54 protein-coding genes and 1 tRNA gene (2 of these 55 only partly in view) are annotated in these 55,852 nt (G+C 59.4%); 22 read left to right on the forward strand and 33 right to left on the reverse strand.

Translation table 11 applies throughout. The annotated features are described in order from the left end of the window. Window positions 1–2,811: the 3' portion of a DUF8818 domain-containing protein gene (locus ASU33_RS19835; protein ID WP_059072528.1), read on the forward strand. The gene continues 789 nt to the left of window position 1, outside the view; 2,811 of the gene's 3,600 nt are visible here — the last part of the coding sequence; its start codon lies beyond the left edge, outside the window; the stop codon is at window positions 2,809–2,811. A gap of 20 nt (window positions 2,812–2,831) precedes the next feature. On the opposite strand, the gene ASU33_RS19840 is transcribed toward ASU33_RS19835, so the two are convergent. The 11 genes from ASU33_RS19840 to ASU33_RS19890 all read right to left on the reverse strand — a co-directional run bounded on the left by ASU33_RS19840 (window position 2,832) and on the right by ASU33_RS19890 (window position 15,848). Continuing rightward, window positions 2,832–3,392: a hypothetical protein gene (locus ASU33_RS19840; protein ID WP_149867321.1), complete on the reverse strand. Its 561-nt coding sequence runs from the start codon at window positions 3,390–3,392 to the stop codon at window positions 2,832–2,834. Between the two features lie 226 nt (window positions 3,393–3,618). Then, entirely contained in the window at window positions 3,619–4,245 is a 627-nt protein-coding gene (locus ASU33_RS19845) for a 3'-5' exonuclease (protein ID WP_059072530.1), read from the reverse strand. 90 nt (window positions 4,246–4,335) lie between these two features. Continuing rightward, complete coding sequence (locus ASU33_RS19850; RefSeq protein WP_149867322.1) at window positions 4,336–5,250, reverse strand: hypothetical protein; 915 nt, start codon at window positions 5,248–5,250, stop codon at window positions 4,336–4,338. A gap of 95 nt (window positions 5,251–5,345) precedes the next feature. After that, a complete protein-coding gene (locus ASU33_RS19855) occupies window positions 5,346–7,382 on the reverse strand; it encodes a beta-N-acetylhexosaminidase (RefSeq protein WP_059072532.1) in 2,037 nt (678 codons plus the stop codon). A gap of 66 nt (window positions 7,383–7,448) precedes the next feature. Beyond that, window positions 7,449–8,828, reverse strand: coding sequence for a DUF58 domain-containing protein (locus tag ASU33_RS19860; RefSeq protein ID WP_059072533.1), 1,380 nt, complete (start codon window positions 8,826–8,828; stop codon window positions 7,449–7,451). Between the two features lie 163 nt (window positions 8,829–8,991). Continuing rightward, complete coding sequence (locus ASU33_RS19865; protein WP_434060539.1) at window positions 8,992–10,011, reverse strand: AAA family ATPase; 1,020 nt, start codon at window positions 10,009–10,011, stop codon at window positions 8,992–8,994. Between the two features lie 71 nt (window positions 10,012–10,082). Then, window positions 10,083–11,327: a DUF4350 domain-containing protein gene (locus ASU33_RS19870; RefSeq protein ID WP_059072534.1), complete on the reverse strand. Its 1,245-nt coding sequence runs from the start codon at window positions 11,325–11,327 to the stop codon at window positions 10,083–10,085. Further along, window positions 11,327–12,109, reverse strand: a complete 783-nt coding sequence (locus tag ASU33_RS19875) for a DUF4129 domain-containing protein (RefSeq protein ID WP_160328245.1) — start codon at window positions 12,107–12,109, stop codon at window positions 11,327–11,329. Before ASU33_RS19875 ends, ASU33_RS19870 begins: the two co-directional genes overlap by 1 nt. Next, entirely contained in the window at window positions 12,109–13,059 is a 951-nt protein-coding gene (locus ASU33_RS19880; protein ID WP_059072536.1) for a hypothetical protein, read from the reverse strand. Before ASU33_RS19880 ends, ASU33_RS19875 begins: the two co-directional genes overlap by 1 nt. A gap of 46 nt (window positions 13,060–13,105) precedes the next feature. Continuing rightward, on the reverse strand, window positions 13,106–13,999 hold the full coding sequence (locus ASU33_RS19885; RefSeq protein WP_059072537.1) for a hypothetical protein: 894 nt from the start codon (window positions 13,997–13,999) through the stop codon (window positions 13,106–13,108). An 859-nt stretch (window positions 14,000–14,858) separates the two neighbouring features. After that, entirely contained in the window at window positions 14,859–15,848 is a 990-nt protein-coding gene (locus ASU33_RS19890) for a stage II sporulation protein M (protein ID WP_059072538.1), read from the reverse strand. Window positions 15,849–15,937: 89 nt separating this feature from the next. Between ASU33_RS19890 and ASU33_RS19895 the strand changes: the two genes are divergently transcribed. After that, window positions 15,938–16,687, forward strand: coding sequence for an RDD family protein (locus ASU33_RS19895; protein ID WP_059072539.1), 750 nt, complete (start codon window positions 15,938–15,940; stop codon window positions 16,685–16,687). Window positions 16,688–16,789: 102 nt separating this feature from the next. Next, window positions 16,790–17,185, forward strand: coding sequence for a hypothetical protein (locus ASU33_RS19900; RefSeq protein ID WP_059072540.1), 396 nt, complete (start codon window positions 16,790–16,792; stop codon window positions 17,183–17,185). Between the two features lie 79 nt (window positions 17,186–17,264). On the opposite strand, the gene ASU33_RS19905 is transcribed toward ASU33_RS19900, so the two are convergent. Continuing rightward, window positions 17,265–18,992, reverse strand: a complete 1,728-nt coding sequence (locus tag ASU33_RS19905) for a bifunctional GNAT family N-acetyltransferase/carbon-nitrogen hydrolase family protein (RefSeq protein ID WP_059072541.1) — start codon at window positions 18,990–18,992, stop codon at window positions 17,265–17,267. Window positions 18,993–19,144: 152 nt separating this feature from the next. Here ASU33_RS19905 and ASU33_RS19910 point away from each other — a divergent pair, with 152 nt between their 5' ends. Then, window positions 19,145–19,597 (forward strand): GNAT family N-acetyltransferase, encoded by a 453-nt coding sequence (locus tag ASU33_RS19910; protein WP_059072542.1) that lies wholly within the window; start codon window positions 19,145–19,147, stop codon window positions 19,595–19,597. 104 nt (window positions 19,598–19,701) lie between these two features. On the opposite strand, the gene ASU33_RS19915 is transcribed toward ASU33_RS19910, so the two are convergent. From ASU33_RS19915 to ASU33_RS19950, 8 genes are all read right to left on the reverse strand, one after another. Next, window positions 19,702–20,361: a CoA transferase subunit B gene (locus ASU33_RS19915; RefSeq protein ID WP_059072543.1), complete on the reverse strand. Its 660-nt coding sequence runs from the start codon at window positions 20,359–20,361 to the stop codon at window positions 19,702–19,704. A gap of 146 nt (window positions 20,362–20,507) precedes the next feature. After that, window positions 20,508–21,206, reverse strand: a complete 699-nt coding sequence (locus ASU33_RS19920; protein WP_059072544.1) for a CoA transferase subunit A — start codon at window positions 21,204–21,206, stop codon at window positions 20,508–20,510. A 149-nt stretch (window positions 21,207–21,355) separates the two neighbouring features. After that, entirely contained in the window at window positions 21,356–22,309 is a 954-nt protein-coding gene (locus tag ASU33_RS19925) for a bifunctional riboflavin kinase/FAD synthetase (RefSeq protein WP_059072545.1), read from the reverse strand. 122 nt (window positions 22,310–22,431) lie between these two features. Continuing rightward, window positions 22,432–23,271: a tRNA pseudouridine(55) synthase TruB gene (gene truB, locus ASU33_RS19930; RefSeq protein ID WP_078063278.1), complete on the reverse strand. Its 840-nt coding sequence runs from the start codon at window positions 23,269–23,271 to the stop codon at window positions 22,432–22,434. After that, window positions 23,268–24,056, reverse strand: a complete 789-nt coding sequence (locus tag ASU33_RS19935) for an undecaprenyl-diphosphate phosphatase (protein WP_059072547.1) — start codon at window positions 24,054–24,056, stop codon at window positions 23,268–23,270. The genes truB and ASU33_RS19935 overlap by 4 nt, the downstream gene beginning before the upstream one ends. A 6-nt stretch (window positions 24,057–24,062) precedes the next feature. Then, window positions 24,063–24,377: a DUF3098 domain-containing protein gene (locus ASU33_RS21090; protein WP_078063279.1), complete on the reverse strand. Its 315-nt coding sequence runs from the start codon at window positions 24,375–24,377 to the stop codon at window positions 24,063–24,065. 62 nt (window positions 24,378–24,439) lie between these two features. Then, window positions 24,440–25,333 (reverse strand): cell division protein FtsX, encoded by an 894-nt coding sequence (locus tag ASU33_RS19945; protein WP_059072548.1) that lies wholly within the window; start codon window positions 25,331–25,333, stop codon window positions 24,440–24,442. Between the two features lie 92 nt (window positions 25,334–25,425). Then, window positions 25,426–29,988: a translocation/assembly module TamB domain-containing protein gene (locus ASU33_RS19950; RefSeq protein ID WP_149867323.1), complete on the reverse strand. Its 4,563-nt coding sequence runs from the start codon at window positions 29,986–29,988 to the stop codon at window positions 25,426–25,428. A gap of 153 nt (window positions 29,989–30,141) precedes the next feature. Here ASU33_RS19950 and tsaD point away from each other — a divergent pair, with 153 nt between their 5' ends. The 6 genes from tsaD to ASU33_RS19985 all read left to right on the forward strand — a co-directional run bounded on the left by tsaD (window position 30,142) and on the right by ASU33_RS19985 (window position 34,370). Further along, window positions 30,142–31,152, forward strand: a complete 1,011-nt coding sequence (tsaD, locus tag ASU33_RS19955; protein WP_059072550.1) for a tRNA (adenosine(37)-N6)-threonylcarbamoyltransferase complex transferase subunit TsaD — start codon at window positions 30,142–30,144, stop codon at window positions 31,150–31,152. 13 nt (window positions 31,153–31,165) lie between these two features. Continuing rightward, window positions 31,166–31,636 (forward strand): hypothetical protein, encoded by a 471-nt coding sequence (locus ASU33_RS19960; RefSeq protein WP_059072551.1) that lies wholly within the window; start codon window positions 31,166–31,168, stop codon window positions 31,634–31,636. A gap of 211 nt (window positions 31,637–31,847) precedes the next feature. Beyond that, window positions 31,848–32,255, forward strand: coding sequence for a thioesterase family protein (locus ASU33_RS19970; RefSeq protein WP_059072553.1), 408 nt, complete (start codon window positions 31,848–31,850; stop codon window positions 32,253–32,255). Window positions 32,256–32,328: 73 nt separating this feature from the next. Continuing rightward, the gene (gene smpB / locus ASU33_RS19975; RefSeq protein ID WP_059072554.1) at window positions 32,329–32,799 is read left to right on the forward strand and encodes an SsrA-binding protein SmpB; all 471 of its coding nucleotides are present in this window, start codon (window positions 32,329–32,331) and stop codon (window positions 32,797–32,799) included. Window positions 32,800–32,936: 137 nt separating this feature from the next. Next, window positions 32,937–33,740, forward strand: a complete 804-nt coding sequence (locus tag ASU33_RS19980) for a C40 family peptidase (protein WP_286130692.1) — start codon at window positions 32,937–32,939, stop codon at window positions 33,738–33,740. 135 nt (window positions 33,741–33,875) lie between these two features. Beyond that, the gene (locus ASU33_RS19985; RefSeq protein WP_059072555.1) at window positions 33,876–34,370 is read left to right on the forward strand and encodes an HNH endonuclease; all 495 of its coding nucleotides are present in this window, start codon (window positions 33,876–33,878) and stop codon (window positions 34,368–34,370) included. Between the two features lie 125 nt (window positions 34,371–34,495). On the opposite strand, the gene ASU33_RS19990 is transcribed toward ASU33_RS19985, so the two are convergent. Next, complete coding sequence (locus ASU33_RS19990; RefSeq protein ID WP_059072556.1) at window positions 34,496–35,401, reverse strand: alpha/beta fold hydrolase; 906 nt, start codon at window positions 35,399–35,401, stop codon at window positions 34,496–34,498. A 274-nt stretch (window positions 35,402–35,675) separates the two neighbouring features. Between ASU33_RS19990 and ASU33_RS19995 the strand changes: the two genes are divergently transcribed. The 11 genes from ASU33_RS19995 (at window position 35,676) to ASU33_RS20040 (ending at window position 44,846) form a co-directional block, all read left to right on the forward strand. After that, complete coding sequence (locus ASU33_RS19995) at window positions 35,676–36,902, forward strand: DUF3298 and DUF4163 domain-containing protein (protein WP_059072557.1); 1,227 nt, start codon at window positions 35,676–35,678, stop codon at window positions 36,900–36,902. Window positions 36,903–37,128: 226 nt separating this feature from the next. Further along, complete coding sequence (locus tag ASU33_RS20000; protein ID WP_059072558.1) at window positions 37,129–38,202, forward strand: fatty acid desaturase family protein; 1,074 nt, start codon at window positions 37,129–37,131, stop codon at window positions 38,200–38,202. Between the two features lie 84 nt (window positions 38,203–38,286). Beyond that, a complete protein-coding gene (locus ASU33_RS20005) occupies window positions 38,287–38,787 on the forward strand; it encodes a hypothetical protein (protein WP_059072559.1) in 501 nt (166 codons plus the stop codon). Between the two features lie 119 nt (window positions 38,788–38,906). After that, window positions 38,907–39,509, forward strand: coding sequence for a hypothetical protein (locus ASU33_RS20010; RefSeq protein ID WP_149867324.1), 603 nt, complete (start codon window positions 38,907–38,909; stop codon window positions 39,507–39,509). A 142-nt stretch (window positions 39,510–39,651) separates the two neighbouring features. After that, the gene (rpsA, locus tag ASU33_RS20015) at window positions 39,652–41,481 is read left to right on the forward strand and encodes a 30S ribosomal protein S1 (protein ID WP_059072561.1); all 1,830 of its coding nucleotides are present in this window, start codon (window positions 39,652–39,654) and stop codon (window positions 41,479–41,481) included. 178 nt (window positions 41,482–41,659) lie between these two features. Further along, window positions 41,660–41,730, forward strand: a tRNA-Cys gene (locus ASU33_RS20020). 144 nt (window positions 41,731–41,874) lie between these two features. After that, window positions 41,875–42,204, forward strand: coding sequence for a helix-turn-helix domain-containing protein (locus ASU33_RS21095; RefSeq protein ID WP_149867325.1), 330 nt, complete (start codon window positions 41,875–41,877; stop codon window positions 42,202–42,204). A 6-nt stretch (window positions 42,205–42,210) separates the two neighbouring features. Beyond that, on the forward strand, window positions 42,211–42,483 hold the full coding sequence (locus tag ASU33_RS20025) for a hypothetical protein (protein ID WP_149867326.1): 273 nt from the start codon (window positions 42,211–42,213) through the stop codon (window positions 42,481–42,483). A gap of 138 nt (window positions 42,484–42,621) precedes the next feature. After that, entirely contained in the window at window positions 42,622–42,813 is a 192-nt protein-coding gene (locus tag ASU33_RS20030) for a hypothetical protein (RefSeq protein ID WP_059072563.1), read from the forward strand. A gap of 222 nt (window positions 42,814–43,035) precedes the next feature. Beyond that, window positions 43,036–43,329 (forward strand): hypothetical protein, encoded by a 294-nt coding sequence (locus ASU33_RS20035; protein ID WP_059072564.1) that lies wholly within the window; start codon window positions 43,036–43,038, stop codon window positions 43,327–43,329. Between the two features lie 830 nt (window positions 43,330–44,159). Then, window positions 44,160–44,846 carry a hypothetical protein gene (locus ASU33_RS20040; protein ID WP_059072565.1) on the forward strand — a complete coding sequence of 229 codons (687 nt, stop codon included), beginning with the start codon at window positions 44,160–44,162 and terminating at the stop codon, window positions 44,844–44,846. Between the two features lie 77 nt (window positions 44,847–44,923). On the opposite strand, the gene ASU33_RS20045 is transcribed toward ASU33_RS20040, so the two are convergent. The 5 genes from ASU33_RS20045 to ASU33_RS20065 all read right to left on the reverse strand — a co-directional run bounded on the left by ASU33_RS20045 (window position 44,924) and on the right by ASU33_RS20065 (window position 47,805). Next, window positions 44,924–45,454: a TIGR02594 family protein gene (locus ASU33_RS20045; RefSeq protein ID WP_059072566.1), complete on the reverse strand. Its 531-nt coding sequence runs from the start codon at window positions 45,452–45,454 to the stop codon at window positions 44,924–44,926. A 5-nt stretch (window positions 45,455–45,459) separates the two neighbouring features. Then, on the reverse strand, window positions 45,460–45,804 hold the full coding sequence (locus tag ASU33_RS20050) for a hypothetical protein (RefSeq protein WP_059072567.1): 345 nt from the start codon (window positions 45,802–45,804) through the stop codon (window positions 45,460–45,462). After that, window positions 45,761–46,267: a hypothetical protein gene (locus tag ASU33_RS20055; protein WP_059072568.1), complete on the reverse strand. Its 507-nt coding sequence runs from the start codon at window positions 46,265–46,267 to the stop codon at window positions 45,761–45,763. The genes ASU33_RS20050 and ASU33_RS20055 overlap by 44 nt, the downstream gene beginning before the upstream one ends. A 4-nt stretch (window positions 46,268–46,271) precedes the next feature. After that, a complete protein-coding gene (locus ASU33_RS20060; RefSeq protein ID WP_059072569.1) occupies window positions 46,272–46,631 on the reverse strand; it encodes a hypothetical protein in 360 nt (119 codons plus the stop codon). A gap of 157 nt (window positions 46,632–46,788) precedes the next feature. Beyond that, window positions 46,789–47,805 (reverse strand): acyltransferase, encoded by a 1,017-nt coding sequence (locus tag ASU33_RS20065; protein ID WP_059072570.1) that lies wholly within the window; start codon window positions 47,803–47,805, stop codon window positions 46,789–46,791. A gap of 72 nt (window positions 47,806–47,877) precedes the next feature. Between ASU33_RS20065 and ASU33_RS21535 the strand changes: the two genes are divergently transcribed. Then, window positions 47,878–48,015 carry a hypothetical protein gene (locus ASU33_RS21535; RefSeq protein WP_160328246.1) on the forward strand — a complete coding sequence of 46 codons (138 nt, stop codon included), beginning with the start codon at window positions 47,878–47,880 and terminating at the stop codon, window positions 48,013–48,015. A gap of 31 nt (window positions 48,016–48,046) precedes the next feature. Here ASU33_RS21535 and ASU33_RS20070 read toward each other — a convergent pair whose 3' ends face one another. From ASU33_RS20070 to ASU33_RS20100, 7 genes are all read right to left on the reverse strand, one after another. After that, on the reverse strand, window positions 48,047–50,530 hold the full coding sequence (locus ASU33_RS20070; RefSeq protein WP_059072571.1) for an Ig-like domain-containing protein: 2,484 nt from the start codon (window positions 50,528–50,530) through the stop codon (window positions 48,047–48,049). A 4-nt stretch (window positions 50,531–50,534) separates the two neighbouring features. Further along, window positions 50,535–51,089 carry a DUF6712 family protein gene (locus ASU33_RS20075; protein WP_059072572.1) on the reverse strand — a complete coding sequence of 185 codons (555 nt, stop codon included), beginning with the start codon at window positions 51,087–51,089 and terminating at the stop codon, window positions 50,535–50,537. Beyond that, window positions 51,086–52,495 carry a hypothetical protein gene (locus ASU33_RS20080; protein WP_059072573.1) on the reverse strand — a complete coding sequence of 470 codons (1,410 nt, stop codon included), beginning with the start codon at window positions 52,493–52,495 and terminating at the stop codon, window positions 51,086–51,088. The genes ASU33_RS20075 and ASU33_RS20080 overlap by 4 nt, the downstream gene beginning before the upstream one ends. Window positions 52,496–52,581: 86 nt before the next feature. Further along, window positions 52,582–53,169: a hypothetical protein gene (locus ASU33_RS20085; protein WP_059072574.1), complete on the reverse strand. Its 588-nt coding sequence runs from the start codon at window positions 53,167–53,169 to the stop codon at window positions 52,582–52,584. Continuing rightward, complete coding sequence (locus tag ASU33_RS20090; RefSeq protein ID WP_059072575.1) at window positions 53,169–53,747, reverse strand: hypothetical protein; 579 nt, start codon at window positions 53,745–53,747, stop codon at window positions 53,169–53,171. Before ASU33_RS20090 ends, ASU33_RS20085 begins: the two co-directional genes overlap by 1 nt. Before the next feature lie 77 nt (window positions 53,748–53,824). After that, window positions 53,825–54,904 carry a hypothetical protein gene (locus ASU33_RS20095; protein WP_149867327.1) on the reverse strand — a complete coding sequence of 360 codons (1,080 nt, stop codon included), beginning with the start codon at window positions 54,902–54,904 and terminating at the stop codon, window positions 53,825–53,827. A 16-nt stretch (window positions 54,905–54,920) separates the two neighbouring features. Beyond that, window positions 54,921–55,852 carry the 3' portion of a Clp protease ClpP gene (locus ASU33_RS20100; protein ID WP_059072577.1) on the reverse strand. Its footprint extends 385 nt past the window's final position, so 932 of the gene's 1,317 nt are visible here — the last part of the coding sequence; its start codon lies beyond the right edge, outside the window; it ends in the stop codon at window positions 54,921–54,923.

The raw sequence follows: 55,852 nt of genomic DNA on the forward strand, positions 1-55,852 counted from the left end.
GCCGAGGCGCAGTTTCGGCAGCGGCCCGGTTGGCGTAGCTCCACCAACGTGGCGGCGGGCGTGGCCAAGGGTAAATTTGCCAGCACTACCGTCGACCCCATCGAGAACGTGCAGGGTCCGTACCGCTTGCGTGGGCCCAACGGCGAGCAGTTCATCATCATTCTGGCCAACTCCGAGCGCGTGTACCTCGACGGCCGCCTGCTGGTGCGCGGCTTCGATAACGACTATGTTATTGACTACAACACGGCCGAACTCACGTTTTCGCCGCGGCACCTCATCACGCGCAACTCGCGCATTCGTGTCGATTACGAGTACTCCGATTTCAACTACGCCCGCTCGCTCTACCACCTCAGCCACTACCAAGAGGCTGGGCGCCTGCAGCTGCACGCCAACTACTACCGCGAGGCCGACAACCCCGACAACTCGCCCAACCTCACGCTCGACGACGACGACCGCGACTTTTTGCGCCGCTTGCCCGAAAACGTGAGCATTGCCGCCACACCGGGCGCCGACTCCGTGAGCTACGACCGCCGCCAAGTGCAGTACAACCGCGTGCGCTACCGCGACCCGGCCACCGGCGAGCAGCGCTGGGTGTTTGAGCTACTAACCGACTCGACGCGCAGCGTGTACAACGTGCGCTTTACTGATGTAGGTGAGGGCAACGCCGATTACGTGCTGAGCACCGACCCCGGAAAAACCAACGCCAACGGCCGCGTGTACGAGTATGTGCCGCCCATCGGCGGGGTATCGCGGGGGCGCTACCGGCCCGAGCGCCTGCTGCCGACGCCGCTCGAAAAGCAGCTGATTTCGGCCGGCGCCAACTTCCGGGTTGACTCCACCACTTCGGTGTTCGTGGATGTGGCCTCGTCGGACCTGGACCTGAACCGCTTTTCGCCGCAATCCGACAAAGGCCACTCCATGCGCGTGGGGTATGCGGTGCAGGATAAACCCTTGGCCGTGCCGGGGCTGCGCAACTACCGGCTGCGCTCCTCCATGGATTACGAGTACACCAGCCGGCGCTTTTCGCCCATCGACCGGTATCGCGACATTGAGTTCGACCGCAACTGGAGCACCGGCGCTACGCAGCAGAGCAACGCCATTGGCGGGCGCCTCTCACGCGAAGACAACATCTTCAACTTCTCGGTAGGCGCCGCCAAGGACCTCAACAACCACTTTGGCTACCGCGTGAGCCGGCGCTACCGCGCCGGCGAGGTAAGCGGCGTGCAGCACTGGTTGGATGGCGCCCAGCGCGTGGGCGACGTGGAGCTGCGCGGCTCGTTGTTTCTCCTAGGTGCCGAATCGGGGCGGCGGCGCTCTACCTGGACGCGCGGCGAAGGGGCCGTGCGCTACACCCGCGGCCCGGTGGTTCCCGGCTACGCCTACCGCTTCGATAAAAACCGCGTGGCGCTGCCCTCGGGCGATTCGCTATCGTCGGCCAACTACTTCGACGAGCACGCCGTGTTTGTGCAAAGCCAGGACAGCGCCCGCACCAAATACCGCCTCGATTACACCTACCGCCGCGACCGGGCGCCCAACGCCGAGCAAACCGCCCTGCAACTGCGAGGCACCGCCCAAACCTGGCAGGGCCAGCTTACCACGCGCATCGGCCGCAACCAAGATTTAAGCCTGCTGGCCACGTACCGCGACTTGCTGGCCCGCGACAGTGCCCGCCAACGTACGGCCCTAGGTCAGCTGGCCTGGAACGCGTCGTTGCTGCAGGGGCAGGTGCGCTCCGAGCTGACGTACAACGTAGCCACGGGCCGCGAGCCGAAGCGCGACTACGTGTTCATTCCCGTACCGAGCGGGCAGCAGGGGCTGGGCACGCACTACTACGCCGGCGACCTGAACAACAACGGCCGCCAGGACAAGGAAGAATTTCTGGAGGCCGCCACGCCCGATGCCGTGTTCCGCACGCACATCAAGGTGTTTTTGTTTACCGATACCTATGTTACGGCCTTCACCAACCGCTTCGGTTATCGCCTGCTGCTGGGCGCACCTAGGGAGTGGCGCGAGGGCAGCGGCTGGCGGGCCATGGTGGCGCGGTTCAGCAACGTTAGCAGCGTCAACCTCGATCGGCGCACCACCGATAAGTCTTTGTCGGCGCGCCTGAACCCGTTTGCCTATCAAACCAACGACGAGCAACTGTTGTCGCTCAACAAGGTCTTGCGCAACACATTGTACTTCAATCGCTCCAATCCGGTGTTCGGCGCCGAGCTAACCGTGCTGCAGAATCAGCAGAAAACACTGCTCACTACCGGCACCGATACGCGCAACTTGGCCAGCCAAAGCATGCTGCTGCGCCGCACCTTGGCGCAGTCGTTTACCTCGCGCCTTACGGCTACGCGCAGCATCCGCGAAAACAGCAGCACCTACCTGCTCACGCGCAACTTCCGCATCCGGCAGTACGAGGTGGCGCCTGAGCTGAGCTACCAACCCTCGGGCACGTGGCGCTTTACGGGCACCTACCAGCACACCACCAAGGAAAACGTGTTTGGCCCCGAAACCGGCGCCCGCGGTGCTTTCGATGAGTTGGGGGTTGAAACGCGCATCAGCCAGGTGAACAAGCGTACCGTTACGGCTGCCAGCCGCTACGTACGCGTGGCCTACAGCGGCGACCAAGCTTCCGAAGCCTCTGTGGTGGGCCTCGAAATACTGCAGGCCCTGCGCCCCGGCAACAACGTAACCTGGACGATAAACCTGGAGCAGCGCCTCAGCAACGGCCTCAACATCACCATCAGCTACGATGGCCGCAAACCCGACGGCTTGCGCAGCATTCACACCGGGCGTATGCAGGCCTCGGTGCTGTTTTAAGTCGGCGGCTGAAAATTTACCTAGTAGCGTATCTGCACGCGGGCCGTGTCCATGCCGGCCACGGTGTAGCGGATGCGGTGTTCCTCGGCGGGGGTGGTGCGGCCGCCGTTGAGCTGCCACCCCACGACATTGTCGCCCGGCGGTACAAAGCGGAAGATGACCGTGTCCTTTGGAGGGCGGATGATAAACGATTGCTGAAAGCCCCCGACTACAATATTCACCGCGTCGGTGCGGGGCGGTTCGTCGCGCAGGTGGATGCGCACCCAAGCGGGCGCGTCCACGGGCACGCGCAAGCCTTTGTTCTTGCGCCCGCCCTTGAGCTGCGGCGGGGTGAGGTAGTTGCTCTCCCCGCGCGGGGAAGTGGCCCGCACGACGTACTCGTACTCCGACTTCGCCTCGAACGAAAAGGCAAAGCGCCCGTGCGCGTCCGTGTCGCGCCAGCGGTCTGCGGCCGTGAGCACGGCGGAGGTGCCGCGTTTGGCGCGCGTGTAGAGGCGCACCTGCGCCGGGCCTACAGCCTGGCCGGTAACCGAATCGACAACCACGCCCTCCGCGCTTGTCTGCCCCTCTTGAAGAATCATACCGCAGCCGCTTATGCCACTTATAGCCAAGACGCCGAGCAGGCCCGTGGCATACCAATATTTCATAACAATAACCCTAAGTATACTGCCGCTGCAGCTATGCGGATAAACCAACACGAATGCAAGTGCCGGAAATATAGCGGCTTTGGACAGCAAGCAAGTAATAGCCTGTAGTTACTTTGCCCTATACCTTCCCGCTGCTTCCTAGGTCGGCACGTTGCAGGGGCTAATGCCAGCCATAGGACCTAGGGCGCCAAGCTCGAGCGGTGGGCTGCTTACCTACTTTCTTGGTGATGTCGCGCTGCTTAAAGCAGAAATCGAACGGGTGACCGGTGCGTAAAGCGCGCAACGTCAGCTCGGCGCAGGCCAGGGCGTCGGAGAGGCTGTCGTGGTGGTTTAGCTCGATGCCAAAATGGGCTGATAGCTCGCTTAGTTTGCTGCGCCCGATGTGCGGAAAAGCATCCTTGCACAGCTTAATCGAGCACATGCTAAAAAACTCGGGCATGGGCAGCTGGTGCGTAGCCAGGCTGTGCTGCAGCACGCTTACGTCGAAAGAGGCATTGTGCGCTACCACCAATTGGCCCTGCACATAATGCTCGATGGCGGGCCACAGCTGCAGCAACGTAGCGGCCGGGCGCAGCTGCTCCGCCGAAATGCGGTGAATGCTGTAGTTAATGCCCGATACGCGCAGCTCGGGCGGCCGGATAAGGTGTTGCTCGCGCGCTACGATGTTGCCGCCGCGCACCTGCACGATGCCAATGGAGCAAGCGCTGTCGCGCTTCTCGTACGCCGTCTCAAAGTCGATGGCGGTGAAGTTGAGCTCCTGGAGGTCCTGGAGAATGCGTTGCTGCATGGCCGCGCGGTAAACTAGGTGGTAAGTGATGCCTCGGGGGCTAAGCCCGAAAAATGGCATGCAATTACGCACTCTGCGGCGGCAACAGCCCTAGGGCAGCGGCGCTTTTTGGCCGGCAGCTACCGTGGGACGCGGCCGAACCAGCGTGTAGAGCAAGCGGCCGCGCTGCAACTCTGGCCCTTGCAAGCGCAGGGCGTACAGCCGTACCGTGTCGGGTGTGCTGGTGTAGGCCAAGCGGCGACGGCGCGGCGTGCTGCCATCGAGCAGCACGTAATCAAGGTTGTTGGCGTAGGTTTCGGCAAAATCGGTAGCGGCCTGGTAGCTGCGGTAGCGCCCTAGGCCACGTACGCTGCCATCGGCACCTAGTCGCACTTGGCTACGGCGCCCCGCCGAGTCGGTAGCCGCGTAGGCGCCGGCTAGTAGCTGCTTGTGCACGAAGCGTTGCACCGCGCTTGCCTCGGTGCCAGCGGCAGTGGCGTTGCGCTGCAGCCTGATGTAACGCTCCGACGCTAATTGCCGGCCGCTTTTGCTGTAGCGGTTTAGCAACAGGGTAGTGTCGGCTAAGCGCTTTTCGTAGGCCAGCTCGAAGGCATCGTCGGGTTTCTCGGCGTCGCGGTGGTTGGTGAGCAGGCCAATAGCGTTAGCCGTTGGCCGGAAATATAGCGTAAGGTTGCCAGCTTCGTGGTTGTTGAGGTTGAGCGCGACGCGAAGGCTGTCGCCCGTGCGCGCTGCCGGGTCGATGCGCAGGGCTGCTATGCCCCGTAATGCCGCAGCCGCTTGCAACGGCGAGCGGGTACGAGCTATTTCGGCCATGTAGGTTTCCTTTACCCACACGCCGCGTAGCATAGGGCCGAACTCGCGGGCCAAGGCCTCCACAGCAGCCGGCGTTACCGACTCAGCGGTTGAAGTGGGGTTGCGTTCGGCTTCCTGCTGACCTCGTTGGCAGGCAAGCAAACCGCAGCACGCAATCAGTGCAAAAAGAATATGACGAGGGGAGCAGGGCATGAAGAGAGGGAAGGAACTACTGGCCTTTACCGCAACTCGCCGTTTTGCGTTGCCCTGGGTAGTATGCTGTAGCGCGCTATTGTTGTTCAGGCAGCTTAGCGCGTAATAGCCTTGCGAACCACCTCAGCCAAGGGCAGCTCCGTTTGGCCGGCTGGCTTTTTGGCTTGCTCCAGCTGCTTCTGAGCAGCGGCCAGCCACTCAGCCGACGCCGGCTTGCCTTTCTCGAGCTGCTCGAGGCGCTGCAGCATAAGGGTAGACACTACCGTAAGCTGCGTTGAAAGCGGTGCGTACTCGCGCAGGCTGGCATTGGTTTGCAACAGCGGCTGCACCTTGGCGTCGTTTTGCTGCCACTGCTTTAGCTGCGTGCGCAGCCGAGCCAGCTGCCGGCGCGTTTCGGGGGTGTGCGGCAACTGCGTGATAAGGGCGCGCGGGTAGGCGAGTAGGCTATCGAGCGTAGCCCCAAACTGCCGCACCGCTTCCGATTCGGCCGGCGCGGCATCAACCAAGCGGTTGAGCGGCGTTTGGGTGGTGTATTTGAAGCCTTGAAAGTGGCGTTTGTACTCCTTGACGGGCTCTAGTGCATTCGCTAGGGTGCGCAGCGGCGCCACATCGTAGCCAGCGGCCATCATGGCCAGTAGCTGCTCGGGCGCGCGGCGGTGCTGCAGGCCCAGGCCTTCGAGCTGCACCGAAACGGCACCTAGGCGGCGGTACATATCGGGCACGTTGGTAACCGTTGCCGGCGACCACAACCGTTCGGCCACCGCCGCCGTGCGCGGCCACACCCGCGAATCGTAGATAACCGAATCGGCAAACTCCGACCACATGGTAGCCTCGCCACCCAGGATGCGCTTTTTCTCTTCGTCGGTCAGCGGCGCATCAGCAGGTATGGGGTCGGGGGCGTAGTGCGAGGCCGCCGTGAGGTACAGATCGATGTAGTAGCCGTTCGAGAGAATAGCCTGGTGGCCGGCCTTAGCGGCTTCGTACAGGCCTTTTTTGCCGCGCCAGCTCTGGATTACCGCGTCGGCCGGCAGCCCGGGCCCTAGGATTTCATCCCAACCCACCATCCGCTTCTCGTATTTCGTCAGCATCGTCAGCACGCGGCGGTTGAAGGCGGTTTGGAGGGCGTGCTTGTCCACAGCGCCGTCGCGCTTCACCATGCCTCGCTCGCGCATATACTGCGCAATGCGTGGGTTGCGGCGCCACTGCCGGCCGTCGTTTTCGTCGCCGCCGATGTGGAAGTACGGATCGGGGAACAAGGCCGTCATCTCGGCAAACAGCTTATCGAGCAGCTCGTAGGTCGATTCCTTCGTGGGGTCCATGGCGATGTTGAGCACGCCCCAGCGCGGCGATACGCCGTAGGTCGAGTCGTTGGAGGCCAGCTCGGGGTAAGCGGCCAGCCAGGCTGTGGCGTGGCCCGGCACATCGAACTCCGGAATTACCCGAATGCCTCTGGCTTGCGCGTACTGGAGCACCTCGCGCACCTGCTCTTGGGTGTAGTAGCCGTTGGCGCCGCCTACTTGGTGCAGCTTCGGCAGCACTTTGCTTTCTACCCGAAAGCCTTGGTCGTCGCTGAGGTGCCAGTGTAGCACGTTCAGCTTCACGGCGGCCATGGCATCGAGGTTGCGCTTGATAACCGACACGGGCATGAAGTGCCGTGCCGGGTCAATCAGCAGTCCGCGCCACGGAAAGCGCGGTTGATCTTGTATCTCCACCTCGGGCAGGTAGCTGCGCTTGGCGTCGCCTTGCGGCAGTTGCTCCAAGGTGGCCAGGGCCCGCAGCACACCTAGGGAGGTGGGTGCATCAATGGTAACGCCGTTGGGTGTTACGCGCAGGCTGTAGCGCTCCTCATCGAACAGCTCCATGCGCCCAAGCTTGCCGTACCGGATTTGCAGGGGCAGGGCATTGGCTGCGGCCGTGCCGTTGCGGTGCAGGCGGTCGAGCGTACGGCCAACCGCGGCACGCAACTGAGCGTCTTCCGGTCCGTCGAGCTGCGGCTTTAGCAGCGCCCTAGGTGCCAACGAGGCCTTGCCCCAGCTAACCTGGGCAGGCACGGGCAGGAGTTGGCGGGTATCGGCGGGCTGAGCAAAAGCGGCAAGCGGTAGGAGGAGCAGAAGCAGAAGCGAACGAAGCATAGGGCGAGTTTACGGCGAAGCGCCCAAGCAGGCGCAATTTCTTTGCCGTTTAGCTTTGGCCGCTGCTTATATCATGCCCCTCGACTTAAACTCGAGGTACCGGTTGATGGTGTTGGCCGTGAGGTTTTGCGGTGCCGTGAGCAAAGCCTGAATGCCGTAGCGCTGCAGCTCCAGCACCATGCGGCGCTTGTCCTGCACAAATTTTTCGGCCACGGTTTGGTTGTACAGCTCCTCGGTGCTGGTAGCCGGTGTTTCGAGCACGCCGCGCAGCTCGGTGTTTTCGAAGAACACTACTAGCAGCAGGTGCTGGCTAGCCAGGCGGCGCAGGTAAGGCAATTGGCGCTGCAGGCCGTGCAGGCTCTCGAAGTTGGTAAACAGCACCAGCAGGCTACGTTGCTTTACCTGCCGCTGCACCAAGGCGGCCAGCCGCTCGAAGTCGGATTCCAGAAAACGCGTTTGTTGCCGATACAGCACCTCCAGCAGGCGCGGCAGCTGGCCGCGGCGGCGGTCGGCGGGTACTACGTCGCCGGGCTCGTGGGCGAAGGTGATGAGGCCGGCGCGGTCGTGCTTAATGAGGGCAATGTTGCTGAGCACCAAGGAGGCGTTGATGGCGTAGTCGAGCAAGGCCAGCTGCTCGAAGGGCATGCGCATCACGCGGCCTTTGTCGATAACGCAGTACACCTGTTGGGCGCGCTCGTCTTCGTGGTGGTTTACGAGTAGTTGGTCGCCGGCCTGGCTGGGGCGGCGGGCCGTGGCTTTCCAGTTAATGGTGCGCGGATCGTCGCCGAGGGCGTAGGGGCGAATGTGGTCGAACTCCATGCTCTGGCCCACGCGGCGAATGCGTTTCACGCCAACTTCGGTAAGGCGGTTGCTGAGGGCCAGCAGTTCGTAGCGGCGCATCTGCAAAAACGAAGGGTACACAGCCGTCGTCACATCGGCCTCACCAAAACGGTAGCGGCGTTGTACCAAGCCCAGCGGCGAGCGGGCCAGCACGTTGGTTTGCCCAAAAATGTACTCGCCGCGGCGGGTGGGGCGTAGCTGATAATGTAGCGTGGTGGCGGTGCCGCCGGCCATTCGCAGCGGAAACAGCAAGTCGCGGCGCTGAAACTGCACCGGCACATCATCCACCACATCGAGGCGCGCGGCGAAAGGGTAGCGGTTTTCAACCACTACCTGCACATCGTTGTCGTCGCCGTTGGAGAGTCGCCGGCCGATTACCCGCCGCGCAAATACGCCTTCGCCCCGGCCCAAGGCATAAAGCAACCCTAGGTCGAGGAGCGTGAAGAGGGCCAGGGCAACGGCCAGAATTTGTGCCGGTGCTACCAATACGGGCCAGAAATGCGCCACAATCAGCAGCGTAACTACTACAGTCCACGCGGCAAAAAAGCGCGAAGGCAGCAGCAACGAGGCAATCAGATTGCGGAAGAAGGATGTAGAGGCAGGCATCGGCAACGAGGGCGCGTGCGGCAGGAAGTAATGCACCTAGGGCTTGCGGCAAGCTCTAGGTGCGAAAAAAAAGCGGAAAGGCAGAATTGCTATCGGACATCAGCACGCAAGATGTCTCGACTGCGCTCGACATGACATTCTAACTGCTCATTGCCCACGCGGCCTAGCGCGGCACCTCCACCTGTTGCAGCAGTTGGCGCACCACGTCGTCGGGGCCCAGGCCTTCCAGCTCGCGCTCGGGCGTAAGCTGAATGCGGTGGCGTAGTACCGGCGCGGCCAGGTGCTGAATGTCTTCGGGCGTTACAAAGTCGCGGCCGCGCAGGGCGGCAAGGGCTTTGGCGCCGTTCAGCAGAGCAATGGAGGCCCGCGGCGAAGCCCCTAGGTGCAGCGACTTGTGCGTGCGCGTGAGGCCCACCAGCTTGGCTACATATTCAAACAACCTAGGCTCGACGTGCTGCTGGCGCACTTGGCGGCGCAACGCGTGCAACTGCTCGGGCGTAACCACGGCCTGCACTGCATTGAGCGGCAAGCCACCGGCGCCGGCGTGGTGTCCTTGCAGAATCAGGATTTCCTCGGCCTCGGTGGGGTAGGGCACGAGCACTTTAAACAGGAAACGGTCGAGCTGGGCTTCGGGCAGGCGGTACGTGCCTTCTTGCTCCACGGGGTTTTGCGTGGCTAGCACCATAAAAGGCTCGCCCAGGTGGTGCGTGTGCCCGTCGTGGGTAATGTGGCGCTCCTCCATCACCTCGAACAAGGCTGATTGAGTTTTGGCTGGGGCACGGTTAATCTCGTCGATCAGCACCACACTCGAGAAAATAGGGCCTTGCCGAAACTCGAAACTGCCGCGCGCCGGCACGTACACCGAGGTGCCCAGCACATCGGAGGGCATGAGGTCGGGCGTGAACTGAATGCGGCCAAACGGCACCGAAAGCGTGCGGGCCAGTAGCTTGGCCGTAAGTGTTTTGGCAACGCCGGGCACGCCTTCGAGCAGCACGTGGCCATCGGCCAGCAACGCCACGAGCAGCAGTTCTACCAGGTCGTGCTGGCCTACGAGTACGCGGCTTACCTCGCGGCGCACGGCCTCGGTGGTGCCCGAGAGCTGGCTAAGGTCGGTGCGGGTACCGAAGGGCATCTCGGCGGTAGTGTGGTTGGTGTGCGGGGTATGGTTGGTAGAGGGTTCCATGCGGTAGAAGGAGGCCACGGCACCTAGGGCAAGGCGGGCGGTAAGTAGTTGATGGAGGTTAAACCAAGCAATTAGCGCTCGGCGCGTTGCTGAAAGTTGGTGAGCAGTTGATACAGCTGATGAAGCTCGGTTTCGGAAACGTGCTCGGCATCAAGCCAATTGTTAAGACGAGCCAGCAGCGCCGTCACCTCGTCGGCCGGAATGCCGGTGCGCAAACTCAGACGGCGCGGGTAGTCGGTATCGATGGTAAGCGGTACGGGCTCCTGAAAGCGGGTGCGCAAGTAATCGAAGAACAAGCGAATGCGCAGGCCGGCTAAGCTCTGGTGGTTACGCCCTTGGCGGTACACGTTGGCTACGGTGCGCACAAATTGTAGGCTGGTGTTGGGCAGCGGCCGCAGCGTAGGCACAGGCCGCTGGCGGCGGCGCGCACCTAGGAGCGCAAACAGCAATCCGCCGATGAGCAGACCATTCCAGGCCCACTCAAGCGCCGGGCTGGTGTGTACAACCCGCAGCAGCGAGTCGTCGCCTTCGCGGCCTTGGGTGTAAAACTCGTCCCACAGCACCGGGCCTTGCGGCAGGTAGCTTAGGGCGCCGGCCACAAATGCGGCGTTACGGCCATACAGCACGCCGTAGTTGCTGAGCAGGGCCGGTACCGAGCACACGTACAAGTGCCCACGGCCCACCGAGGTGTGCACCAGCACGGGGTGCTGCTGGTTGTCGAGGGCCAGCACAGTGCCGGGCGAGGTTTGCCCCTTGCTTTTGCCCGATGCGGCCAGCAGCCGGCCCAGGCTGTCGTGGGCAAAGTAGGTGCCTACTACGCGGTTGGGGAGGGCAGCCGTGCGCTTTTGCAGCGCCGTGGCCACAAACCGAAAACGCACGGTATCCTTGCTGCTTACGTCTAAATCGAAAGGCGCATCCACCGTAGCGGGCATTTGCCACAGGCTGTCGATTTTATCGGAAAGCAGAAACTGCTCGGCCGCCAGCCATACGGTGCCGCCCCGCTGCAAGTAGCGCGTAATGGCTTGCGCATCGGCGGGGCTGGGCTGAAAGGATTGCTGCGCCAGAAAATACACGGCGGGCGGCGCCTTTACCGAATCCTGCAGGGCTACGTAGGGCGACTCGCGCGTGGGGCGCACCGATGCCTTGGCGAGGGTAGGCAACAGCCGAAAGCTGGCGTAGGTACCTAGGGGGCGCTTGTGGTCGTTGCGGTACGAGGGCGTCCAGTCGAGTTTTTTGGGCTGGTTGTAGGCTATCAGCAGCCAAATACCCACCAGTATCCCCAGCACCGTAAGCGGCCAACGAATAGAACGAAGCATTAGGCAGCGCGGCGGTTTTGGAGGTGGGTAAGAAATGCCTGGCGCGTGGTGCGCACTTGCTCGTAGGGAGCGGCCTCAAGCTCTAGCTCGCCGTACCACACGTACTCGAACTGGCGCGTGAGTGAGGCAAATGCGGGCACCAACCGGGCAGCATTGGTTTGCAGCTCGGCTTGGTAGTGGTGGTTGGTTTTGTCGGGCGTCCAGTTGATAAGCCCACGGTCGGTGAGGGCCTTTAGCACCAGCAAGTAACCCAGGCGCGTAGCTAAGCGCCATTGGCCTTGCGCCTCGGCCTGTTGCAAGCGCTGCGGCAGGGTTTGCTCGTGCACATCGTCGGCTTCGGTAGCGTAAGGCACGGCAATGTTGCGCCCGCGGCCGCGCAGCCAATCGGATAGCCGCAGGTTGAGCAGCTGCATCACAATCAGCACCAGCGCTACTGCAGCTACGCCGTAAATCAGCACCCGCCACACAACGGCACCGCTGCCCTCGGGTAAGGAGTCGAACAGCCGGCGCATGAGGTTTTGCCACCAGCGGCTTACCGGGTTGGTAGGCGGCGGCGCCTCCTGGTAGTGCAGGTCGTCATCGGCTTGCAGGCGCTGCAGCTCATCGGCACCGAAGTTGCGCACCGAAGCTGGTGCGGGTGCTTGCTGTACAGCGGCAACGGCTGGCGGGCTGGGTGCTTGGGGCTGAACCGGAGCTGGAGCAGCTACAGCTAGTTGCACCAACAACAAGCCAGTAGCCAAGCTACCTAGGGGGTAAGTAAATCGGCGCGAGGAGGGGAGCATCAAAGCGTAGGGTCGCCGTAGCTGGGGCGGAACAGCGTGTCGTCGGGAGCGGTGGAGGAGCCGGTACTGGCGGATGGCGTTTGGCCGATTTCCTGCACGCGCCATTGCAGGCTAACGCCGTCGCGGCGCTCTACCAAGTTGAAGTACTGGAACATCAGCAGCAGAAACAGCACCGGGTACAGCGCCAGATTAATGGCCATCTGCACACCTTGAAGCAAGACGAAGCCTGTGCTACCAAACTCGCTGGAGCCAAAGAAGCCCATGAAGCCCAACACCAGGCCCAGCACGCCCCCAACGGCAGCCGACAAAATGCCTACGCCTATGCCACCCACGAACATCAGCCCGAACGTGGACCACCACTTGCCGCGAATCAGGCCTACGCAGCGGCTTAGCGTCTCGCCTAGGTCGGCGCGCTCAAACACGATTACGCAAGGCAGCAGATACAAAGCCATTGACAAATAAACGCCCGGAATGATGAGCAGCATATAGCCCAGCACCACGCAGATGGTTGCCACAATGCCATAGCCAACCAGCGGCAGCATGTTGGGGCGGGCCTCAGCCCACACCTCGGCAACCGTCAAGGGCGCGGTAGCATCGGGGCTCTCCATGCGGCGCTTCACGAAGGCGTACATCATGGCGTAAGTGGCCAGCATGGCCAACATGGTTACAATACCCAGCCCTACGTAAGCCGGCACCATTATCAGTTGCACCGAGGAGGTGTCGTCGAGCGTGGATGCACTTGTAAAAACCGAAAAGACCAACCCCGCAATTGCTACCATTGCCACGGCCATGGGCACTAGCAACACGCGGTAGAGGTTGCCGCCATGCTTGCCCAAAAAGGAAAAGGTGGCTTCGAACTTCTGGCCGAAGTCGCGGCGGCGGTAGTAGTCCTGCGGAGTGGTAAAAGTGCGCTCCGATTCGGTGCGAGGAGTAGCGGTAGAAGTTTGCATGCGGCTATAAATGAAGGCTATTGAGAATACAGTGGGTGGGTGCGAGCTACAGCAGGTATTCGCCCTCAGTAACGGCGCCTAGGTCGTGGGGCTGGCTGGTTGCTGCCGGAGCCTGACCGATGCGCGAAGCCCGCCAGCTGAGGCCCGGGCTTTCCTTGCTCTCTACTATACTAAAGTAATTAAATGCCATGAGGATGGCCGTAATGGGCTGGAGCAAAAACTGCAAAGTCGAAATCAGCAGGCGTACTGGCAGCACCCAAAACCACTCCGACTGGTCTATCTCGAGCGCCGCCCCCAGGCTTTGCAGGAGGGCTTCGGGTATCTGAATAGTGCCTACTTGCAGCAACGCTGCCATGAGCGCCAAGCCGAACGTCGTCCACCAAAACCGTTCGACCAGCTTAAAGCAGCGCGACAACGATTCTTCGCCGTCTTCGAGCATTACCACGGCGGGCAGCAGCGTAAAGGCCGGCCAGATGTAAATGCCCGGAATGATCAGGCACAAAAAGCCCAAGCCCATCAGCGCGCCAAAAATGAGGTTGCTGCCGAAATAGGAACCCAGGCCGTTGACAAAGTCCCAAATCTGATCGGGCGTGTAACGGGCACCGGGCTCGTCGAGGGCGTGCATGCGGGCGCGCAGAAAGCCGTATACCACGCCCGTGCCTACAAAGCTGCCGATAGCATAAAACACCGTACCAACGGGGAATAGCATGGCGCCATCGGTGCCCACAAAATGCTCGCCAGCCGCCTGAAACAGCGCTCCGATAAGCATGTACAGGCCCGCGTAGCGCACCAAGACACCAAACAGCTCTTTGTAGTGCAGACGCAGGAGTTGGGCAGTGGCCTCCCACTTCTGTCCGAAGTCGCGCACTTGGTAGAAATCGGCGGGGTGGCTAAAGGGAGGCGGCCCAGCGGTAGGCTTGGCTGTGGTAAGCGTGGGCATGGTGAACGACGGTGGAGATAAGCGGGAGCAGGACGATAAACACCAAGAAGTTAATAAATAAGAAGTGTGCGCAACAATACAGATAGTCTATTATAATTTTTAGCTAAAGTCATGACCCTTACTCAGAATTATTAAAAACATAAACAAAGTTCTGTTTATTTGATGCAATGTATAAAAAATGCATAATATGTACTTTGGACATAATCAGGGAGTATTTTACGCATTGATTCTTTGATATCACTTGATATTACTTTACATGATTACAACCCATTAACATTAAATAATATTGAGCAGTATATTAATTATCGAATAGATCAAGCAAAACTAAGCTTCAACAAACGTACGGACAAAATAATATTTACATTATTAATTATAACTATAAACCATGAAATTACTCAGCATATTTTTTTGCAAGGGCATAGACCGTTTCATTTTTATAAATTATTTTATTGCTATTTTTATAAGTTATGCACTTATAGTCATTTGTGGAAAGCACTAAGGAGTCTTGTGTTATTGTTCTTATGAGAAATATGGTGTTAGCAAGTCTGATGTGGCTGTCATCAATCATTGACCAACTTTGATCTGGTTCATGATCAAAGTTTTCTTCGTTACTATCTATATACACACCATTCTTTTTTTTGTAAATCCTATAATGCTTATTATCGAATTTCCACCTTTCTGCATTCAATTTGCTTTGTTTTTTTTGCAGTAGAGTAATTACATACTTTTAGAGCATGAACAAGCCAGAAATCATTATTCGAATTTAAAATTTTGCTACCAGACTTAGACTTGCAAGAAGCTGTCATTAAAAGTGTTGTATACAGCAAAAGCCTTAACATTTTATTACCTTAAAAGCGAATCAGGGGGCCTCCTCGTCGGTTTCGGTGAGGGCGAGGCCTAGGCGCGTGGTGCGGCGGTACACCCACCAGGGGTACACCACAAAGTAGCCTACTACCAGCACCAGCGAGAGGCCAATGGTCGGCAAGCTCACGGCCAGCGGGTGGCGCGGCGCCAAGCGGGTAACAAAGCCTTCCAGGAAAGCGGCTACCACAATCAGCGGCACCAAGCCGGCCATCAGGCGCATACCATCGCGGGCACCGCGGCGCAAGGCCTCGCCACGCGGGTAGCTGCCCGGAAAGAGCAGGCTGTTGCCCAGCACCAGCCCTGCCCCGGCGGCCAGAATAATGCAGCTGATTTCAATGGTGCCGTGCACCCAAATGGCCATGGCCGATTTCAGCCCCACGCCCTGCGCGAAAAAGAAATACTGAAAACTGCCCACCATCACGGCGTTGCGAAACAGCAGAAACAGCGTACCTAGGCCGCCAACCACCCCGAGGGCAAACGTGAGCAAGGCCACGCGCACGTTGTTGAAGGCGATGTACAGAAACATGGATACCTCGGGGGCGGTGCCGTACACATCGGTGGGCCGGCCGCGCCGGATGTTCTCGAGCGTCGAGTTCACGTAGCCGTCGCCCAAAATCAGGCGCACAAAGGTGTCGTCTTCGGCAGCCGATAGCGCACCTAGGCCCGCAAACAGCAGAAACAGCACAAAGGCCAGCAGCATGGGCCGCCAATAGCGCACCATCAGCAGCGGAAACTCGAGTCGCCAAAACCTACCTAGGGGCTGGCGGCGCGCGGCGCGGCGGCGGTACAACTGTTCATGAAAGCGCGCCGCCAGTTGGTTGAGGTGCTCGGTAACCGGTGCCGACGGGTAGAACGTGCGGGCGTACGCCAAGTCGTCGGTGAGGGCTACAAAACGCTCGGCCAGCTCTTCGGGGGTAGCGGCCGGGGTATGTTCGTAAGAGTGCCACCGCTCTTGGTTGCGGCGGATGAATACAGCTTCGCGCATAAAGAAACGCCCGACCGTAAGCGGCGGGCGCAAATCGTGTCAGGAAGATTATATTTTTGGAAGTATTCTCCAATAATAGTTTGCCGCCCATGGCTCAGTTGCGCATTCCAACCACCCAAAACGTTACGCTTGAGTACGAAACCGCCTCCATTGGCGAGCGTATTGCCGCCACCCTGCTCGATGGCGTGGTGCAAGCCGGCTGGGTTATTCTGTGGCTGACGCTGCTGTTCGGCGTGTTCGATCTAGAAAGCGGCCGCAACGAATTCACGCTTGGCATGATCATCATTGTGGTAATTGTGCTGCCGCTGTTTGTGTACCACTTGGTGTCGGAGGCCCTGTGGCAGGGGCAAAGCATCGGCAAGCGCATCATGAAAGTGCGCGTAATCAGCCTCAACGGCACGCCAGCACGCTTCACGCAATACTTGTTGCGCTGGGTGTTGCGCATTGTCGATGTGAGCATGTTTTACGGCATTGTGGCCATTGCCTGCATTTTGGGCAGCGGCCGCGGGCAGCGCCTGGGTGATATGGCCGCCGGCACCGCAGTAGTGCGCCTCAACCGCCGCCAAACCGCCGCCGATAACTCCTTGTTCGGCTCCGATTACGACCCCAATTACCGCGTTACCTTCCCGCAGGTAGCTTCGCTGGCCGACCACGACGTGCGCCTGATTCAGGAACTAGTAACGCAGAGCGAAAAGCGCGGCGCTTACCACATCCTCGACGATGTCGCCGAGCGGGTGCGCACCCTTACGGGTATCGAAACCAACATGCCCAACCACGAATTTTTGCTTGTAGTGCTGCGCGACTACGGCTACCTCGCCTCACAAGCTGCGGCGCACTAAGTAGTAGGGTAATTAGCTGCCTATTAGCCAGTCAGCTTGGTTGGCCCCAACTCCGTTGCCGTTTGGCCGTAGCAGTAGAGTAAACCTAACGCTGACTTTGCCATGGCTACTGATAATAGAAACGACAACGATAAATTCGATTTCGTAAAGGATAACAACCCGCGCGAGTCGCCCAACCTCAGCCCCCAGCCCGAAAATCTGCGCCGGGGCGCCGAGGTAGCCAACCAGCCCGAGGGCATGCCTGGCCAAGCCGCTAACCCCGGCTTGCAAGCGCCGCATCAGCAAGCGCCCAACTACGGCGATTTTGGCAAGGCTGAAAACGCCGTGCCTCAAAGCCAAGCTTCTACTTCGAGCGAGAACTTCCAGCCGTACTACGGCCAAGAAACTCCGCCACAACCCGAAGACACCCACCACGGCGACAACCGTTTCCGAAACAGCGGCACCCGCAATTGGGAAACCAACGAGCCTAAAAACCCGCACGTAGGTTCCGAAGACTAAGCCCCCTAGGTGCCTGTAATGTAAAAAGCCCCTGCTAGCGTACTAGCAGGGGCTTTTTGTTTGTTCACGAAGCAGGCAATCAACCAGCGGTGTGCTGCATCTTGTTTTTGCGAGCGGGTCGCATCGATACGCGGTCTTCGCCTTGGCCAAGCAATTCGTCGTCGCGTTCGGTTTTCTTCACCACCCAACTTACCGAGTACAGGTCCTTCCGACGGTCGCGCAGGTTGCGCACGGCGCCCGAGGTGTTCAAGTCCTTCAGCAAGTCTAGGTCGAGGTCGGCAATCAGCGTCATCTCGGTGTTCGGCGTGGCCTCGGCCACGATGGCGTCGTGCGGGAAGGCAAAGTCGGAGGGGCTGAACACGGCCGACTGCGAGTACTGAATGTCCATGTTCTCGACGCGCGGCAGGTTGCCTACCGAGCCCGTAATGGCCACGTAGCACTCGTTTTCGATGGCGCGGGCCTGGGCGCACAGGCGCACCCGTTGGTAGGCGTTCTTGGTATCCGTCCAGAACGGCACGAACAGAATCTTCATGCCTTCGTCGGAGAGCATGCGCGAGAGCTCGGGAAACTCCACGTCGTAGCACACCAAAATGCCGATTTTACCGAAGTCCGTGTCAAAGCACTTCAGCTTGTCGCCACCGCGCATGCCCCAGTAGCTGGCCTCGTCGGGGGTTACGTGCAGCTTGTACTGCTCGTCCACGGTGCCGTCGCGGCGGCAGAGGTAAGCTACGTTGTGCAGCTTGCCGTCGTGGTACAGCGGCATCGAGCCGGCAATGATGTTGATGTTGTAGCTCACAGCCAGTTCCATCATTTTCGCCTTGATGGGCTCGGTGAAAGCGGCCATGGCCCGAATGGCTACCGACGGGGTGTCCTCGTTGGTAAGCGCCATGAGGGGCGCATTGAAGAACTCCGGAAACATCACGCAGTCGGCCTTGTAGCCCGATACGGTATCCACGAAAAACTCGATCTGCTGAAACAGATCTTCGAGCGAGCGGGTGCCGCGCATTTGCCACTGCACAATGCCAATGCGCACGTTGCTCTTCACGTTGCCGATGAGGCGTTCGGCATCCTCGTCGTAGTACACGTTAATCCACTCCAGCAGCGTGGCGTAGGCCTTCGACTCGGAGTCGTAGGGCAAGTAGCCGCGGATGATTTTGCGTACGTGAAACTCGTTGGAAAGCTGAAAAGTGAGGATGGGGTCGGTCAGCTCTTTGTTGCGCACCATCTCCACGTACTTGGCCGGCGTCATCTCGTCGGCGTACTTGGCGTAGCCCGGAATGCGGCCGCCCGCCACCATGGCGCGCAGGTTCAGGTTTTCGCACAGCTCCTTGCGGGCATCGTAGAGGCGCCGACCTAGGCGCAGGTTGCGGTACTCGGGGTCCACGAACACGTCGACGCCGTACAGCGTGTCGCCGTCGGGGTTGTGCGTGTCGAACTTGCCGTTGCCGGTAATCTTGGCGTAGGTGTGCCGGTCGCCAAAGTCGGAATACTGCACAATGATGGCCAGTGCGGCGGCCACCACCACGCCGTTGTCTTCGATACAGATTTGGCCTTCCGGAAACTTCCGCACAAGGGCGTTGTACTCGTCCTGGGCCCAGGCGCCCTCCATGTTGGAGTACACCTTGTCCATAATATCGCGCACGGCTTTGTAGTCCGATTTGCGGAGCGTGCGCAGCACCAGCTTGTGTGCCTGCGTTACTTGCCCGTCCTCCGGGGCGGTGGGGGTAGCAGCAGCAGCTGGTGCGGTTGGTTTCTTATCGGCCTTTTTGGCTTGGCCGTTTGATTTAGCAGAGGAACTCGAAGCCATGATAGCAGAAGGGATGAAACGCGTTCCACAAAAGTAGAGAGTTGGTGGCCGCGTAGGGGCAATACGTAGCAACGTAGCCGAAGGGCTTGGTGTTCCGAAACCGGCGGCAGGTGTTGTATCTTAAGTAAGCCACACCTTTTACGCCCTAGGTTATGCTGCTGCGCTCCGCTACCCCCGCCGACGTACCCGCGATGTTCGACATCCGCTGCTCGGTGCGCGAAAATCATCAGTCGCGCGAAGAACTGGCCGCCCTAGGTGTAACGCCTGAATCTGTGGCCGCAATGCTCGAAGGCGACGGGCCGGGCTGGGTGGTTGAAGTAGACGGCAAGCCCGTGGCTTTTGCCATGGTTATCGTTCTGGAAAAAACGGTGTTTGCCTGTTTTGTGAGCCCCGGTTACGAGGGGCGCGGCATCGGATGCCTGCTGATGGAAGCCGCCGAGCATTGCCTCGCTCACAACGGCATTGAGGAGGCATGGCTTACTACCGGAGCCAACCCAGACCTGCGCGCCAACGGCTTCTACCAAGCCCTCGACTGGACACCAGCCGGCACCGACCCTGATGGGCAATTGCGCTATACCAAGCGCCTGCCGCGGCTTGGTCATTAGCGCCTGCCAAGGGCGCAGGCACCCAGCCGCACCTAGAGCCAAAAACAAAAAGCTTCGCTGGGCCTTGGCCCAGCGAAGCTTTGCGGCAGCAAGGAGCTATTAAGCTACAGTGCCATTTCGGGCACGCCGCCCTCGGGCACCACCAGTTTCCCGGCGGTAGCCGCCTGAATTTGCTCAACCGACACGCCTGGTGCCCGCTCGCGCAGCACAAAGCCATCGGGCGTCACGTCGATTACGGCCAACTCCGTTACAATCTTCTTCACGCAGCGCAAACCCGTGATGGGCAGCGTGCAGTCGGGCAGCAGTTTGGAGGAGCCGTCTTTGGCCACGTGCTGCATGGCCACGATGATGTTCTTGGCCGAGGCCACCAGGTCCATGGCGCCGCCCATGCCTTTCACCATCTTGCCCGGAATCTTCCAATTGGCAATGTCGCCGCGCTCTGAAACCTCCATGGCGCCTAGGATGGTCAGGTCGACGTGTTCGCCGCGGATCATGCCAAACGACTCGGCCGAGGAGAAGATGCTGGAGCCTGGCAACGTAGTAATGGTTTGCTTACCAGCGTTGATGAGGTCGGGGTCTACTTGGTCTTCGGTAGGGAAGGGGCCCATGCCCAGCAGCCCGTTCTCCGACTGCAGCACCACGTTCACGCCCTGCGGAATGTAGTTGGCCACCAACGTCGGAATACCAATGCCGAGGTTTACGTAGTAGCCGTCTTTAACTTCTTTGGCAATGCGCTTGGCAATGCCGTGTTTATCTAAAGCCATGATGCTCTGTTGCTGGAAGTAACGTCATGTCGAGCTTGCCGGGGCATCTCGCGTGCTGATACTAGGGACTGATCAGCTGTTCAGCAAGAAGATTACTACTTGGCGCGATTCCTTGGTTTCGCTCGGAATGACGTGTTATTAAAAAGCTACCCCTGCCTAACGGTCCGCTGCTCAATGCGCTTCTCGTAGCTCTTGCCCTGATAGATGCGCTGCACGTAAATGCCGGGCGTGTGAATTTGGTTGGGGTCAAGTTCGCCGGCGGGTACCAGCTCCTCTACCTCGGCAACCGTAATTTTGCCTGCAGCGGCCATCATGGGGTTGAAGTTCCGCGCGGTGCCTTTATAGATAAGGTTGCCGGCAGTGTCGCCCTTCCAAGCCTTCACGAAGGCGAAATCGGCGTGCAGAGCGGTTTCGAGCAGGTACATCTTGCCGTTGAACTCGCGCGACTCCTTGCCTTCGCCTACCTCGGTGCCGTAGCCGGCCGGAGTGTAAAAGGCCGGAATGCCTGCGCCACCAGCCCGGCAGCGTTCGGCTAGCGTGCCCTGCGGAATCAGCTCTACCTCCAGCTCGCCCGAGAGTAGCTGGCGCTCAAACTCGGCGTTTTCGCCTACGTAGCTCGATATCATTTTCTTCACCTGGCGCTGTTGCAGCAGCAAGCCAATGCCAAAATCGTCGACGCCGGCGTTGTTGCTGATGCAGGTGAGGTTTTTCACGCCTAGGCGGAGCAGCTCTTGAATGCTGTTCTCGGGGATGCCGCACAGGCCAAAACCGCCGAGCATGAGCGTCATGCCGTCGGTGATACCCTGCAGCGCGGCTTGGGCATCGGCCACTACTTTGTTGATCATAGAAATCGGGTGGGGATTTGGAGGCGCCAAAATAGCAACTCCCCGCCCAGCATGCGCAGTGCCGGGCGGGGAGTTGCTATTACGTAGGCCGGATTATTATGTCGGGCAGCCTGCAATGCGCGGTGCGGCCCGATAGCAGCGCCTAGGTGCTAGCCGCTGATGAGGTGGCGGCGGGCCTCGTCGGCATCTTTCCCGAGCTGGGCTTTCAGGGCATCAAGGCCGTTGAACTTCTGCTCGTCGCGCAAGCGGGCCACAAAATGCACCTGCAGCGGCTGGTCGTACAAGTCGCCTTCAAAATCGAGCAGGTGTGCCTCCACGGTTTCGGCCAGGTCGCCGCCCACCGTAGGGCGCACGCCAATGTTCAGCATAGCGGCGTGGTGCGCCCCATCGGCGGTAGTAGCCATTACGGCGTACACGCCGCGGCCCGGTACCTGCTTCAGAGGTTCCTGGCACTTGATGTTGGCCGTGGGGTAGCCAATAGTGCGCCCCAGCTGCTGCCCGCGCACCACAATGCCGGTGTAGGGGTAATCGTAGCCTAGGTAGCGGTTGGCCGTGGCTACGTCGCCGGCCTCCAGAGCCCGCCGAATGCGCGTGCTGCTTACACCTACGGCATCCACGTCTTCGCGCGGAATTTCTTCCACCTCCAGCCCGTACTTGGCCGAGTGCGCCTGCAAATACTCAAAGCCGCCTTCGCGGTTTTTGCCGAAGCGGTGGTCGTAGCCGATTACCAGCTTTTTGGCACCCACGGTTTCGAGCAGCAGCTCGCGGATGTACTGCTCCGACGTCCACTCGGCAAACTCGCGGGTAAAAGGCACGATCAGCAGGTAATCGACGCCGTGCGAGGCCAGCTTCTCAATCCGCTCCTCCAGGGTGTTCAGCAAATGCAGCTGTAGCGGCTGGGGGTGCGAAAGCGGCGGGGCCAGCACCAAACGCGGGTGCGGCCAGTAAGTAATTACTACGCTGGGCCCGTCGGATTGCTGCGCTACTTCCTGCAGGCGCAGCAGGATTTTCTGATGCCCTAGGTGCACACCGTCGAAGGTGCCGCTGGTTACCACAGCGTTGGTTAAGCGCGGAAACTCGGCGGGGTTGCGAACAACATGCATGAATGGCAGGATTTATACAAAGTACTACTGCGTACGCGGCAGCTTACCTGCCGGTCGTAAGCAACCGCAATCAGTAAATGGAAGAACTAGCCGGTTGTACGGCTGCGGCGCGCAAAAGGCACTTACGAGTCCTGTTCCGGTTTTTGTTCGGAAGCAGCACCATGGGTAGCGTCGTAGTGCTCCAAACCGGCCCGGCGCTCGGTGCGCGGTTCGCGTTGGCGGCGCGGGCGCTCCGTTTCGCCTTCGGGGCGGGGTGGGCGTATGGCCTCAATTGTGGCCATGCTCAGGGCGTTTTCCAGGCGGTACTCGCCAATGCGGGTGCGGACTAGCTTGGTGAGGTGCGCGCCGCAACCCAACAGCTCGCCAAAGTCGCGGGCAAGGCTCCGCACGTAGGTGCCCTTGGAGCACACAATGCGGAAGTGCACATCCGGCCCGTCAATTACTGATAGCTCGAAGACCTTGATATCGACCACCTTGCTCTTTATCTCGGCCGTGTCGCCGCGGCGGGCTACTTCGTAGGCTCGTTCGCCATTAATCTTCACGGCCGAAAACAGCGGTGGCGTTTGCTCGATGGAGCCGGTAAGCTTGGTCGCCGCCGCCAACAAGTCTTCGCGGGTGAGGTGCTCCCAAGGCTTTTCGGCATCAACCGGCGTCTCCAGGTCAAACGAAGGCGTGGTTTGACCTAGGCGAAAAATGCCGGTGTATTCTTTCTCCTGGGCCTGAATCTGATCGATGCTCTTGGTCTTCTTGCCGGTGCACAAAATCAGCAGGCCTGTAGCCAACGGGTCGAGCGTGCCCGCGTGCCCAATCTTGCGCGGGCGCATGGCATACTTCACCTTCTTAACTACATCGAAGGAAGTCCAGCGCAACGGTTTGTCGACGAGCAGTACCTCGCCGGGGTCCATCTCGGGTTGTGGGCGCCGGTTGTGGTTCTGATGAGAGTTTGGTTTCGCCTGGCTCATACCAACTGAAGATTAATGCCCAACCCAATCATCGTGAGAATGATGACACCTACGATGATGCGGTAGATGCCAAATGCCCGAAAGCCGTAGCGGCTCACGAACGTCACGAAGGACCTCACAGCCAACAGCGCCACCACAAAAGCCACCGCATTGCCAAACAACAGCACTTTTATGTCGGCTGCCTGCAGCGGATTCAGCTTGTAAGTTTTGTAGAGTTCGTAAGCGGTGATTACCGTCATGGTAGGTACCGCCAGCAAAAACGAAAAATCGGCAGCCGAACGACGGTCGAAGCCTTGCGCCAAGCCACCCACGATGGTAGCCGCCGAGCGCGATACGCCGGGCACCAAAGCCAGGCACTGGAATAAGCCAACCTTAAGCGCTTTGGCGTAGCTGGGCGTGGTAATTTGCTTGCCGGGCTCTTTGAAGATGCGGTCGATGAACAGCAGCACAATGCCGCCCACTACCAACGAAGTGGCTACTACCGTCACGCTTTTCAGCAGCTCGGCAATTACATCCTTCAGCAAAAAGCCTAGGATGCCAAAGGGCAAAAACGCCACGGCCAGCTTCAGGTAAAAATCGAAGCTCTGCAGAAACCGGCGCCAGTACAGCGCCACCACCGACAAAATAGCCCCTAGCTGAATGCTGGTAATAAAGGTTTCGGTAAACGGCAGTTGCCCGATGCCGAGCAAATTGGCCACGATAACCATGTGCCCGGTGCTGGAAACGGGCAAAAACTCTGTAAGACCCTCCACAATAGCCAGCAGGAGGGCGTGCCAATAACTCATCGGTAACTAGCGGCGCTGAAACGTAGGCCGAACAGGTTCGGCCGGGGTAGCCGGAGCAGCGTTGGGAGTGGTGGTGCTGGTGTTGGTAGGCTGCGTAGGAGCAGCCGCGTCCGACGACGATTTCGCCATAATAGCAAAGAACTCGACCGTGAAGCCGAGGGCCAGCAAAATGGGACCGAGCGTAAGGCCCAGGAAGCCTTCGCCGTAATCGGCCGTATCGAGGCTCATCGTGATAAAACCAGCGGCCAGCAAAGCCAGCCCAATAAACATCAGGCGGTAGTTGCGAGGCCCAAAGGCGAAGCGGGTGTTGCGCTGTTCCATAGTATGTGTTCGGGCGCTTGGCATCGGGTGGTTAGCCTTGTACGTTGCCGGCGCCCAACTGCTTAATACAAATCATCGAGCGACATGCGCAGGTACTTGCGCACGGCCCGGTAAGAACTGAAAAAACCAATTACGCAGCCAAGCAGAACCAACGCTATCAGCACGGCCGCAATCAGGCGCTCATCGCGTAGCAGGCGTAGCTCATCCAGCTGCAAATACGCCGATTGCAGCAAGGCCAGCAGTAGCAACGAGGCAACGGTGCCGCTTACAAAGCCCTGCCAGGTAGCCCGGCGCAAAAACGGCCCCTGAATAAACCATGGCGTGGCCCCAACCAGCTGCATCGAGCGAATGAGGAAGCGCTGCGAGAACAAGGCCAGCTTGATGGTATTGTTGATGAGCACCACCACCACAAACGTAAGCAGCACCGCAAAGCCCAGCAGCATCAGACTCACTTTGCGCACGTTCTGGTTGATGGAACTGATCAGGCTTTGCACGTAGGTAACCTCGTACACGCCTTGCTGCTGGCGCAAATCCTGGCTGATGCGGCGTAGCTGCACCGAATCGGCAAACGTGGGATTGATTTTTAAGATATAGGCGTCGCGCAGCGGGTTGTCGCCCAAAAACTGCTGAAACTCCTCGCCGGTGAGCTCCACAAACTGCCGGGCGCCTTCTTCCTTCGACAGAAAACGCACCTGCGCTTGGTTGTCGCGGTAGGCGATGTAGGACTTTTGCGCGAAGGTGCGCTGCAAGCGCAGCAGTTGGGTTTCGGGAAGGTTGCGCTCGAGATATACCTGTACCTCCAGGTTCTCCTTCACGGCCTCCGATAGCTTGTGCGCGTGTACCAACAACAGCCCGAACAGTCCAATTACCATCAGCGCCAACGTGATGCTGAACACCACCATGGTGTGCGGGTAAGACCCTAGTTTTTTCTTACGGGCGGGGCGGAACTGCGGCATCGGTGGGCAAAGGTACGACGATCAAAGATCAATGAATAATGAACAAGGCACTGGTTGATGGCCGTGGGCAGTTGCACCTAGCGCTAGCCAGCCTACAGCGCCGTGCGCGGGTCGTCGTCGATAATGAGTTGTTCGCGGGCTTTACGGCGGGCTTCTTCGCGGCGGCGCAGGCGCTTGCGGGCAAACAGCTCGGTAAGGTTATCGAACTGCTCGGTGTGTACTACCGAAAGGCCAGCGCGCTGCTGATTGGCAAATTGGATGTCGCGCGGGGTGGTTTCGTAGCGCAGGCGCACCCTAAACTTGCCATCGGCCCGCAGGAAGTACTCCAGCCCAATGTCGCCGATGAGTGAGGTTTGCGAAGGTGTGACCGTGGTGCCGTTGGTGTTATTGGTAATGCCGCCCGAGCGGGTTACGCGCAAACGACCCTGCAACAAGCTGTAACTCAGGCGCACTTGCAGGTCGCGCAGCTCTTCGGCCGTTACGCCATCCAGGTTAAAGTCGATTTCGAGGTTCTGGTCGATTTGCGAGGTAAGCAGGCCCAGCTGCGTCGACAGAATTTGACCTAGGCTGTTTTGCACAGCGTTGTTGCCAGCAAATAAATCGGGGGTGCCAAACTGCCCGGGCGCCGAAAGCTGCCGGAACAACAGCAGCGAAAACACTTGGCGGTTGAGTTCTTGCTCGTCGTTGCGGATGTTGGAAAGGAAGGAGGTAAGCTGCCCTTCGAGCGTAGTGGGCGCATCGTTGAACTCGAGGCCCAATTGGATGCGCGGCAATAGCATGTCGCCGGTGAGGTGCATTACGGCCGTAACGCTGGCAAAAGCGCTGGTGCCGTTGGCATCGGCCCCGCTCAGGATGGGCGCCAGCGAAGTGCGCTGGGTGTAGGCAGCCGTTACGTCCATCTGGCCTTCGAGGGGGCTGCCGTTCCAGGTGAGCGTACCGCCGGGGCGCACCTGAAATTCTTTGTTCACGAGGCCCTGCAGCGTGAAGTTGTACGCACCGCGCACGACCTCCAGCTGGCCGTACATGTTGAAGTCGCCGCGCGTATCAATGTTCATGCGCAGCTGCCCGCTGGCCGTGCCCCGAATTACGTCGCCGGTGGTTTCGTCCAGGATTACCTCCATGTAAGCATCGGGCGTCACGTCGAACACGCAGTTCAGCAAAATGCCCGACAAATCAACGGCACTACGCTGCGGGGTAGCGGCGGCTTTGGTGGTATCGGCCGGCACGTTGCGGTTTACGAACTGAATGTAGTTGGCCTGCGTGGCGGTAGCGGCGTTATCGAGCGGCAACGAGAGGCGCGTGCCGGCCTCGCTGCGGGCCCGTACGTTGATAACGAGGTTGTTGGTGGGGCCCGTTACGCTGGCTTCGCCCGTAGCGAAGGCCGTACCGAAGTACAGTTCGTTTTGCCGGCGCGTGGTGTTCAGCACTTGCATGCGGCGGAAGTTAGCCCGCAAAGCCAAGCGCATATTCTCGAAGCCTTGGTGGTAAATGGTGCCGTCGAGCGTGCCGGTGTTGCCCAGTATGTCGCGCAGGCGGATGCTGCGGAACACCATGCGGTCTTCGAAGAAGCGGATGTTGTCTTCGAAAGTGTAGGTAGTGTTGAGGTACGGGAAGGTGAACACGCCTTGGCGCACGGCCACGTCACCGCGCAGGGTAGGGGCCGAGAACGGACCGGTAAGCCGCAAGGTGCCGCGGCCAGTGCCGCCTAGGTTGGTAAGCACACCTGCCAAGAAAGGCTCGGCCAGCTTCAGGGGCGCATCGTTGAGGGCGCCGGTAAGGTTGAGCTGCTCTTGCGCCGCACCCGGAGCAATGGTGCCGGCCACGCTGAGCACGTTTAGCTGGTCGCGCTCCACCGACAAGTTCACACCTAGGCGTTTGCTCGGGTTGTCCCAGTTCGACATGCCCGACACGTTGCCGATCAGTACATTATCGAAGTAAAGTGAGTCGACGGTGAGGCGCGAGGCGGCTACCAGCTGCCCGAACACGCCGCGCACATCGCCGGTGGCATTTACGCGGCCGCGCATATTTTGGCGGGTAAGCGGCGAAAGGGTGGCCAGCTCCAGGTCTTTAACCTCGAGGTGCAGAGTTTGGGCCGGATCGTCGGAAATCTGACCAGTTGCGAGAATGCGCTGCGGCCCGTTGGAAAGCGAAAAGTTCGGCACGGTTACCTCGTGGCCAGCGCCGGCAATAACGATGGCGTCGTCCTGCGCAATCGCCCACTCGCGGCCGAGCAGGTTCAGGCCCGACTTCCGGAATACAATCTGCACCGCGTTGGGCAAGAAATCCAGCGCGCCGTTGATGGCAGCCCGGTTGGTGGTACCCGTTTGTGCCAACGACGACGAGAAGTTGATCTTGTCTTGGTCCCACACGCCTTCCACGTAAAACTGCTCCGTACGGCCCAGCACGGGCATTTCTTGCCGGGTGCTCGTTACGCTGGCTTGGGCCAATACATCGGGCGCATTAGGCAGTTTCGACGTCAGCAGGTCGAACTCCACGTTGTGAGCCTGTATGCTGTCGTACTGAATGAGATGGGCTTTGCCACCTAGGGTTAATATAGAGGTAGCACCGTTGCGGAAAGAGCCTTCGATGCGCGCCGAGTCGCTAACGCTCAGCTGCGGCATAAACACGTGGATTAGCGGATTGGCTTGCTTCAGCTGCAGGTTCAGGTCGATGGAGTAATCGGGCGTGGCTTGGCGGCGCTTACGGCGGTAGTAAGCGGCTGTGGCCGCAGCATCGCCTTCAAAATTGAGCTTGTACTCCTCAATCAGCTGCTGCACATCGCGCAAGGCCTGCGAAAATTGGTAGTCGCCGCGGGCCCGCAGGCGGAAAGCATCGGAGCGCATGGCCAGCAGCCGGTCGCCCTCGCGGCGCGTTGCCAGCACATCAAGCGTATCGAGGTGCACGGTGCGGCCGCGCAGCTCAAAGCGGGTATCGCGCAAATGAATGCGGCCGAGAAGTTCATCGAGCGTAAGTCCCTGAAACCGCACATCGGCCTGGGTGCTCACCACCAGTGGCTCCTTGATGATACCTAGGGCCTGCAGGTTGGCGCGGCGCACATCCGAAACTAAGTCGAAGGCCTGCCGGCCGCGGCCCCAGTTGATGTTGCCATCGCCCGTAAGCTGCAGGTTGGGGTCGTTGATATTCACCTTACCCTCGAACTCCTGGCGGGTAAGGCGGCCGTTGGTCACCACAATGTTTTGATAGCGGTAGCCTTTTACCCACACGTGTGGAATGGTGGCATTGGCTTGCAGGCGGGCCGCGTCGGGGTCGAAGCCAACGCCCTCCACGCGGCCGTTCACGGCTATATCCCGAATCAGCGACTCGTCGCCGAGTAGCTTGCCGAGCTGGAAGCCAGCAGTGCGCACGGTGCCCTCGTAGCTCGAGTTGCGTGGGTCGGTCTTGAACTTCAGGTTCACGTCGGCCGTGAGGTTACCCAGGTTTGTGCGGAAGTCGCCGTTGGCTACAAAGTCGTTGTAGAAACCTAGGAAATGCCCGTTCAGCTTAACCGTACCTAAGCGTTGAAAGTAGGGGTATACCGAGGCCGGCAGCACCGGTTTCAGGTCGCGCGGGTTGAGCACGGTGCCGGGGCGCAGGCGCAGCTCGGCAAAGGTTTCCTTCCATTGGGGCAACCCTTCGGCCGATACGTTGCCGATAATATGGGTGCCGCCGTTGCTGTACTTCACGTCCAGGTTCTTGGCCGAGAAGTTGCGCACGTAGCCTTTGGCCTCGCCCGAAATCAGCACGTGCTCTTTCCAGTTTTCGAGCTGAGGCGCAAACTGGGCAATGTCGTCGGAGTACACGCTACTGGGCTGCAGGCGCGCCGTTACCTTCACCGAGTCGTTGAAATCGGTGAAGTTGAGGAAGTGCTTGTACTCAAACTTTACGTAGTTGCTGAGGCGGCTTTGGCCTACGCGCAGCGTCAGCTTATCGAACTCCCAAAACCGCGACGCATACGTCATGTCGGCCGTAAGCTCGCGCAGCCGCGTTTTCGACGGAATATCGATAGCCCGCAAACCGTCGATCTGGGTATGCAGGGTGTCACCCCGGAACCAAATTTGCGACACATCCGCGTAAATGCTATCGACGAACATGTGCGCGTAATCCATCGAGCGGCCGTACTCGGACGCCTTGGGGCGGTCTTTGCGGTCGAGCACAAAGCGGGCGTTGCGCAGCCCCACGCGCTCCACCTTAAAGTCGAAGGGCTTGGTGGCTTTAGTGGTGTCGGGCGCACCTAGGAGCCGCTTGAAGGCCGCCAAGAACTCATCGAGGTTAGTTTTCGCGTTAAGCGTGTTGGGGTAGGTTACCAGCGCAAACCGTGCCTCGGTGAGCGTAACTTTGCTGAGGTACAGCTTGTTGGGGGAGAAAATCGAGAATGTGCTGATATCGGCCTCCAACTCGCCGATGTAAAACAAGGGGCCACCCCGGCGGTCGAGTACCTGCACGCGCTCGAGCACCACTTTGGTAAACGGCCGAATGTTGACTTGCCCGATGCTTACGGGCTGCTGCAGCTTATCCGACAGAATTTCGGCCGCGCGTTGCGCCACCCTGGTTTGCACCGAAGGCACCCGCAACGCCAGCACCGCCGCGCCCAGCAACAGGCCTAGCACGAGCACTAGCCCGAGCAACACCTTCAGGATGGCCTTTATAACTTGCACGCGGTTGTTGGCGGTGTGGTAGAAAGCGGAGCCGCTGCGCGACTGCCCAGCAGCAAGACGTAAACGCTGCCCCAACGGATGCTTGTGTGCTCCGATAAGGCAGATAATCTGCAAAAAAAGCTAACTGCCCGCACATAAGCCGCGGATCATCCTATGGAACACCCAATTATTCTGGCCATTGAGTCGTCGTGCGACGATACGGGAGCAGCAGTAATGGCCGGGGGCAAAATTCTGGCCAACGTAGTAGCCTCGCAGCAAGTGCACGAATTATACGGCGGCGTGGTGCCCGAACTGGCCTCGCGCGCCCACCAGCAGCACATTTTGCCGGTAGTGCAGGCTGCGCTGCAAAAAGCCGTTGTGGAAAAAGAACAGCTCGATGCCATAGCCTTTACGCAGGGGCCGGGCTTGCTGGGCTCGTTGCTGGTAGGCGGCATGTTTGCCAAAAGCTTTGCGCTGGCCCTAGGCAAGCCGCTGCTGGCCGTAAACCACATGCGGGCCCACATTCTGGCGCATTTCATCGAGGACCCCCGGCCCGAGTTTCCTTTTCTGTGCCTTACCGTAAGCGGCGGCCACACCCAACTGGTGGTGGTGCGCAGCGCCCTGCACATGGAAATCATCGGCCAAACCCAGGACGACGCCGCTGGCGAAGCCTTCGACAAAACGGCCAAGCTGCTGGGCCTGCCGTACCCCGGCGGACCTAGGCTCGACAAATTGGCTCAGCAGGGCAACCCGTTGCGCTTCCCGTTCCCGGTAAACCAAATGCCCGGCTACGACTTTTCGTTTTCGGGCGTGAAAACGGCCGTGATGTACTTCCTGCGCCAGCAAACGCAGCAGAACCCCAAATTCATCGAGGAGAACCTGTCCGACCTCTGCGCCAGCATTCAGCACACCATTCTGCAAACGCTGATGCGCCAGCTGCGCCGCGCCGCCGCCGACTTCAACCTTACCAACATTGCCATTGCCGGGGGCGTAGCGGCCAACTCGGGCCTGCGGGCCGAACTGCAGCGCTTGGCCGAAGACCACGATTGGCGTGTGTTCATCCCGGCTTTTCAGTACTGCACCGATAACGCCGGCATGATTGCCATGGCCGCGCACTTTCAGTACCTAGCCGGCGACTTTGCCTCGCAACTGGCTAGTCCAGACCCGCGGCTGAAACTGGCGTAAGGGGCACCAGGCTATGAACGAGATGTTGCAATCGGTTATCGAAGCCGCCACGTGGATTGATAAGGTCAATCCAAGGTTTGAAGATAACTTTTACCGAAGCGAGGAACTGCGGCCTGGCTTCCTCATAGCCAACAGTCAGTACCACAAGGAGGCACTTGCTGTAACGGTGCAGAAGCGGCGTGAGTATCTGCAGAATCCAGCTACTGATTTATTGACGCTGGAGGAAGTTGCCGAAAAGGGCAAGCTAATACTGATTGATCCGCTGGATTCGGAGCTAGACGGCGGAGCCGAAGTCTACTCGCAGGGGTATTTTGACTTGTGGGACTGCGCCCCTTGGGATACTTGGGTTGCGTTTGGCAGTGCGACGCTAAAGCAGGCAGCGGATTCAGCGCTAATAAATCCTTTTCTATCCCAGCTAAAACATTTTCAAGCGACATCGTTCGATGCGTTGATAGCTTGGGTGCCCAATACCCAACTCAATTAGGTGTACTCTGGACGAGAAGTAAGCCTGCGTGAGCAGAATATCGAGTGGTGGAGCGGTACAGATGCTAATGCTCCCTGTGACTCGGTATTGAACAGATTATTTGCCTCGCCTACCGGGCTCATATTCGAGGAAATAGCCCACGAGAAGCTCATCGGCCAGCGGCTGGAAATGATCAACAAAGCCAAGTCAGTGGTACTGCACTGAAATTCCAATGCAAAACCCCTTCCACCCCGGCGACCAGAAAACCCACCACTACACCGTGGTACCCGCCGACTTCGCCAGCTTTGAAGCCGGTAATGGGCTGGTGCACCCCGTACTGAGCACCTTTGCCCTAGGGCGCGAAATGGAATGGGCGGGCCGCTTGTTCGTGCTCGAGATGCGTGAAGCAGGGGAGGAGGGCATTGGTACCATGCTGGAGGTGCAGCACCACGCGCCCGCCTTTGAGGGCGAAACCGTACAGGTTACTGCTACCTTTGCCGCCCTTGTTGGCCGCGAGCTTACCTGCACCGTAGAAGCGCGGGTGGGCGAGCGGCTGGTAGCCACGGGCCGCACCGGCCAGCGCATCGTTGATAAAGCCAAGCTCGAGGCCCGGTTTGCGGCGTTGCGCGAGGCCCGCTGACCGCCGCGCCTGCCATATTTTCGTAAAGCAACGGCCACCGCAGCCGCTTCTCTATTCTCTGCGACATCAATCCATGGCTAAAGCCAACGACACCAAACCGCGCTCCATCAACATCCAGAACCGCCGGGCTGGGTACGAGTACTCGTTTCTGGTTAAGTACACCGCCGGCATGGTACTGCTGGGTACCGAAATCAAAAGCCTGCGCGAGGGCAACGCCAACATTACCGATGGTTACTGCACGTTCGGCGCCAACAGCACGCTGTGGCTGCATGGCGTAACTATTGCGCAGTACACCCAAGGCACCTATAACAACCACGAGCCCACCCGCCCGCGCCAGCTGCTGCTCACCAAAAAGGAGATGCGCCAACTTGAGGCTAAAAGCCAGGAGCAGGGCCTCACCATTATTCCGCTGCGCATGTTCATTGGCGAGCGGGGCTTTGCCAAGGTTGAAATTGCGCTGGCCAAGGGCAAAAAGCTGTTCGATAAACGCGAGGACATAAAGGCCCGCGATGTGAAGCGGGAAATGGACCGCGCCCGCTACTAAGCAGATGCACCGAACTGCCGAGCCGAGCGGGGGGCGGACATCTGGTGAAAACTTCTCACGCAGATGCACCGCTTCCGCTCGGCGCGACAAGCCTTTCCTTGCGTACCTTGCGGCCTGATTTACCTCTTTTTACCTCCTTGGAACACGGAATTTGCGCCCTGAGCGTGGTGCCGGTGCGGGCCGAACCTGCTGACAAAGCCGAAATCGTAACGCAGCTGATTTTCGGCGACTGCTACAGCATTGTGCAAACGCAAGGCAACTGGGTGCAGGTGCGCACCACCGCCGATGATTACCTCGGCTGGATGGACGTTAAGCAGCACACACCCGTTACGGCGGAGTACCTGGCCGCCTGGAGCGCGCAAGACCACCCCCGCAGCCTCGATGTGGTGCAGGTAGTCAGCAATGCCACCACTCGTATTCCGGTTACCCTAGGTGCCCGCCTGCCGTTCTTTGATGGCATGACGCTGCGCCTCGGCCAGGAAGCCTATTTCTACAACGGCGCGGCCACCAACCCGCTTAACGGCCATGGCCCCCTGGGCCCCGCCGAAAAGCGCACGGCCTTGCTGCTGAAGGCGGGCCAGCTGTTCCTGAAAGCGCCGTACCTGTGGGGCGGCCGCACTTTGTTTGGCGTCGATTGCTCGGGCCTGATGCAGCAACTCTTTGGGCTGATTGGCGTGCAGCTTCCGCGCGATGCCCGCCAGCAAATCGACCTGGGCGAAGTAGTGCATTTTGTAGCCCAAACACGCCCCGGCGACTTGGCCTTTTTCGACAATGCCGAGGGGCGCATCATCCATGTGGGCATGATGCTCGACGACCAGCAGATTTTGCACGCCAGTGGCGAGGTGCGCGTGGATATCCTCGACCACAACGGCATTTATAATCAGCAACGCCAGAAGTACACCCACAAGCTACGCCTCATCAAACGCGTGCTGCCTGCCTAGGTACCGCCGAGGCCCGGTAAAATACAAGCACATTAGGCAAGCTCAACTTGAACCAACCTACACCCACGGTGGTTGCGTAAACGGCTGGAAAGCCCTAGCTTACGGCTAGTTCCGAACGCTTACGACCCCTAGTGTATGGACCAAAAAGTGCTCGTGTTGAATGGCGACTACTCCGCCATTACCCTCTGCAGCGTGCAGAAGGCATTTGTGTTGCTGTATCTCGAAAAAGCTGAACTAATTGCCAACAAAGAGGGGGCGTTTTTGCGCACCGTCAGCATGGCCTACCCCAAGCCGAGCATTATCCGATTGCAGCGCTACGTGCGCGTGCCGTACAAAGGCATTGCCCTGAGCCGCCACAACGTAATGAAGCGCGACAACTTTGAGTGCCAATACTGCGGCTCCACCAAAAACCTTACCCTCGACCACGTGCTGCCCCGCTCGCGCGGCGGCGACTCGAGTTGGGGCAACTTGCTGACGGCCTGTGCCCGGTGTAACCACGCCAAAGGCCACCGCACCCCCGAAGAGGCTGGCCTCACCGTTCGGCAAAAGCCCAAAAGGCCAACTTTGGCTAGTTTCCTGAAGCTTAGTGCCGGCTCCATCGACCATACTTGGCACGCGTATCTCAACTGAACCGGTGCAGCTAAAGCTGCCCGGTTTTTTTGTGCCATTGCCCTAGGTGCAGCGCGCCTGCAACAGCAACAACGGCCCGGCAGATGGACTCTGCCGGGCCGTGTTCGTAGTTAAGTTCTGGTGATTTAGCGGCTGCCAAGCGGCTGTTGCGCCGTGGAGTAGCGGCTGTCGTCGCTCACGGGCGTGCCGGAGGCGCCGGTGAAATCGAGCAAGTCTTTGGTCAGGCGGTCTTTGCCATCGGCCGTTGCGAACAGCCCGTGCGGCTCGCCGTCGTAACGAATGTAGGTAGCGCTGGGCAGCAGCTTGGTCAGCTGATCGGAGCTGGATTCGATGGGTACGGTTTTGTCGGAGGTGCCGTGAATGATGAGCGTGGGCACCCGAATGGTCTGCACGTCTTGGCGGAAATCGGTTTCGGCCCAGGCGTGGGCACAGGCTTCGGTAGCGTGGGGCGTTGCTTGCAGGCAAATCATCTGCATCCAATCGAGCGTGGCCTGGCTTACGGGGTGGCTTACTACGCCTACGCCGTAGAACTGCTTACCGAAAGTTTGCAAGAAATCGGGGCGGTCTTTGCGCAGGTTATCGATAATCTCGTCGAACGTCGACTTGTCCACGCCATCGGGGTTGTCGTCGGTTTTCAATAGGTAAGGAAGCACGCTGGCCACCAGTACCACTTTGCTTACGCGGGCCCCGCCGTAGCGGCTCATGTACCGGGCTACTTCACCGCCGCCCATTGAGAAACCCACCAAGGTTACGTTTTGTAGGTTCAGGCCTTCCAGAATGGCATTCAGGTCGCTGGCCAGGGTATCGTAATCGTAGCCGTTCCAAGGTTTGTCCGATTTGCCGAAACCGCGGCGGTCGTAGGCAATTACGCGCTTGCCGTAGTGCGGCAGCGTATGCGCTTGATGCTCCCACATCTGGTGGTCGGCGGGCCAACCATGAATGAGCACTACCGGGTCGCCCTGGCCCCAGTCTTGGTAAAAGATATTTACGCGGTTGCCTTGGGCGTCTTGCCCTACTTGAATGTAGCTCATTTGCGGTGCGGTTGTGAAGTTGAAATGCGTATTCTGCCTGATTACTGCCCCGGGCAACCTAGGGTTAGCTTGCCTGCCGCCATGCAACAGGCGTAGCGCCAAGTATTTGCCGCCGAAGGCAGTTTATCGCTCGGCAGAGTGTGCTTTCCATCCGACGAAATTTATCCGCGCTATTTGCCGTACCAGTTGCCCCCAAGCAATGCTGCTAGTGCCTAGGTGCTATGCACGGCCGCAGCCTGCGGCAGGTTCGTAACAAATAGCCACCTTTGGCCCAATGAGCCGCCATTGTACCCTTCGCCTAGGTGCCAGCGCCCTGCTGCTGGCCCTTGCAGCTTGCCAGGAGCGCCAACAAACCAACGCCGAGGCCACTTCCGATAAGCCGACTACACCGCCCGCTGCAGCCGCCCCCACCAACTCGCCGGGGGCTTGGTACCGGCAGTACCGAGGGCAATTGCCCGGCAGCCCCGATAGCATTACGCTGCACCTAACGGCCGCACCTACTGGTGCTAACTCTGAACTACCTGGTTACTACGGCTCTTACCACCGCCGCGCCGGGCAACCCTTTGAGCTGATTGGCCTGCCCACGGTTACCCCCGATAGCTTGGTGCTGCAAGACATCAGCCCCGAAGAAGGCGGGCTGGAGAACAACGGCCCTGTGTGGCGGCTGCGCCGGCAAGGCAATGCTTTGGTAGGCACCCACGCGGGCAAAGCCGTGCGCTTGCGCATGGTGCAGCCCATGGGCAGCGTGGCGCTGGTGGCCCGCCACTTCACCGATTCGGTAGCGGCGTACCCCAACGAGCCGAAAACGCCCTACGCTCACCAAAGCCTGCTGGCACTGCTGCCGGTTAAAGCGCCGGCCGCGCTGCAGGCCAACATTGTGCGCACGCTCCGCGGCGATACGCTGAGCAATCGGCCGGCGCCTACGCTCGAGGGCTACTGGCAGGCACAGTTGCAGGAGTATACCGAGGAGTACCGCGCCAATGCCGCCGAGCTCCGCACCGACCCCGCCGATACCACTGAGCTGCCCGCTTACGCCCTGCGCTACGACCAACAGCAGCTCGTTCGCGTGCTCTGGAATCAAGCGCCACTGCTCAGCCTGGGCTTTTTAAACTATAGCTACAGCGGCGGTGCCCACGGTAACTACGGTACCACGGTAGCCAGCTTCGACGTACGAAATGGCCGGGCCCTGCGCTACGCCGATATTTTTCGGCCTGGAGTAGAGCCGCAGCTTACCCAATTGCTCAACCGCGCCGTGCGCCGCACCCTCGGCATTCCTGCTACCGCCCGCCTCGATCAGACGTTGCTTGTAGAGCAAATGCCCGTTACCCGCAACGTGTTTCTTACCAGCGGCGGCGCCGTATTTGTGTACGTGCCCTACGAAATTGCCTCGTATGCCCAAGGCGAAATCCGGGTGTTTGTGCCCTATGCCGATCTGCGCCCCTTGCTGCAGCCCAGCTTGCCCCTAGGTGCCCAAGCCGACATTGCCAACCAGAGCACCTAGGCCCTTTGGCTATGCCTCACGGAAGCTTGCCCGGATAGCAGCCAACCTGTACTTGCTCAAAAAACTCCGGGCGCACAGGAACGCGTCGGCTAGTGGCTGCGTCTAGCTTAGTTCAACTGCTTAGCGCCCACGGTACCTTGGTGCCAACAGGTATGTGCCCAACCGGCAAACCCCAAGGGCATGTTTGTACGTACCTTTGCGGCCCCATTTCCGTTTTCCCAATCGCATGTCAGTACCCAAGTTTGCCGCCGTACGGCAAAAAGAGTCGTTTCACAATGAGCTGAAGCGCCGCGTTAATGCCTACTTCGAGGAGTCGGGCAAAGCCACCACCGGCAACGCCACGCTGTTCACCAAAGCCGCCTTGCTCACGGGCGCTCTGTTGTTCCTCTACATCCACCTTGTGTTCTTCACGCCGCCTACGGGCTGGGCTATTCTGGAATGCATCCTGATGGGTGGGGTAGGGGCTGCCATCGGCTTCAACATCATGCACGACGGCGCCCACGGCTCGTTCTCCAAGCACGGCTGGCTAAACCAAGCCGCTGCTTTTACCCTGAACGTGTTCGGCGGCAACTCCTTCATGTGGAACATGAAGCACAACCTCATCCACCACATGTACACCAACATCGATGGGGTGGATGACGACATTGACGCCCAGCCCTGGTTGCGCTTGAGCGAAACCCAGCCGCGCCGCGCCCTGCACCGCTACCAGCACTATTACTTCTGGTTTCTGTACGCGCTGTTTTACCTGGCTTGGGTGGTGATGATGGACTACCAGAAATACTTCAAAGGCTCTATCGGCTCGGTGCCGCTGAAGAAGATGGAAACCAAAGACCAACTGGTATTTTGGGGCTTTAAGGCGCTGTACCTCGTGCTGTTCGTAGGCCTGCCTATCTACATCGTAGGCTTCGTGCCGTGGGTTATCGGCTTCCTGATCTTCGCCGCCGTGGCCGGTTTCTCGCTGAGCTTAGTGTTCCAGCTGGCCCACACCGTTGAGCCTGCTACCTTCCCCGTGCCCGATGCCCAGACCTACAAGATGGAAGACGAGTGGGCCGTGCACCAACTGAAAACCACCGCCAACTTCGCCACCAACAACAAAGTGGTAACCTGGCTCCTAGGTGGCCTCAACTTTCAGGTTGAGCATCACCTGTTCCCGAAGATTTCGCACGTGCACTACCCGGCCATCAGCAAGATCATCAAGCAGGCCTGCGAGGAGTTCAACGTGACCTACAACGAATTCCCGCGCATGCGCTCGGCCGTGCTGTCGCACGTGCTGTTCCTGCGGCAGCTCGGCCGGGCTTAGTACTGAATTTGTAAAAAGAAAAGAGAGAGGCGTACGTAATGTGCGCCTCTCTCTTTTCTTTAAGATGACCTTAACCATTAGCTGATGAGGCATTTCCCTAAAGTGTGCTCCGGGCTGCTAAGCTTAATTATTGTATTGGCTTCCTGCCAAAAGAAAAGCGAAGTGTCAGCTGTGTATACAAGTCAGTGCCTACATAACATTGTTTATCAATACGTAGCAGTAAAAAGTAAGAAGCCAAATCAGTATTTGTCTTTCGTAACTGTACGCATTGATAAAGGTGGTGACTCTACGCTAGTCGTTTTAGAAAGCGTTATGCCTGTTATCAATAAGAATGAAGAGTTCATTGCTTATGACAGTGTGTTGAATGTGCCAGTCTATATAGTTGGAGACGCTAATGAGTTGGTTGAAGGTAATAGTGCTGTTGTTCCAAACGATGTGAAAGGCTACAACCAGAAGCTACAGCGTGATCCGCCTCTCATCTATCCTAAAGAGTTTGATGGTTGGGCCATGTCGTTCAAAGCTGATAAGGTTCGTTTATTCCGGGCTAATCAATTAGACGATAACTACATAAAATATTGCAAGTGAAACAGATGGCTGTTCTTGCGTCAACCGAGGCGGGCGTAAAGATTGGTTTAAACAAAACGACCTACTTTCAACGAGGTAGGTCGTCCTGTTTATTCAGATTATTATAGATAACAACACACATGAATCGAGCAGCTGCATTTGTTTTAAAAAGCATTCTTCCTTTAGCATTGCTCGGGGCATGCAAAGAGAAAGAGGCACCTGTCAAAACACGAAAGTCATACGGTTTTGAAGTTGAGCTTAGCACTTGGAATGGCTTTTCTGGTAGCAATACATATTATCGGGTCAAGCATAAGGTGTACTGGTATGAGATAGAGAGTTATGCAGGTGGGCAAGCGGCTACTGATGACACCACAGCAGTAATGTTTGTCCGTCGGGTTAAGAAACAACGCCTGTACGATGAGAGAAATAGCTTTTGTGTTGATACTATTTTCTTCGGTTTAAACAGATATCAGGCAGACACTTTGTTAGCGTTGACCAGACCGATATTTGAGCAACTAAATACAAGCAATGTTGATACTGTTGGACGCATCAGCTATTTCCAAACTGATGATAATGGAGGCAGGGTGATGCTTCACATCAATGGGCAGAAGCTTTCCATTGAATTTCATTCACTTAGCCTTTCTGATGTCGGGAAAAAATCAGCTCAGTTTAGTGCCATCGAGAGCCGCTTAAAGCAATGGTTTGAAAGGCCAAGCGCAAGTGGAAAGCCGCCTTGCAGGTAGCTTTTCGTTTCTAGCTCTATTTCAGTATCTTTGCGGCCCTGCCAGGGTGGCGGGACAGGGCTTTAGCTCTGGAAATCAATACAAACGCGTTCCGGAGGCGGGCCCTGCGCCGGACGTGTACACGAGGGCCAACTGCAATATCATGGCAGAAGTAGTAGATAACTTCGACTGGGACAACGTCGGAGCAAACAGCTTCGGTGGCAACTACTCCAAGGAAGAGCGCGCGCGTCTCGAAGAGATGTACGCTGGCACGCTGACCACCGTGGAGGAGGAGCAAGTTGTTCGGGGCACGGTAGTTTCGGTAAACGACCGCGACGTAATCGTGAACATCGGTTTCAAATCGGACGGTCTGGTTCCGCGCTCGGAATTCCGCGACCTGGCTGAGCTGAAGCCCGGCGACGAAGTTGAAGTATTCATCGAAGACCAAGAAGATGCCAACGGTCAGCTGATCCTGTCGCGCAAGAAAGCGAAGATCAAGCAGGCTTGGAAGGCCATCTACGACGCTCTCGAAAACGACACCATCCTGGAAGGTGTGGTGAAGCGTCGCACCAAGGGCGGTCTGATCATGGAGCTGGACGGCGTAGAAGCCTTCTTGCCCGGCTCGCAGATCGACGTGAAGCCCATCCGCGACTTCGACATCTATGTTGGTCGTCGCATGGAGGTGAAAGTGGTGAAAATCAACGCCGCTTTCGACAACGTGGTTGTTTCGCACAAAGTCCTCATCGAAAAGGACCTGGAGAAGCAGCGCGAAGCCATCCTCAACAACTTGGAGAAAGGCCAGATCCTCGAGGGCGTTATCAAGAACATGACCAACTTCGGTGTGTTCATCGACCTCGGCGGCGTAGACGGCCTGCTGCACATCACCGACATCTCGTGGGGCCGTATCGCGCACCCGTCGGAAGTACTGCAGCTCGACCAGAAGCTGAACGTAGTAGTTCTGGACTTCGACGAAGCTAAGAAGCGTATTTCGCTTGGCCTGAAGCAGCTGACCCCGCACCCGTGGGATTCGTTGCCGCAAGACCTGCAGCCCGGCTCGCGCGTACAAGGCCGCATCGTGAACGTAGCCGACTACGGTGCGTTCATGGAGATTGTGCCTGGCGTAGAAGGCCTGATCCACGTTTCGGAAATGTCGTGGAGCCAGCACCTGCGCAACCCGCAGGACTTTATCAAGCAGGGCGACGTAGTAGAGGCTCAGATCCTGACCCTCGACCGCGACGAGCGCAAGATGAGCCTCGGCATCAAGCAACTGACCGAAGATCCGTGGACCCGTGCCGATTTCGGTGGCAAGTACGCTGTAGGTACCAAGCACAATGGTCTGGTGCGTAACCTCACCAACTTCGGCCTGTTCGTAGAACTGGAAGAAGGTGTTGACGGCCTCGTACACGTTTCGGACCTGTCGTGGACCAAGAAGGTGAAGCACCCCTCGGAAATGGTGAAGGTTGGTGACCGTCTGGACGTAGTGGTTCTCGAACTCGACGTGCAGAACCGCCGCCTGGCCCTGGGCCACAAGCAGCTGGAAGAAAACCCCTGGGATACCTTCCAGACGGTGTTCACCGCTGGTTCGGTTCACAAGGCTACCATCACCGAGAAGTCGGATCGCGGCGCCGTTCTGGAGCTGCCCTACGGCATCGAAGGTTTTGCTTACCCCAAGTCGCTGGCCAAAGAGGATGGCTCGCAGCCTGAAGTAGGCGAGGCACTGGACTTCCGCGTAGTTGAATTCTCGAAGGACGACCGTCGCATCGTGCTGTCGCACTCTGCTACCTACGGTGCTGGCCAAGAGGAAGAAAACAGCCGCGCTGCCAAGTTCCAGAAGAAGAAGCCTTCTGCTGGTGCTAACGCTGGCGGCAACGCTGGCGAAGGCAAAGTTGCCGATCTGAAGAAAGCTGAGAAGTCGACCCTAGGCGACCTCGACGCTCTGAGCGCCCTGCGCGACCGGATGCTGGGCAACGAGCAAGGCGAAAACAACGGCTAAGCTGCCGCTGGTAATTGCCGCCAAATAAGAAGCCCCCGGCCCAACAGGCTGGGGGCTTTTTTTATGATGTTTTTTTGACAGGCTACCAGCGTGTTAGCCCCTCTTTGTGCAAATAGCATGACCTAGGCTTTGCAAAAGCAGAGGAATAAAGTATGTTTGCGGCCCCAAGTCTTACTAAGGTGACGTGACCGAGAGGCTAGGTAGAGGTCTGCAAAACCTCGTACAGCGGTTCGAATCCGCTCGTCACCTCAAACAATAAGGAGAAAAGCCCCGCAGCTCAAGGAGTTACGGGGCTTTTACTTTTTACAGGTACAACCTAGGTACAACACTCTGCATTTTGTTGCTGCCCTCACGCGCTGCGCTCTGTTGTTTGTGTACCCTTACAGCACTGCGATGGATCAGGAGTTTTCGTTGTCTAGCCTTCCATTCGTTATCAATCTGACCATGGAGCAGCAGCAGAAACTGTTAAGTGAAATTGCCATACGCTACGCCGAAGAGAGGGCTTACCAAGAAATCCTGTGTCGGCGATACATACTGGCAGAGGAACCAACCCCAGGACTGCTATACGACGACCGACTACCGCTGCGATTGGGCTGTGGTAAAACCAAGGCATACGAGCTGTTGCAGGCAGGTGTGCTCAGGCACCAGCGAATAGGGGCGAAGTACATTGTTACCGAGGACGCCGTTCGTGAATTCTTTGCCGATCGGCGCAGAGTATTCTAGTCTGCTTTGCTCGACTACTTTTGTAGCATGGCCAACATCAACCGCGTCGAGCTCACTGCCACCGCCGTCTACTTTCACCTCTCCGACGGCACGTTCCGCCACTGCCTGTACACCCAGGCCTGCGCTACGTTCCTCTATGCTGCCACCCCGCGGCAGCGCGAGAACTACGTGCTCGAGCAGCGCGACAGCGTGGTGAACTGGCCTGATCTGGGTGGCTCCCTCACAGTCCAGGGAGCCGAGGTGAAGCGGCTGGTGGCCGAAATGGAACCAGTGGCTTAACTCTGCTTCGCACAGCAGGTTGGCGCACCGGCACAGCCAAGCTCGACATTAAGCGAATAGGCAAGCGGCTGGGGAACCTGGGGTGTTGTTTTGAGCCATCGAGCATCGCCGCTCTCGTTCTTACCACACCTACTTGCCATGCGCAACGCCTTTCGCACCCTCTCGTTCGTTCTCGTTCTGCTAACCCTAGCCGCCAGCGCCGCGCCGGCCGTGGCCGACACGCCCGCCAGCAAGGCCATGCGCAAGGGACAGCGTTACACCCACCGCCCCTACTACAAGCAGTACCGCCACGGCAAGGTGTGGAACCTGCTGTTCGCCCGCAAAAGCTAACCGTCAACCGACTTTTCTGCCGCACGCAAGGCGCCTTCCCCAGCCCGGGGAGGGCGTTTTCGTTTGGTCACGGGTCTGTTGTTAGCCGCCCCAGCGGAAAAATAACTCAAACAGCACGATTAAGAGTAGGGCCAGTAGCACGAGCAAGCCGCCGGCGCGTCGGTCGTTGGTCGGGTTCATATATAGTTGTATTCGTGCCGTGCGCCGCCTAGGTTCGCCGCCATGGAACCGCCTTACTGGTATTTGCCCATTGGCCCGCAAGGCCAACCCCCGCGCCTGCTCACCTGGTCGGAGTACTCCGACAACCCCTTTGGCAAGTGGGTCGGCATCAACTACAGCATGCTGCTGCCCATTACGTTCCTGGCCGAGGTGGATTGGACCTACGAATTTGCCGACCCCAAGCACCAAGCGCGGTGGGAGGAGTCAAAGCGCTACCTGCGCCGGCCCGGTGTGTACGAGTACTTGCACATCCCCATCGAGGAGCGGCCGCTGTGGTCAGCCAAAAAGCACAGCTAGCTTTACTGTCGATGCTGCGCCTAGGCGAGTTCAAGCATGAATTGCTGGGTGCCGTGCGTTGCGCCAAGACAGCGCCGTGTGAATGGTCACGTGGCGCGGTCGCACCCGCAACCTGTACCGGATTGATAACGGCTACTGGAAGGCTTCCTGCGAAGCCGAACTAGAAGTCGGCGCGGCGCGGAAAGCTCGACCCGGGCGCCCCTCGGCTAAGCAATTGTCACCAGCCAAACGTGGCAACCAACCCGCTGAACAAGGCAACTGATCCCACAGCCAGGATCCAAGGCAAACCGGCAGTGAGGCGCTTCTTTCTCCTTGACTTTTTGCGACGGCTCATAAACGAAAGTTTATCGCAAGTTGCGCAGGTTAAATCACTGTTCTGTATGTAGTTACTGGATGCGTATTCCTGCTATCCGAGTACAACGAATTCTTATTTGACCGGAGGCCAAACCAAGCGTAGGGTGCGCCATCACATCGACAAGTTGGGCCGTTGCTGCGCCTAGGTAATCAGTGGCCATGCGGACAGATTAGTCCCCGCGTCTCGTCAACCACCATCCCCTCCCGACGCCTCTGCATACCGGCTGGGCAGGTGGCAGCGCACAAGCCTTCTACAGGAGGAGATTATATATAAATCCTTAGATGTCACAGCCACGCTGTACTGTGAAGCGATTCCGCGATAAGCGGTGAGCCAGTAACAATTGGCCTATTGTACTATTCTGGTTCTGTTGACTAATTCTAATGTCCCCTGTACGGGTAAACCTTCCTGTTAACCGAGACAGAAATGATTGAGGTTTGTGTATTCCGTAACCACAACCTTATTACCAATCTTCGTTATGAAAAAGCTAGTACTGGTCCTGGCAACTGCCATCGCCTCTTCGATGGCGCTGTACTCCTGCCAAGACCAAGCTGTTAAACCCAACGCGCCGACGGCCGTGGCAACCAGCCGCAACGTTGAGGCAACCATCCCAACCGCCGGCAAAGGCGGTGTGACGGTCAAGAGCGTGGAGCGCGTGGATGCCGAGTCGGAAATCGTGCAGCATTACCTAAGCTCAGAAAGCGCCCACGCGCTGGAGGCTTCCGGAGCAGGCAAGATCCAATTGGAAGAAATTCTCAGCGTTACGTTGGCCGTCGAAGGCGAGGACACCGGATTCCGGGCCTTGGCATTCCGCTTGGAGCGGCCGGATGGCACTAAAGCGGATTTGTACGCGTACTACCAGGCCGAGAGCCCGAAGACGTTCAACGGCCTGATCGTGTCGGTAAAGCACGACGGGGACAACTCGGGGGTGGTAAGCACCTTCTCGGACGACAACCAATTAATCAAGAGCTTGACGATCAAAGAAGGCATCGCCGTTGAGCAGGTGCTGGGCGGCGATTTGCAAGGGCGGGCCACCTGCTACGGCAAGTGCATGCAAGCGATCAAGCTTGAACAAGAGAACGATCCGTTGTGGGACTTGGCTTGCAACGTGAACCAACTCGGTTGCTTCTTGCTCTATTGGAGCATTTGCAACTACCGGTGCTAAAATCTGGCATGAAGACAAAACGGCCGCCTGGTACCAGGCGGCCGTTTTGTCTTCATGCCATAATAGCAAATCAGGTCCTAAACTTCGTTAATTGAGGTGTGTGCGCCCTTCGGGCTAAGCCACACGCGCCGCACGTTGGCGGGCTGGGCCGAGGTCCACGCCGTGCGCCGGGCTTGCGTAAGCCGGGTTTTCAGGATGCGCACAATGCACACGCAGTTGGCTTGGTTGCCGCCCAGCACGTGGTAGTGGGTCGCGTCTTCGCCCACGTAAAGGCCCACGTGGCCCCCGCCTTGCCGATCGAACACCAGCACGTCGCCGAGCATGGGCGTGGTCACGCCGGTACCCCACTTGAGCCAGCTCTTGGCCCGGGCCGCATCGATGTGCACGGGCTTGCCGGCGCGCTTAGCCACGATGCCCATAAACGTGCCGCACCAGGGCGTTTCGTCGTCGTTGATCCAGGTAAAGCCCAGCTCCTTCAGCCAGCCTAGGATAATTGGGTTGTGCTGCGGCCCGGCTTTCTCAGCCACGCCGAACAGCTTCAGGGCCTCGACCAGGATTTTCGGGGCGCCTTCGCTTTGCAGCCAAGCGTAGGCAGAGGGTAGTGCCATGACGGTTAGCGCAGCAAGGTATAAGCGCCGATAGCTGCGGGCAAGCCGACGCCGATGCCGATCACCCAGCCGCGGCGGCGGGCCTTGACTTTCCACAGCGTCGTCGCCTGCAGCTGCGCTACCAGCGCGCCGTTCAGCTCCTGGCTGCGGGCATCAAGCTGGCCGACGCGGGTTTGGCTCAGCACCAATTGCCGACCTAGGGCCGCGGCTTCCGTGCGCGCTGCGGCGTATTGGCGGCGCACCACCGGCAGGGCGCGTAGCGAGTCGGCATTCTTGGCCGCTTGCACCCGCGGCGTGCAGATTTGGCTAGCGGCCGTAGGGGTTTGCGAGAAAGCCGGCAAGGCTGTCATCGCTGAGGCCAGCAGCAGGAGTGCGGCGAATCGTCTCATAGTCGCGTTGGGCTTGGTGGCCCGCCAGGCGGGCGCGGTGGATGGTGTCGTTGTTGGCAATCCAGGCCTGCAGGGCGCGGTTATCGGCGCGCAGGCTGTCGAGCTGCTGTTGCTGCCGGGTGAGCTGTGCCGTGCGTTGGTCGGTACACGCCAGCGCACCTATAGAGAGCAGCAGCACCAGGAGCACCGCGGTGCCGGCGGGTGGTTCAAGCGGCGGCACGTCTTCGCGGGCCACGGTGGTTTCAGTGCGGGCGCCGTCCTTGCTTAGGATGCCGATGGCGCCACCTAGCACCGTCAAAACGCTAATCATTTCGCCGGCTGTCAGCTTGCCCTGCCAGAAGGCAACGCCGAAGAAGAGCAGCAGCACGCCGGCCGCGGTGGTTTTCCAGTTCGTGACGAACAGGCGGGTAAGGAGTGTTTTCATCGGACTATTTGTGCGAGGTCATCCAGGTATCGTGCACGGCGGCGCGCTGCTCGAGCGAGTTCAGACGCACCTCGATGTCGCGGTGGGTTTTGGCCGCGTCGGCCTTGGCCGCTTCGAGGTCGGCCACCCGCTGGCGCAACGCCTCGTTGCGCACGGCTTCGACCTCCACCGTGCTGGCCAGCCGCGCCAGCTTCTCGTTCGTGGACTTGATCTCCACGGCCGCGTTGCTGATGATGTAAGTGAGCAGGCTTTGCGCCAGCAGGAACAGCAGCGACAAGCCGCCGGCCAACACCCAGTTGCGGGTCTTTAGGTTTTCGCGCTCCGCGGCCGTTTCGGCGACGGAGTCTTGAGTTAATGGGGCCACAAGCAGATCGGCGCTGGGATGGGGAGTATACCCGACGAAGTTACCCGCACACCTTCAGGCTATTGGCTTGGCAAGCGGATCCTTGTTGCACGCACCCTTATAGGGCACAAAAAAGCCCCGCCAAATGGGCGGGGCCTATGAATGAGTAGTATTTTGTTTAACCAGCGATATACCTGGCTAATGGTGATTTCTGGATTAGCCACGCAATGACACATGATATAGCCAAGCATATGAGACTCATCAGCGGTATACCTAGTAGCGGTTCTATTGTGTAGCCATTGATTCCGTTGTGATGGAATACTAAAAGCACCAATGCATGGCTTAGATAAATAGTGAAGCTGTTAGCTGCAATGAAAGTAGTTATTGGTCCGAGAGCACGTGGCGCGGCATTTCGTACCAAATGAAAGATGCCGGCAGCCATCAGCGCTACGTTTGGCGTCAAGTAGTTAAAGTACGTGCCGGTGAACTGCTGATTCTGCAACGTCACGTAGTACGTGCCCACGACGGTGATGATAAAGCCGATGCCGATGGCCAACCACGCCAATGGCCGGTTAACGTACTGCACCTGGGCCAGGTAGTATCCCAGTACCAGATAGCCGATATAGCCGCCGAAGTATTGCAACTCGATAGCAACGCGGAACTTGTACAGCAGCGGGTAGCTCGCGAATAAAGCGACAGCCCAGATAACTAAGAAATAATGAATCTCTTGCCTTGGAGCGGCTCTGATCCAGCGTCCTAGAATCGGAATGAATAGATACAGGCCTATGATCATGTACAGATACCAGAGGTGAAATTCTGTGCCGAGCTGCAACTGCCCATAAGACCACTTAACGGTCTTCCCTATCCCAAGCGGGCCCTCAGCCTGGTCCTTCCGGTAGAGATTATACAGCAAGTAGATCAGGCTCCAGAACGCAGCAGGCGCTAGGATGCGGCTCATGCGACGCGATAAGTACTCGCCTAGGGGCCTATCAGAAGGCAGCACCAGTGCGCCGCTGAGCATCACGAACAGGGGCACGCAAGCCCGCACGGCGCTATCGAGAACGTTGCCTACCCAAAAGTTATAGCTGCCCACCGGATGGGAAGTGCCGGGGGCTGCGTAGTGAAGAAAGATTACGCTGCAGGTAGCTAGGACGCGTAATAAATCAGGCCAATACCTCGTCTGTACTTGTGACATAAGGGGCAAATATCGGCATACACCTCCGTCTATTGAATCGCTTTTGGTGACGGTTCTTCGTAGTATTGTAGTATGCTACACAGTGTATTTGCTTGGTTTCGCCGTGCCTGGGTGATATTCACCACGCCTCTAGGTGACGTGCCTCACATACCCTACCCGGCCGATGAAGAGGAGTGGGCGCGAGTAAAGAAGGAGGATTTGCCCACCTAACCACTACGGCTAGGCAGGCATCCTCTTGGCTTTACGTCGGAGTGTTGACGGCACTTGGCCCGTCGATTCTCGGAGCTTCCACATAGTTGCTCGTGATACTTAGGCTGCAGTCGATCCAAATTGGAAAGGTTACCGCGCCGTCCCACGTTCCTAGCGGAGTTGTTTCGTTGTCGAGGTACACATCTACCTTATCGACTTGCACGTCGAAGGTCAGTTCTACTGCACCTACTCCACGGGTAACACCACTGCGCAGCTTACCTAGGTTGGCGCCCATGCTCCACTTGGAGTACGCCGTGTCCTCGAAAAACAGGGCGTAACGCATATCGGTAAATGAGACGCCTGAGGCTTGGTTATTCAAGCCTACCATCTGCGAACCTGAATTACCAGCCCGCACCTTCAGTTTCCCAGGTGCTGCCAGCGCCTTGCTTGAGTTAGCTCCCGCGCCGAAGGATTCATTGCCACTTACGCCTACGCGCTTGGTGGTCGGATTGTACGTCACGATGTTGCCCGCGATGTTGACCCAATCTACCTCCTGCTCAGTATTAACAGGCGGAGCAGGTGCACCGTACTGCGAACGATTTGGCAGGGCTGTGCCTTTGGTCAAGCTCAGGATGTAGTCGGCCACGATGCGGCCTAGCACGTTGAAGCCGTTGCCGTTCAAGTGCACGAGCATGTAGCGCACCCCGCCATCTTCCGAATAGAAGTAGTTGGTGTTGGCCAGATAGCCCGTTGCTTCGTAGCCCGCTGGGGCGTTGGCCGTTAATAGTTCGGCGTAGGAAGAGTACCCCGCATCCTGCCCAAAGTCGGCTGTTCCTTGTGCACCAATCAGCGACTTGCCGTTGTCCAAGTCGATGTAAGTAGCCTTGCGGCCATCGGGGCCAATGCTGCCGACTTCTGCAGCCAGCTTGGCGTTGGTGGCTTTGTGCAGCCGCCCTTCTTGGTCCCAGCCCGCCGACCAGCCACTAACGGTGGTTTTGGGCAGGGTCGAAATCCAGAACACTTTGTACGCCCCGGCGTCGTAGCACTGCTGAATCCACTGCTTCACGCTGTCGCAGTAAGCAACCCCCGAGGCGGTAAGCGTCTGCGTGGTTTTGTTCCACATGGCTTGCCCGATGTTGCCGCCCATCGAGTTCGTGCCTTCCATGCCCACCACGATGTTGCCCCGGCCGGCTACCATGCGACTGCCAACATGCAGCTGGAAGTTCTCCAACATCCAATCAATTCCTTTGCCGCCTGAGCCGCCGTTGTAGTGGGTATAATCGCCTTCGCCAGCTAGGAATGAAGCGGTGCGGTCGGGAAAGCAGTCGCCTCGATCTTCCACGTTGGAGTTGCCGCCGTAGATGACGTTGTAGCTGGTGAAGTTTTGTGCAGTCACTGTAAACGTGCCTGCCGTAATCGAGCCCCCAGGAAAGTTGAGCACCACATTGCCCGAGCTGGCGCCCGAAGGCACGGCGGCCGTGAGCTGCGTGCCGCCGGCATTAGCCGAAATACTGATCTGCCCCGACCCGCCGAAGCTCACCGACTGCACTTGGTTGAGGCCGGTACCGGTAAACGTCACCACGGTGCCGATGGGCCCGCTGGCCGGGCTCATGTTCGTTACCACCGGCGAGGTGGCCTTAGCCGCAATGGCCGGGCTGTCGGCGGTGCCCGAAGCATTGCGCCCGGTCGCGGCCTTCACGCGGCCCTTCCACTTGCCCGCCGCGTGGGCGTCGTCACTGATGCTTAGGGGCGCGTACGCCTGATATGCGCCGCCGCTCACCGAGTACTCCAGCTCCGACGAGCCGAGCGGGTGCGAGAGCGTGAGCACGCGCAGGTTGCTGTCGAAGCTCCAGGTAGGCGCGTCGGGCGTGGTGTTGCCCGGGTTCGTGGGCGTAGTGCTGGCCTGCACCGTGAGGGTCACCGTGGCCGTGGCCTTGTTGTTGTCGGCATCCTTCGCTTCCGCCGTGATGGCGTAGCTGCCCGTGGCCCCGGTGGGCACCGTGATGGCTAGCGAGTATTCGTTGCCGTTTTTCACGCCGAAGCCCAGCGGCACGCCGAGGGCGTTGAAGAACTGCACCGAGGTCACGGCCATGTTGTCGGTCGCGGTGGCCACCAGCGTAACCGACTGCCCCGCCGTCACAGTCGTGCCCGCGGCCGGGCTGGTGATGCTCACCACCGGTACCACCGATACGGGCGCCGTGGGCGCCAAGCCCTGCAGCTTCTGCAGCACGTAGGTGTTCAGCGCGGCCTGCGAGTTGAGGGCCTGCGGTATGCCGTAATCCCCAGCTGCGAACGGCGAGAAGGCGGTACCACCCCCTAGGTTAGCCAGCGCCGCTGCTACGGCTTTCTCGCTGGGGGCTTTGTCGGGTGCGTTGCCGAGGCTTTGCGTCAGGTCGTTTTTCAGCACCGACGCTTCGGCTACCCGGTCCAGTGCCGTGATTAAGTCCGCGCCGCGGGTGCGGTCGGCCGGGCCGCCCGACACCACCTTGATGGCTTGGCGGAAAAAGGTCTTGAGTTGGGAGAGCGAGTAGGCCACGGAGTTAGACGGCGTAAGTGTGGAGCCCGCCGCGGCCAGGGCGCCGGCGGGTGGGGTGGCAAGTGGTGGTCGTGGTGCCGCGATACGCCCGCAGCGCGGCTTCGAGGCGCCCGCGGTAGAGGCTGCGGTCGGCCTCGATGTCGGCCTTTAGCTCGGCGCGGCGCTGCGCGCTGATGGGCTGGCTGTTCAGGTCGGTGAAGACCTCCACCCCGTTTTGGGTCATGTGCGTGCCGTGCCAGAGGAACAACCGCCGAAAAGACTCGCACACGAGCAGCGGGCGCACGAAGCCGTTCCACAGCGCGGCTAGCTTATTATCATCCCAGCTCGAGGCGGGCGGCGTAGCCAGGAAGTCGGCCGGGTCGAACTCGATGCCCGGAAACTCACCTAAGCCGTTGCCTAGGTTGCGCTCGAAGCCCGCCCATTCGGCAGCGGTAAGCAGTGACCGCACGTCGAAGGTTTGGGCCTTGCCGATGTAGGGGTTCACCAGCTCGTCGGCCACGTTGATCGACAACGGGTAGAAGGCCGGAAAGTCGGTTTTCGTAATCAGGAGCTGGCTCATGCGTTGGGCTTGGGCTTAGGTTTAGCTGAAGGCTCCAGACCGACTAGGCCGAGAATCTGCTCGTCGCTCATGCGGTCGAGCACCTTGGTAGCGATAATGGGCGAGAGCGAGTTGAGCGCCTTCAGCAGCTTCTCCGACTCCGTATCCTGCGGCTTCTCGATGGGCGGCAAGCCGCGGATGGCGCGGATTTCGTCGTCGGTCATCTTGGCCAGCACCGCCGGGTCGATGTAGTCCACCGGATCGAGCGGCGCCACCGTGAAGTCGAGGTGCGGAAACCACTGCTGCAGCGGCTCGGTGATGAGCGCGCGGGCCGGCTCCACCACCAAGCCGAAGAGCTTGATGGAGTTCACGATTTGCTGGTTGCTGCCCAGCACGCCCGGCTCGGCCACGCCGCAGAGCACCGGCGGCACGCCCATGCGGCGGTACACTTTGCCCTCGATGCGGGCCGTCATGTCGGTCAGGCCCTTGGAGTTGGGGCCCTTGTCGATCATGTCGATTTCGGGCATCTCCTCCGCTTTGTCGGCTACCAGAATCATCACCGACGCTTCGGTGCTGGAGCCCTTCAAATCCTTTACCGTGGTGCGCAGCGCGTCCATGTCCGGGGAGGTGATGTACGGGCGGTGCTCGTCGGTCTGGCCTTCGCCCGGCACCCAGTCCGGGTCGGGCTCGTCGTTGTACTTGCTGCCGACCACCTTCAGGATGGAGTCCGGGAAGAAGCCGTTTTTCAGCGTCTTGCGGTCGTAGCGCGAGAGTTCGGCATCAGACTCCAGGTCTTCTTTGGCGGCGTAGTAGCCGGGCACGGCGTACTGGTTGCGGGCCACGCGCTTCTCAAACGAGTAGTACAGATGGCCCCAATACTCGTCGCGCAGGGCCGCGGCCAGCACCTCTTCGGCAATGTCGTCGGCCGAGGCAACCGGATCGTACCCGAGGTAGACGCGGTTGTCGCCGGCGGGCATCTTGCCCTTGGCCAGCTGGTAGTTGTGCACCCAGCGCGGGCCGTTCTTCTCGCGGCGCAGCACGTCGGTTTCCACCACGTACACCTCGGCCGGCTCGCCGCCAAACGTGTAGCGCACGGCCAGGCTCACGCCGATGCCCATGGCCGCGTAGTGCTTGGCTTCGGCCAGCAACTGGTTGAACGTTTGCTGCGGGTTGGCTTTGGCCTTGGCCGTGGCCTCGCTGGCGAAGCCCTTGCCGCCGATGAACTGCGCCAGGCGCGTCAGGCACATTTCCGCGGTGCCCGAATCGTACACGATGCGCACGATTTCCTGCGGCTGCTGGTTGGTGGGCCCCCACGGCTCGATCTTGATGGGTTCGCCCTTGCCTTCCGAGGGCAGCGCCGGCGCGGTGGCCGCGGGTTTGTAGCCGGTGCGCACCAAAGAGACGGTAGGACGGCGGCGGTTCGCCATGAGCAGGGAGTGGTAGCGGGGTAAGGGATGCAAAAACGGCCGCTACTTGGGTAGCAGCGGCCGTTTTCGGTGACAGTGGCAGGGGCTTAGTCGCGCTGGGCGTCGAGATCCGCCTGCTTGGCGGCGTTGGCCTCCTTCAGCTGGGGGATGGTGAGGGAAGCGTCGGCCTCTTCGCCGTGCAATTGCTTGTAGGTAGCCAGCAAGCGCTCCTTCTCGGTCGGCTTCTTTGCCGGCTCCTCCTCTTCGCCTTCGGTTTCGCCGGTGCTTTCGGCTTCCGTAGCCTCAGCCGCCGAAGCTTTCTTCACAAAAGCGTGTTCGAAGCCTTTACCGATGAAGAACTCAGCGTCTTCGTCGGTGAGGTTGTCGGCGGTTACCACCTTGTTGTAGTCTTCGTGCACGAACTGCTCGCTTTCGTAGCCGTTGGCGAGGGTGTAATTCGAATCAGCCATGGTTTCGGGGTGTAAGTGGCGTGTGGCCTGGCGGATGTAGGCCTGCACAACCTGGTTGTAGTCGGAATATTGGCACTGGCGGCAGCTGCCGGCCGGCTCGCCGGTGATGTAGCTGTACAGCACAGCCAGTTGGAGGAGCCCGGCGGCGCTGCGGCGCTCTTCCAGCGGGAGGCTGGCCCAAGCCTCTGCCTGGGCCAGCAACTCCTCGGTGTAGGCGATGGCCACTACGCCACGCAGAGCGCGTCGAGGTAGGCGCGGCTGGCTGCGAGCTGGGTTTCGCCGGCCGTGATGGGCGCTTCGAAGAAGGTGGGAAACTCCGGTTCGAAGCCCTTCAGCGTCGTGGTCATGATGCCGTTGTCGGCATTCAACGTTTCGCCCGAGCCTTCCTCACCGGTGCCGGTTTCGTTGCCAAACTCCTTAAAGTAAACCCGGATGGCGCCCGAGTTCAGCTCCTGGAACACGACCTTGCCGCCGGCCTTCAGGAAGTCGGTCAGCGCGTTCAACTCCAGCTGGTTCTTAAAGCCGAACTGCTGAATCAGCGTTTGCTCCACCTGGAAGGAGCCGTTCTCGGCTTGCGTGCCGGTGCTGGCGCCGCTGCCCTTCTTGGGGCGGCCCATGCCCTTGATGCCTTTTTGGCCGGCTACGATACTGAAGCCCGACAGGGCGCCGGTCGTACCGTTGTAGGTAAACGCGCCGGTCAGCATCGAGAGCAGGAATACCCAGCTGCGGCGGTTCAAGCCGCCGGGCCGCGGGCAATCCGCCGACGTGATGTTCTTGGTAATGGTGTTGCAGATCTCTGCCATAGCTTGGTTCTCCTGTCGGGATGGCCCCGGCCGCAAGGGCCGGGGCGGGTTTCACGAATGATTGCGAGGCGGGCAGGCTAGATGCTGAACACGATCAACTGGTCGTAGGCAAAGCCCACCCCCAAGCGGTACAGCACGCGCGTCTTGTTCTTGCGCTCGTCGATGTTGTACCACATCGTGATTTCGGCCAGGTCGCTTTCCTGGTCCATGGCCACCACGATGGTCGTGGGCACGGTCAGGATGCAGATGTGCGGGCTCTGGCCGGCGAAGTCCTGGCTCATGTACTGGTGGTACTGGGGCAGCTTCTTCACCAGGATGCCGCGGTAGCGGATCTCCTCGATGCCGCTGAACAGCTCGGCTTTGCCCGACTCGAGCGCCGCGCCGTTGCTGTTGTTGCCGAAGCGGATGCGCGCCTCTTCCACCGCGTCGTACAGCACCTCGTCGATGAAGTACACCTTGTTGCCCTTGGCCACGTTCTTCAGCGCGGCCGGCTGCTTCTTGTACGCATCCTCCAGCACGTCGAGTGCCTTGGTGTAGTCGGCCTCGATGTCGGCCGCGACGATGGCCGCGCCGCGCACCACCTTGCCGGCGGTGGCTTTGGCCAGCAGCTTCTTGCGCAGGCCGTCGATCTGGTTGTAGTCGGGGCTGGCCGCGGCCCGATCCGACAGGAACAAGATGCGAATCATGTCCTCGTACACCACGGGCGAAAGGGCCTCGCGCACGATTTCCTCCAACTGGGTGCCGGTCAAATCGTCATCGGTGGCGTGGCCCTTCTTTTTGGCCAGCTCCAAGATGGTGCCGTCGAAGCGTTGGGCGCACTCCTCCAGTTCGATTTTAAGCGGCCACACCTCGATGGTGTTGCTGGCCATGGTGAGCAGGTCACCGCTGGGCGTCCAGGTACCGCAGCCGGTGTCGCGGCGCGTCACCTTGCGGGCGGCCGTCACCGAGTAGTCGGTGGTGCTGGACTTCACGCCTTCCTGAATTTGAAACCCGAGGGTCTTCAGGTCGATCTGCTCCGTGGGCGGCTCGAGCAGCATCTTGGCTTTCAGTTCCTCGGCGGTGGGTTGTTTGCCGCCGTAGGTAATCGGATTGACGAAATACGCCATGTCGCGAAAGAGGTAAGGGGGATGGATGGATTGCCGGCGGGCGGCAGACAAAAGCTTGGGGAAAGGATTAGGACTTGGCCTTATCCATGGGGTGCGGCCTGGCCGGGCCCGACGACTTGCCGTCGGCCTGGTGTGCCGTGGGCGTGGGGCGCTTGCCCGTGTTGCTGGGCTGCGCGGGTACCGCTTTCTTGAACTTGGCCAGCTCGGCGTTCAGGCCGCTGATGGTTTCCTGATCCTTGGTGCGCTCGGCCTCCAGCTTGTTCAAGCGGTTGAGCACCTCGGTCAGGTTCACCGCACCGGTGGCGGGCTGCTCCTCGGTGGTGTTTTCCGGCTGCTCTTCGGCGCTGGCCTCGGTGATGGTTTCCACCACGCCGCCGGCAACCGAGATGGTACGGCCATCGGCCAGGCCGTAGCTGCCGTCTTCGGCGGGTTCGGTCAGCTCTTCGTCGTAGAACACGGCCACGCCCTGCGCGAGCGGGCCGTCGTGGTAGAGCAGCGCACCGTCCTGGTCGGTTTCGGTCGACTCCACGGCGGCAACGGGTTCATCGTCGAGGCCTTCGATGGTGGCACTCACGCCGAGCTGCTTAGCCAGGTTGGCCACGAGCTGCGCATTCGCCTTGGCCTGGGGGGTAGACACGGGCTTGGCGGCCGCTTTAGCGACCGGTTTGGCTACTTTCGTCATAGCGGGTTTAGAATTGGAAGGCTTGGGAGTGGCCGCTTTGGCAGTCGGCGTCGGGCGCACGGTGCGGGCCCGGCGATCCGCGCGGGCAACGGCGAGTTTGAATTTGGACAGACGGGCCGTTGACTTGGCTTTGGTCGGAGCTTTAGCAGCCAGGGGCTTCACGCGGGTGGCGAAGCCGAAGTCGAGCGCTTCTTGCGCCGTCATGAAGCGGTCCGTTTTCATCAGGTTGATGATGTCGGCTTCGCTTTTGCCGGTGCGGGCGACGTAGATGTCGCGAATGGCCTGCTCATCCCGATCCAGGCGGTCGGCATCGGCAC

It is taken from the genome of Solirubrum puertoriconensis, assembly GCF_001483135.1.
Lineage (GTDB): Bacteria > Bacteroidota > Bacteroidia > Cytophagales > Hymenobacteraceae > Solirubrum > Solirubrum puertoriconensis.

What these genes read in the sequence shown, in the direction of transcription:
- ASU33_RS19840 (WP_149867321.1), bottom strand. Translation starts at nt 3,392, where the DNA reads ATGATTCTTCAAGAGGGGCAGACAAGCGCGGAGGGCGTGGTTGTCGAT.
- ASU33_RS19845 (WP_059072530.1), bottom strand. Translation starts at nt 4,245, where the DNA reads ATGCAGCAACGCATTCTCCAGGACCTCCAGGAGCTCAACTTCACCGCC.
- ASU33_RS19850 (WP_149867322.1), bottom strand. Translation starts at nt 5,250, where the DNA reads ATGCCCTGCTCCCCTCGTCATATTCTTTTTGCACTGATTGCGTGCTGC.
- ASU33_RS19855 (WP_059072532.1), bottom strand. Translation starts at nt 7,382, where the DNA reads ATGCTTCGTTCGCTTCTGCTTCTGCTCCTCCTACCGCTTGCCGCTTTT.
- ASU33_RS19860 (WP_059072533.1), bottom strand. Translation starts at nt 8,828, where the DNA reads ATGCCTGCCTCTACATCCTTCTTCCGCAATCTGATTGCCTCGTTGCTG.
- ASU33_RS19865 (WP_434060539.1), bottom strand. Translation starts at nt 10,011, where the DNA reads ATGGAACCCTCTACCAACCATACCCCGCACACCAACCACACTACCGCC.
- ASU33_RS19870 (WP_059072534.1), bottom strand. Translation starts at nt 11,327, where the DNA reads ATGCTTCGTTCTATTCGTTGGCCGCTTACGGTGCTGGGGATACTGGTG.
- ASU33_RS19875 (WP_160328245.1), bottom strand. Translation starts at nt 12,109, where the DNA reads ATGCTCCCCTCCTCGCGCCGATTTACTTACCCCCTAGGTAGCTTGGCT.
- ASU33_RS19880 (WP_059072536.1), bottom strand. Translation starts at nt 13,059, where the DNA reads ATGCAAACTTCTACCGCTACTCCTCGCACCGAATCGGAGCGCACTTTT.
- ASU33_RS19885 (WP_059072537.1), bottom strand. Translation starts at nt 13,999, where the DNA reads ATGCCCACGCTTACCACAGCCAAGCCTACCGCTGGGCCGCCTCCCTTT.
- ASU33_RS19890 (WP_059072538.1), bottom strand. Translation starts at nt 15,848, where the DNA reads ATGCGCGAAGCTGTATTCATCCGCCGCAACCAAGAGCGGTGGCACTCT.
- ASU33_RS19895 (WP_059072539.1), top strand. Translation starts at nt 15,938, where the DNA reads ATGGCTCAGTTGCGCATTCCAACCACCCAAAACGTTACGCTTGAGTAC.
- ASU33_RS19900 (WP_059072540.1), top strand. Translation starts at nt 16,790, where the DNA reads ATGGCTACTGATAATAGAAACGACAACGATAAATTCGATTTCGTAAAG.
- ASU33_RS19905 (WP_059072541.1), bottom strand. Translation starts at nt 18,992, where the DNA reads ATGGCTTCGAGTTCCTCTGCTAAATCAAACGGCCAAGCCAAAAAGGCC.
- ASU33_RS19910 (WP_059072542.1), top strand. Translation starts at nt 19,145, where the DNA reads ATGCTGCTGCGCTCCGCTACCCCCGCCGACGTACCCGCGATGTTCGAC.
- ASU33_RS19915 (WP_059072543.1), bottom strand. Translation starts at nt 20,361, where the DNA reads ATGGCTTTAGATAAACACGGCATTGCCAAGCGCATTGCCAAAGAAGTT.
- ASU33_RS19920 (WP_059072544.1), bottom strand. Translation starts at nt 21,206, where the DNA reads ATGATCAACAAAGTAGTGGCCGATGCCCAAGCCGCGCTGCAGGGTATC.
- ASU33_RS19925 (WP_059072545.1), bottom strand. Translation starts at nt 22,309, where the DNA reads ATGCATGTTGTTCGCAACCCCGCCGAGTTTCCGCGCTTAACCAACGCT.
- truB (WP_078063278.1), bottom strand. Translation starts at nt 23,271, where the DNA reads ATGAGCCAGGCGAAACCAAACTCTCATCAGAACCACAACCGGCGCCCA.
- ASU33_RS19935 (WP_059072547.1), bottom strand. Translation starts at nt 24,056, where the DNA reads ATGAGTTATTGGCACGCCCTCCTGCTGGCTATTGTGGAGGGTCTTACA.
- ASU33_RS21090 (WP_078063279.1), bottom strand. Translation starts at nt 24,377, where the DNA reads ATGGAACAGCGCAACACCCGCTTCGCCTTTGGGCCTCGCAACTACCGC.
- ASU33_RS19945 (WP_059072548.1), bottom strand. Translation starts at nt 25,333, where the DNA reads ATGCCGCAGTTCCGCCCCGCCCGTAAGAAAAAACTAGGGTCTTACCCG.
- tsaD (WP_059072550.1), top strand. Translation starts at nt 30,142, where the DNA reads ATGGAACACCCAATTATTCTGGCCATTGAGTCGTCGTGCGACGATACG.
- ASU33_RS19960 (WP_059072551.1), top strand. Translation starts at nt 31,166, where the DNA reads ATGAACGAGATGTTGCAATCGGTTATCGAAGCCGCCACGTGGATTGAT.
- ASU33_RS19970 (WP_059072553.1), top strand. Translation starts at nt 31,848, where the DNA reads ATGCAAAACCCCTTCCACCCCGGCGACCAGAAAACCCACCACTACACC.
- smpB (WP_059072554.1), top strand. Translation starts at nt 32,329, where the DNA reads ATGGCTAAAGCCAACGACACCAAACCGCGCTCCATCAACATCCAGAAC.
- ASU33_RS19985 (WP_059072555.1), top strand. Translation starts at nt 33,876, where the DNA reads ATGGACCAAAAAGTGCTCGTGTTGAATGGCGACTACTCCGCCATTACC.
- ASU33_RS19990 (WP_059072556.1), bottom strand. Translation starts at nt 35,401, where the DNA reads ATGAGCTACATTCAAGTAGGGCAAGACGCCCAAGGCAACCGCGTAAAT.
- ASU33_RS19995 (WP_059072557.1), top strand. Translation starts at nt 35,676, where the DNA reads ATGAGCCGCCATTGTACCCTTCGCCTAGGTGCCAGCGCCCTGCTGCTG.
- ASU33_RS20000 (WP_059072558.1), top strand. Translation starts at nt 37,129, where the DNA reads ATGTCAGTACCCAAGTTTGCCGCCGTACGGCAAAAAGAGTCGTTTCAC.
- ASU33_RS20005 (WP_059072559.1), top strand. Translation starts at nt 38,287, where the DNA reads ATGAGGCATTTCCCTAAAGTGTGCTCCGGGCTGCTAAGCTTAATTATT.
- ASU33_RS20010 (WP_149867324.1), top strand. Translation starts at nt 38,907, where the DNA reads ATGAATCGAGCAGCTGCATTTGTTTTAAAAAGCATTCTTCCTTTAGCA.
- rpsA (WP_059072561.1), top strand. Translation starts at nt 39,652, where the DNA reads ATGGCAGAAGTAGTAGATAACTTCGACTGGGACAACGTCGGAGCAAAC.
- ASU33_RS21095 (WP_149867325.1), top strand. Translation starts at nt 41,875, where the DNA reads ATGGATCAGGAGTTTTCGTTGTCTAGCCTTCCATTCGTTATCAATCTG.
- ASU33_RS20030 (WP_059072563.1), top strand. Translation starts at nt 42,622, where the DNA reads ATGCGCAACGCCTTTCGCACCCTCTCGTTCGTTCTCGTTCTGCTAACC.
- ASU33_RS20035 (WP_059072564.1), top strand. Translation starts at nt 43,036, where the DNA reads ATGGAACCGCCTTACTGGTATTTGCCCATTGGCCCGCAAGGCCAACCC.
- ASU33_RS20040 (WP_059072565.1), top strand. Translation starts at nt 44,160, where the DNA reads ATGAAAAAGCTAGTACTGGTCCTGGCAACTGCCATCGCCTCTTCGATG.
- ASU33_RS20045 (WP_059072566.1), bottom strand. Translation starts at nt 45,454, where the DNA reads ATGGCACTACCCTCTGCCTACGCTTGGCTGCAAAGCGAAGGCGCCCCG.
- ASU33_RS20050 (WP_059072567.1), bottom strand. Translation starts at nt 45,804, where the DNA reads ATGACAGCCTTGCCGGCTTTCTCGCAAACCCCTACGGCCGCTAGCCAA.
- ASU33_RS20055 (WP_059072568.1), bottom strand. Translation starts at nt 46,267, where the DNA reads ATGAAAACACTCCTTACCCGCCTGTTCGTCACGAACTGGAAAACCACC.
- ASU33_RS20065 (WP_059072570.1), bottom strand. Translation starts at nt 47,805, where the DNA reads ATGTCACAAGTACAGACGAGGTATTGGCCTGATTTATTACGCGTCCTA.
- ASU33_RS21535 (WP_160328246.1), top strand. Translation starts at nt 47,878, where the DNA reads ATGCTACACAGTGTATTTGCTTGGTTTCGCCGTGCCTGGGTGATATTC.
- ASU33_RS20075 (WP_059072572.1), bottom strand. Translation starts at nt 51,089, where the DNA reads ATGAGCCAGCTCCTGATTACGAAAACCGACTTTCCGGCCTTCTACCCG.
- ASU33_RS20080 (WP_059072573.1), bottom strand. Translation starts at nt 52,495, where the DNA reads ATGGCGAACCGCCGCCGTCCTACCGTCTCTTTGGTGCGCACCGGCTAC.
- ASU33_RS20090 (WP_059072575.1), bottom strand. Translation starts at nt 53,747, where the DNA reads ATGGCAGAGATCTGCAACACCATTACCAAGAACATCACGTCGGCGGAT.